The following is a 56,853-nucleotide window of genomic DNA, read 5'->3' on the forward strand; positions in this document are numbered from 1 at the left end:
CGGCGCCGAGATGCTCCGGCTGCTGCGCGAGCGCCTCGGCCACGACGAGGAGACCGAGCGCCGCACCGTACGGGAGGAACTCGCGAAGATCACCCGGCTGCGGGCCGGCAAGCTGGCGGAGGGCGTCCGATGAGCTTCTCGACGCACGTGCTCGACGCGACGACCGGCCGGCCGGCGGCCGGGATGCGCGTGCGGCTGGAGCACGAGGGCGCGGTCGTGGCCGAGGGCGTCACCGACGCCGACGGCCGGATCAAGGGCTGGCGGCCGGGGGCCGGGGTGCACCGGGTGGTGTTCGACACCGGCGCGCACCTGGCCGACACCTTCTACCCGGAGGTCGTCATCACCTTCACCGTGGCCGACCCCGGTGACCACTACCACGTGCCGCTCCTGCTCAGCCCGTACGCGTACTCGACCTACCGAGGGAGCTAGATGGCGATCGTTCTCGGACCCAACCGCTACGGCAAGGCGGAGACCAGGCTGGTACGGGTCGTCAGGGACGGCGGCGTCCACCACGTCAAGGATGTCAACGTCAGCACCTCGCTGTCCGGCGCCATGAGCGAGGCGCACCTCACCGGCGACAACGCCGCCGTGCTGCCGACCGACACGCAGAAGAACACCGCGTACGCCCTGGCCCGCGAGCACGGCGTCGGCCAGATCGAGGACTTCGCCCTGCTGCTCGCCCGCCACTTCACCGGGCACGACACGATCCACCACGCCAGGGTCGCGGTCGAGGAGTACGGGTGGAACCGGATCGGCGACACCGGCCACTCCTTCGCCCGCGACGGCGGCGAGGTGCGCACCTGCGTGGCGCACCACGACCGCGACGGCCGCGCCAGCGTGGTGTCCGGGCTGACCGGGCTGGTGGTGATGAACACGACCGGCTCGGAGTTCCACGGCTTCCTCACCGACCCCTACACCACGCTGGAGCCGGCCACCGACCGCATCCTCGCCACCGCCGTGGACGCCCGCTGGCGGCACGCGGGCACGAGCGCCGACTTCGCCGCGTCCTTCGCGCTGGTGCGCGGCTGCCTGCTGGAGGCGTTCGCCGGCACGCACAGCCTGTCGTTGCAGCAGACCCTGTACGCGATGGGGGAGCGGGTGCTGGCCGCCTGCCCGGACATCTGCGAGATCAGGCTCACCCTGCCGAACAGGCACCACTTCCCCGTCGACCTGGCCCCGTTCGGGCTGGACAACGAGAACGAGATCTTCTACGCGGCAGACCGGCCCTACGGCCTGATCGAAGGCACGGTGCTGCGCGACGACGCGCCCGGCGCCGGATTCGCCTGGGAGTGAGAGCGATGGAATTCCTGCGCCCCACCACGTGGGCCGAGGCGCTGGCCGCCAAGGTGGACCAGCCGGACGCGGTGCCCATCCAGGGCGGCACCGACGTCATGGTGGAGATCAACTTCTCCGTGCGCCGCCCGCCGGCCCTGCTCGACCTCACCGCCGTGCCCGAGCTGGCCACCTGGTCCCTGGACGGCGGCCGGTACCGGATCGGCGCCGCTGTCCCGTACAGCGTGATCATCGGCGAACTCGGCGGCGCGCTGCCGGGGCTCGCGCAGGCGGCGCGGACGGTCGGCTCGCCGCAGATCCGCAACCGCGGGTCGGTCGGCGGGAACCTCGGCGCGGCCTCGCCGGCGGGCGACAGCCACCCGCCGCTGCTCGCCGCGGGCGCCGCCGTCGAGGTGGAGTCGCGCGAGCGCGGCGTCAGGATGATCCCCGCCGACGCGTTCTACCTGGGCGTCAAGCGCTCCGCGCTGCTCCCGGACGAGCTGATCAGGGCCGTGCACGTCGAGCCCGCGGCCGGGCCGCAGTACTTCTCCAAGGTCGGCACCCGCAACGCCATGGTGATCGCCGTCTGCTCGTTCGCCGTCGCGCTGCACCCGGACGAGCGGCGCGTCGGCACCGGGCTCGGCTCGGCCGCGCCCACTCCGCGCCGGGCGCGGGAGGCGGAGGAGTTCCTGGCCGCCGAGCTCGACTGGTCGGCGCCGCTCCAGCCGGCGCTGCTGGCGCGGTTCGGCGAGCTGTGCGCGGGCGCCGCCGCGCCGATCGACGACGTGCGCGGCACCGCCGGCTACCGCCGGCACGCCATCGCGGTGCTGGCCCGCCGCACGCTCACCTGGGCGTGGCACGACCATCTGGAGAGGAGGGCGGCCTGATGAGGGTGACGTTCACGGTCAACGGCCGCGAGGAGACGGCCGAGGACGTGTGGGAGGGCGAGAGCCTGCTGTACGTGCTGCGCGAGCGGCTCGGCCTGCCCGGCTCCAAGAACGCCTGCGAGCAGGGCGAGTGCGGCTCCTGCACGGTCTACCTCGACGACGCGCCGGTGTGCGCCTGCCTGGTCGCCGCAGGTCAGGCCCAGGGCCGCCGGGTCCGTACCGTCGAGGGCCTGGCCGAGCGGGGGCTCGACCCGGTGCAGGAGGCGTTCGTGGAGACCGGCGCGGTGCAGTGCGGCTTCTGCACGCCCGGCCTCGTCGTGCAGGCCCACGACCTGCTCGAACGCGTCGAGCGGCCGTCCGACGCGGAGATCCGCGAGGCGCTGGCCGGCAACCTGTGCCGGTGCACCGGCTACGAGAAGATCCTCGACGCCGTCCGGCTGGCGGCCGAGCGCAAGGCGGCGGCCCGGTGAGCATCCTCATCGAGAACGCGTATGTCGCCCCCGTCGCCGGCCAGGAGATCGAGCGCGGCTGGATCCTCGTCGACGGCGACCGGATCACCGCGCTCGGCCCCATGGACCGGCCGCCCGCCGCCGACGGCGCGACCAGGATCGACGCCACCGGCTGCCTGGCCACCCCCGGCCTGGTCAACACCCACCACCACCTCTACCAGTGGGCCTCACAGGGGCTGGCCCAGGACGCCACTCTGTTCGAGTGGCTGGTGGCGCTCTACCAGGTGTGGGCCGCGATGGACGCCGAGGTCGTCAGGGGCGCCGCCGGGGCCGGGCTCGGCTATCTCGCGCTGTCCGGCTGCACCACTTCCAGCGACCACCACTACGTCTTCCCCAAGGGCCGCGGCGACCTGCTCGCCGCCGAGATCGAGGCCGCCCGCGAGCTGGGCATCCGCTTCCACCCGGCCCGCGGCTCCATGGACCGCGGCCAGTCGAGGGGCGGGCTGCCGCCGGACGTGGTCGTGGAGGAGCTGGACGAGATCCTCGCCGCCACCGCCGACGCCGTGGACGCCTACCACGACCCGTCCCCGTCCTCGATGCTGCGGATCGCGGTCGCGCCCTGCTCGCCGTTCTCCGTCAGCGGCGAGCTGATGACCGAGGCCGCCAGGCTCGCCCGCGACAAGGGCGTGCGGCTGCACACCCACCTGGCCGAGACGCTCGACGAGGAGGAGCACTGCCTGGCCCAGCTCGGCATGCGCCCGGTCGATTACATGGACAAGCTCGGCTGGCTCGGCTCCGACGTGTGGGTGGCGCACGCCGTGCACCTCAGCGACGCCGACATCGCCAAGCTCGCCGCCACCGGCACCGGCTCCGCCCACTGCCCGTCGTCCAACGGCCGGCTCGGCGCCGGCATCGCCCGCGTGTCGGAGATGCTGCGGCGCGGCGCCAACGTCGGGCTCGGCGTCGACGGCAGCGCCTCGTCGGAGCTGACCGGCCTGGCCGGGGAGATGCGCCAGGCGCTGCTCTTCCAGCGGGCCCGCTACGGCCCCGCGGCGCTCACCGCCCGGCAGGCGCTGGAGATCGCCACCCTCGGCGGCGCCCGCAACCTCGGCCGCCAGGACGAGCTCGGCACGCTGGAGCCCGGCAAGCTCGCCGACCTGGCGCTGTGGCGGGTGGACGGGCCGTTCACCGCCGCCGTGACCGACCCGGTCTGCGCGCTCGTCTTCGGCCCGCAGCTGCCGCTGGCCCGGCTGCTGGTCGGCGGGCGGACCGTGGTCGAGGACGGCGAGCTGCGCACCGTCCCGCACGACGCCACCGGCCGGGCCGGCGCCGACGCCCACCGCCGGCTGCTGCGGATGGCGCGCGAGCAGGGCTTCGCCGCCTCGCGTGAGCTCCCGGACGCGCGGATGTGATGATGGTGGATCTCGCCGCCATGTCGCCCAAGACAGGAGTTCCCCAGTGGTCCAGCACGTCCTCGTCGCCCCGGACAAGTTCAAGGGATCGCTGACCGCGGCCGAGGTGGCCGCGACCGTCGCCGCCGCTCTCGGCGTCCCCGCCGTCGAGCTGCCCGTCGCCGACGGCGGTGACGGCACCGTCGACGCCGCCGTGGCCGCCGGGTTCGACCGCGTGACCGTACGGGTGACCGGGCCCACCGGTGAGCCCGTCGACGCCTCGTACGCCAGGCGCGGCGAGACCGCCGTCGTCGAGCTCGCCGAGGCGTCCGGCCTGCGCCGCCTCCCCGCGGGGCCCGAGCCGCTCACCGCCACCAGCCACGGCACCGGCGAGCTGATCGCCGACGCCGTCAAGCAGGGCGCCACCCGGGTCGTGCTCGGCCTCGGCGGCAGCGCCTGCACCGACGGGGGCGCGGGCATGGTCCAGGCGCTCGGCGCGCGCCTCCTCGACGCCGGTGGCCGCGAGCTGCCGCGCGGCGGCGCCGCCCTGCGCGACCTCGACCGCGTCGACGTCTCCGGCTTCCTCGACGTCTCCGGCGTCGCCTTCGTGGTGGCGAGCGACGTCGACAACCCGCTGCTCGGCCCGCACGGCGCCGCCGCCGTCTACGGGCCGCAGAAGGGCGCCACCCCCGAGCAGGTCAAGCTGCTCGACGCCGCGCTCGGCCGGCTCGCCGCCGTCGCCACCCGCACCCACGGCCTGGCGGGGGCCGTCGAGCACGACGACACGCCGCGCGCCATGGGCGTCGCGGGAGCGCCCGGCGCGGGCGCGGCCGGCGGCGTCGGCTTCGCCGCGCTCGCCTTCCTGCACGCCGACATCCGGCCCGGCATCGACTACCTGCTCGACCTGCTCGGCTTCCACGAGCACGTCAAGGGCGCCCGGCTGGTGATCACCGGCGAGGGGTCGCTCGACGAGCAGACCCTGCGCGGCAAGGCCCCCGCCGGCGTCGCCCGCGCCGCCGCCGCGGCGGGCGTCCCCGTCGTGGCCGTCTGCGGCCGCCGCACCCTCACCGACGAGCAGCTGCGCGAGGCCGGCATCGAGGCCGCGTACGCGCTCGCCGACCTGGAGCCCGACCTCGGCCGCTCCATGGCCGAGGCCCGCCCGCTCCTCGGACGCCTCGCGGCCCGGCTGGCCGCCGACCGGCTCTCCTGAGGCGGGCCCGGCAGGAGCCCGCGTCCAGGGAGCGCAGAACGAGCAGAGAACGAGCCCAGAACGAGCAGCGAACTAGCGCTGAAGGAGCACGCCCGTGTACGACCTCGTGGTCCGATCACGCAGGACCGTCACCCCGGACGGCGAACGGCCCCTCGCCGTCGCCGTCCGCGACGGCCGGATCGCGTCCCTGCACGACCACGCTGCCCCGCTGGACGCCGCCGAGGACGTCGACCTGCGCGACCTCGCCCTGCTGCCCGGCCTCGTCGACACCCACGTGCACGTCAACGAGCCCGGCCGCACCCACTGGGAGGGGTTCGCCACCGCCACCAGGGCCGCGGCGGCCGGCGGCGTCACCACGATCGTCGACATGCCGCTCAACGCGCTCCCGCCCACCGTCAGCGTCGCCGCGCTGGAGGCCAAGCTGGCCGCCGCCGGCGGGCGGTGTCACGTCGACGTCGGCTTCTGGGGCGGCGCCGTGCCCGGCAACCTCAAGGAGCTCCGGCCGCTGCACGACCGGGGCGTGCGCGGGTTCAAGTGCTTCATGTCGCCGTCCGGCGTGGACGAGTTCCCCGAGCTCGGCCTCGGGGAGATCCGGCGGGTCATGACCGAGCTGGCCGGGTTCGGCGGGCTGCTGGTCGTGCACGCGGAGGACCCCGCCCTGCTGACCGGCTGCGCCGGGCCCGGCTACGCCGCGTTCCTGGACTCCCGGCCGGAAGCGGCCGAGCGCGGCGCCGTCGAACAGGTCGTCCGGCTCGCCCGCGAGACCGGCGCCCGCGCGCACATCCTGCACGTCTCCGGCGCCGGCTGCCTCGACGTGCTGGAGGCCGCGCGGGCCGAGGGCCTCCCGGTCACCGCCGAGACCTGCCCCCACTACCTGACCCTCACCGCCGAGGACGTGCCCGACGGCGACACGGCCTACAAGTGCTGCCCGCCCATCCGCTCCGCCGCCAACCGCGACCGGCTCTGGGACGGCCTCGCCCGGGGCGTGCTCGACTGCGTCGTCACCGACCACTCGCCGTCCACCGCCGACCTCAAGGTGCCCGACTTCGCCGCCGCCTGGGGCGGCGTCTCCTCACTCCAGCTCGGGCTGCGCGCCGTCTGGACCGAGGCGTCCCGGCGCGGGCACGGCCTCGGCGACGTCGTGCGCTGGATGTCGGCCGCCCCCGCCCGGCTGGCCGGGCTGCGCGGCAAGGGCGGCATCGAGCCCGGCAACGACGCCGACCTGGTGGCCTTCGACCCCGACTCCGCCGAACCCGTCGACGCCCGGCGGCTGCACCACAAGAACCCCGTCACCCCGTACCAGGGACGCCGCCTCAGGGGCGCCGTGCTCACCACCTGGCTGCGGGGCAGGCCCGCCGACGACGTCCCGCACGGGACCTTCCTGCTGGGAGCGTAGATGCGCGACTTCACCCGCCTGCCCGACCTCGCGCTGCGCCGCCACGGCGGGTCCGTGATCGCCGCCAGTGACGAGTCGTTCGCCGGGAAGGAGAACCTCATCCGGCCCGGCAGGCCCGCCTTCCAGCCCGCGACGTTCGCCGGCACGGGCCAGGTCTACGACGGCTGGGAGACCCGCCGCCGCCGCGGCCCCGGCCACGACTGGGCGATCGTCCGCCTCGGCCTGCCCGGCGTGATCCGCGGCGTGGTCGTCGACACCGCCTGGTTCACCGGCAACCACCCGGCGCACGCCGCCGTCGAGGCCGCCCACGTGCCCGGCCACCCGTCCGCGGCCGAGGTGGAACGGGCCGGCTGGGTCACGATCGTGCCCATGAGCCCGCTCAAGGGCGACAGGGAGCACCCCTTCGAGGTGGCCGACGAGAGCCGCTACACCCACGTACGGCTGAACATGTATCCCGACGGCGGCATCGCCCGGCTGCGCGTGCACGGCGAGGCCCGCCCCGACCTGTCCGTGTGGGACGGGCTCGGCCTCGACCTCGCCGCGCTGGAGAACGGCGGGCTGGTCACCGCCTGCTCCGACGAGTTCTACTCCTCGCCCGGCAACGTGATCGCCCCGGGCACGGCCCGCAACCAGGCCGAGGGCTGGGAGACCGCGCGCCGCCGCGACGGCGGCAACGACTGGCTCGTCATCCGCCTGGCCGGACGCGGCCGCGTCAGCCTCGCCGAGATCGACACCACGAACCTGGTCTTCAACGCGCCCGCCGCCGTGACGCTCACCGGCCTCGACGGCGACCGCGAGGTCCCGCTGCTGCCCGGGACGCCGCTGCGACCCGACGCGCCGCACCGCTTCCGGCTCGGCCCGCACGACCCCGTCGACCACGTACGCGTCGACATCCACCCCGACGGCGGCCTGGCGCGCGTGCGGCTCTGGGGCCACCTGGCCTAGTGCCAGAGGTGGACCTCCGAGCCCGGCGGCCGCTCGGAGTTGGGCCCCGGGCGCTGGAACCGCACCACGCCGCTGTTGGACAGGTTGTGCACCCGCACCCGGAAGCCCTGCGCCTGCAGCTCGTTCTTGGCGTCGTTGATGCCCTTGCCCATCACGCCCGGCATGATCCGGAACTCCTGGTCGTCGCGGGCCTCGTTGTCGCCCCGGAACCAGTGCCAGAAGTCGGTCTCGCAGCGCGCCACCGTGACCATCGCCGGGATGCCCTGGTCGACCTCGGACTTGGGCTTCGGCGACTGCGCGATCACGGTGCACGGCTCGGCGTCGTCGTCGACCTCGTTGACCTGCACCTGGAAGCCCTGCTGCGTCAGGAACGCGGCCGCCTCGTCCTTCGGCATGCCGGACACGTCGGGCATGACCAGGCCGGCGCTCACGTAGATGTCGACCTTGGCGCCTTCCTTGACCTTCTCGCCCACCTGCGGCGAGGTGCGGATCACGTGGTTGCGCTGCACCTCGAGGTTCTTGACGCGGCGCATCTTGCCGACCGTCAGCCCGGCCTCGCCGATCGCCGCCCTGGCGTCGTCCTGCGTCAAACCGGCGGTCTTCGGCACCAGCACCCGCTTCGGGCCCAGCGAGGGCACCAGCGTGATCGTGGTGCCGGCCTCCACCTCGGTGCCGTGGACCGGCTCCATGGCCAGCACCGACCCCTCGGCGACCTTCTCGTCATGGCGGCCCTCGACCCTGGCCACCTGGAAGCCCTGCGCCCGCGCGCTGCGCTCGGCCACCGCGAGGTTCTTGCCCACCAGATCGGGCACGATCTTGTAGCTCTTCTGCGCGAAGTAGAGCCCGGTCGCCGCCACCGCACCCACCATGATCACGGCCAGCGCCGCCAGGAACCAGACCGGCTTGACCCGGCCGCCCCGCGAGCGCGCCGGCGGAGGCGTGGGGACCTCCGCGCGCGGCTGGATCAGGGTGTGGGCCGGAGCCGCCGGCGGGCTGGTGAACGCGCCGGTCGGACGCGCCTGCTGCGCGCCCGACAGCCTCGGCAGCGTCCGGTGCGCCTCGACCGCCTGCACCAGCATCGCCGTCGCGTCCGCGGGGCGGTCGTGCGGCTCGCGCGCCGTCGCCTGCGCCACCAGCGTGTCGATCAACGCCGGCACGTCCGACGCCAGCGACGACGGCGCGGGCACCGTGTCGTGCACGTGGCGGTAGGCCACCGACATCGGCGTCTCGCCGTCGTACGGCTGCCGGCCCGTCACCAGCTCGAACAGCATGATGCCGGCCGCGTAGACGTCACTGCGCACGTCGGCGCCGCCGGTCGTCACCTGCTCGGGCGACATGTAGCCGATCGTGCCGATCATCACGCCGGTGCGCGTCTGGTTGGTCGCCTCGATCGCGCGGGCCAGGCCGAAGTCGACCACCTTGATGCGGCCGTCGTCGGCCAGCAGCACGTTCTCGGGCTTCACGTCACGGTGGACCATGCCCGCCTGGTGGGCGGCGCCGAGCGCCGCCAGCACCGGGATCATGATCTCCAGGGCCTCTCGGGCGGGCAGCCTGCCACGGTCGCGCAGCACGTCACGGAGCGTCTTGCCGGGCACGTACTCCATCGACAGGTAGACGACGTCGCCGTCGGTGCCCTGATCGAAGACGTGCACCACGTTCGGGTGCGAGAGGCTGGCCACCGACTTCGCCTCGCCGATGAACCTGCGCACGAACGCCGGGTCGTCGGCCAGCGAGCGGTGCATCACCTTGAGCGCGACGGTCCGGTCCAGCCGGATGTCGAGCGCCAGGTAGACAGTCGCCATGCCACCCCGGGCGATCCGGGACTCGACGCGGTAGCGCCCGTCGAGCAGCCGACCTACCAGAGGGTCCGCAGTCGTCGTGTCCACCCGGCTGAGTTTACGGGCGTTTCGCCCCCGGGAGGGCCTGACCATCCGAAAGTGATGCCGACCCGTGCCGTTCCGTGACGCAAGCGTACTCCTGGGCCGGCGGAGAACCGCATTTCCGGGGCTCGTACCGCTCCCGGAAGTCCCTGGGAAGAAGTTCTCCTGGAAGGCCCGTGGGCTTTCCAGGAGAACCGGCACCGTCAGGGAGACATCGGGGACGAGGCCTCCGCGTACCGGCGGCGGGGGATCCGGCCGGCCAGCCGGGCCGCCCGCCCGGCCTGGACGGCCGACCGCATCGCCGAGGCCATCAGCTCGGGCCGCTGCGCCCGGGTGACCGCCGTCGCCAGCAGCACCGCGTCGCACCCCAGCTCCATCGCCAGCGCCGCGTCGCTGGCCGTGCCGATGCCCGCGTCCAGGACCACCGGCACCCCGGCCGCCTCCACGATCAGCTCGATGCTGTGCGGGTTCCTGATCCCCAGCCCGGAGCCGATCGGCGAGCCCAGCGGCATCACCGCCGCGCACCCCGCCTGCTCCAGCCGCCTGGCCAGCGCCGGGTCGTCGCCGATGTACGGCAGCACCACGAACCCGTCGGCCACCAGTCGCTCCGCCGCGTCGAACGTCTCGATCGGGTCCGGCAGCAGCGTCCGCTCGTCGGCGATGACCTCCAGCTTGACCCAGTTCGTGCCCAGCGCCTCGCGCGCCAGCCGCGCCGTCAGGACGGCGTCGCCGGCGGTGAAGCAGCCGGCCGTGTTGGGCAGCACCTTGATGCCGCGCCGGCGCAGCACGTCGAGCACCGACCCGCGGGCGTGCGGGTCGAGCCGCCGCATCGCCACCGTGGTCAGCTCGGTGCCCGACGCCTCCAGCGCCTGGTCCAGAACCTCCAGCGAGGGGGCGCCGCCGGTGCCCATGATGAGCCGGGAGCCGAACTTCTCCCCGGCGATGACCAGATCATCCACCTTGCACCGCCGTCAGCACCTCCACGCGGTCGCTGTCGCGCAGCGCCGTCGTCTCCCACGCGCTGCGGGTGACCACCTCGTCGTTCACGGCCACCGCCACGCCGGTGGCGGACTCGGTCAGGGACCGTACGGCCTGCGCGACGGTCATGCCCTCGGCCACCTCGCGGGCGGCCCCATTGATCATCACATTCATGAAACATCCTTGAATCTCGCCGGTGAGCACAATGTCGCGAGGTCGGCCTCCTCGCCTTCGAGGATCGCGGCGGTGAGCGGCGTCAGCAGCACCCCGCCACGATGGTGACCGGTCGCCAGCACCAGCCCCGGGATCCCGCTCGGCCCGATGACCGGCAGGTTGTCCGGCGTGCCGGGCCGCAGCCCCGCCACCACGTCGGCCACCTCCAGCTCCGTGACGCCCGGCACCAGCTCCCTGGCGTCGCGCAGCAGCTCGTAGACCCCGCCCGCGGTCACCCTGGTATCGAAGCCCAACTCCTCCTGGGTGGCTCCGACCACCAGCTCCCCGTCGCCCCGCGGCACCAGGTAGACCGGGTTGCCGTGCACGGTCCCGCGCACGCACCGTCCGATCAGCGGCTGGGGCGACCTCAGGCGCATGATCTGCCCCTTGACGGGCCGTACCGGCACATCCGCCAGTTCCCCGCTCCACGCCCCCGCCGCCAGCACCACCCGCTCCGCGACCAGCGTCTCGGGCTCCCGTCCCCGCGGCACACCCGGCGAGATCCCGGGGATGGCGCCCGACTCCGGAGGGGCCAGCCGTACGCCGGACACGCGGTCGCCGTCACGCAGCAGCTCGGTCACCCGGGCGCGCACCACCGGGACGCCGAGCCGCTCCAGCGCGGCGAGCAGCGCCGCGGTGACGCGGCGAGGATCCACCCACGCGTCCGTACGGGCCAGCAGCCCGCCCCGGACGGAGGGCGCCAGCATCGGCTCCAGCCGCCGGCACTCGCGCCCGGTCAGGCGCTCGACCGGCAGCCCCAGTTTCTCCATGAACCCGGCCTGCTCGTCGAGCATCGCCAGGTCATCGGGACCGAACGCGACGTCGAGCGTCCCGTCGTCCCGCAGATCCAGCCCGGCCCGCGCGGCCCCCAGCCGTTCGCTCCCCTCGCCGGATTCCCCGAACCCCCAGGGTGACGGTGACGCGGCGGCCCGCCCGTCCTCGCCGCCGGCCGACGGACGCCTCCCGCCGGCGGACGATTGGTCGAAGGCCGGGAAGAGCCCGTCGCCGGGGACGGCGGACGCAGCCGCCGGGCCGGCGCCCGTGGGCGTGGAACCGGCGTGCCCCGTCTCGCCGTGAGGGGTGACCACGTGGGTGCTCGCGGGAGGAGCGGCGGAGCTCGTGCGCCCGGTCCCGCCGTGAGGGGTGGCCACGTGGGTGCTCGCGGCAAGCGTGCTCTCGGCGGGGACGGCCGAGCCGGACTGCCCGGCGTGAGTGTTCGGGGTGGTGGTCGTCCGAGGGGCGGAGACGCTCCTGTCGGACTGAGCGGTGAGAGTGGTGGCCGGTCCGTCGGATCCGGGAGCGGCGAGTCCGGCGTCGGCGGCGAGGGCGGCGGCGAAGGCGGGCCAGCGGCGCAGGGAAGCGACGCCGAGACGGAGCAGGGGCTCTTCGGTGTAGGCGACCTCGCTGATCGGGGCCAGCATGCCCGCCGCCGCGTAGGAGGCGCCACGGGCGGGAGACGGGTCGACCACCACGACCTCGCGGCCCTGCCTGGCCAGCCGCCAGGCGATCGACAGGCCGACGACGCCGCCTCCGACGATCACATCCATGTCCGCTCCCTTCGCCGGCATGATCCGGATCAGGTGTCTTGCGGTCGAAGGCCCGGTGAAGCCTTCCTCTCAGCCCGGTGACGGCCGGACTCCCGCGCGTCGTGCACCCCCACCTTACGACCTCCCACGACAGACCGGCACGCCGGTGCCGGGGGAGGTCGCCCCACCCGCGCCCGGCCGCCGCCGAGACCGCGAAGATCGCGACCGGGCATCCTTGGAGACCGAGTTCCCGCCCTCACCGACGGCCGGCCGACCGGCCATGGATTCACCGGCCATGGATTCACCGGCCATGGATCCACCGGGCGTGGATCCACCGGGCGGTCCTGGGTCCTCCGGGCGGTCCAAGGCCCTTCGGGCTGCCCTGGGCCTTCGGGCGGTACCGGGCCCTCCGGGTGGTCTCGGCCTTCGGGAGGTTCTGGCCCTTTCGGGCGCTTCTGGGTTCTCCGGGCTGTCCTGGGCTCTTCGGGTGGTCTCGGGCTTCCGTGGGGTTCGGAGCTTCTCGGGCGGCACCGGCGTTCTTCGGGTGGGTCCTGCGGCAATCCTCGGCTGGGCTACTCCGGCAGGGCGCGATCATGCTCGCGGACATAGCAGAGCGGGTGGCTGTCCCGAACCGCCCCTACCCCCGGTGACTTCCGTGGGTGCGTATGTCGTCCGCCCAACCTGCACGGATGATCTCCGTAGGCGAGGAGGTGGAGTGCCAGGTGGGGGAGGAATCGGGGCTCGGGGCGACGCTGTGGGGCGGCCCCCGTTATGGTCGCTTACGTGAATCATGTCGTGGTGGTGGGAGCCGGACTGTCAGGCGTCAGGAGCGTCGAGGCGCTGCGCGCACGCGGGTTCGGCGGCAGGATCACGCTGATCGGGCAGGAGCGCCACCGGCCCTACGACCGGCCGCCCCTGTCGAAGTCCGTGCTGCTGGGCGACGCCGACTCCAGCTTCGTCGACTCCGACCTGGCGGCGCTCGAAGTGGACTTCTGGCCGGGCGTCGCCGCCAAGGCGCTGCGCGAGGGCGCCGTGGAGACGACCGAGGGCGAGCTGGGCTACGACGGGCTGGTCATCGCCACCGGTGCCGAGCCGATCCTGCTCCCCGGTGACGGCCCGCAGCACGTCCTGCGTACCCTCGACGACTCGCTAGAGCTGCGCGCCCGGCTGGTTCCGGGCGCGCGGGTGGCGGTCATCGGCGCGGGCTGGATCGGCGCCGAGGTGGCCACGGCCGCACGCCGGGCAGGCTGCGCGGTGACGGTGGTCGAGGCCGGCCCCGCCCCGCTCACGCACGCCGTCGGCGCCGAGCTCGGCGCCCGCACCCAGCACTGGTACGAGGGCATCGACCTGCGCCTGGACACCATGGTCGCCTCCGTCGAGGAAGGCGGCGTGTCGCTGGTCGGCGGCGGGTTCGTGGACGCCCACGTGGTGGTGACGGGCATCGGCGTCCGCCCGGCCGTCGAGTGGCTGGCCGACGCCGACCTCGATCTGCACAACGGCGTCGTCACCGACGAGCACCTGCGCACGTCGCTGCCGAACGTGGTCGCCGTCGGCGACTGCGCCGCCTGGTGGTCGCGCCGCTTCGGCACGCGGCTGCGGGTCGAGCACTGGGACACCGCGCTGGGCGCGCCCGAGGTGGCCGCCGCGACGCTGCTGGGCGAGGAGGCGGTGTACGACCCGGTCCCGTACTTCTGGTCGGAGCAGTTCGGGCACATGGTCCAGTACGCTGGCCACCACCCGGCCGGCGAGCGGCTGGTCTACCGGGGCGAGGCGACGGGCAAGTGGTCGGCCTGCTGGCTCGCCGGCGACGGCACTCTCGCCGCGGTGCTGGCCGTCGACCGGCCGCGCGATCTCGTCCAGGGGCGCCGGATCATCGAGGCGGGCCACCGGCTCGACACGGAACGCCTGGTAGATCCGGACGTGCCCCTACGGGATTGTGTTGTTTGAGCAAGCGCGGCATGTGGTAGTTGTGGTTTCGTGACGCTTTCTGTTGCACAGATCGACCGGGAGACCGATGCCCTCGTCGACGAGTGGCTCACTCTCCCCGAAGTGGCCGACCGCATGGGTCTCACCATGGGTCGCGCCAAGCAGCTCCTCAAGGACCACAAGCTCCTCGGCGTGCGCCGGGGCAGCGGCGGGCCACAGGTGCCCGCGGTGTTCCTCGACGGCCGAGATGTCATGAAGGGTTTGCCTGGCACACTCACCGTCCTGCAAGACGCGGGCTACGACGACGTCGAGTCGCTGCGCTGGCTCTTCACCCCCGACGACTCACTGCCAGGCTCGCCCGTCGAGGCGATCAGGGCGGGCCGCCACACCGAGGTCAAGCGACGTGCCCAGGCCCTCGCTTTCTGACGCCCGCCTCTACCTCTGCACCGACGGACGGCGCGAGCGCGGTGACCTCGCCGAGTTCCTCGACGTGGTGCTCGCCGGCGGCGTGGACATCGTCCAGCTCCGCGAGAAGGGGCTGGAGGCCCGCGAGGAGCTGGAGCTCCTTGAGGTGTTCCGCGACGCCTGCGACCGCCACGGCAAGCTGCTGGCGGTCAACGACCGGGCCGACATCGCCTACGCCGCCCGGCCCGACGTGCTCCACCTGGGGCAGGACGACCTTCCGGTGACGGTCGCGCGAGAGATGCTCGGCGACGACATCGTCATCGGCAGGTCCACCCACTCCGTCGCCGAGGCTTCCGCCGCGGCGGTGGAGGAGGGCGTCGACTACTACTGCTGCGGTCCGATCTGGCCCACACCCACCAAGCCCGGCCGTCACGCGCCCGGCCCGCCGCTGCTCCGGCACGCGGCGTCGCTCGGCGCGGATCGGCCGTGGTTCGGCATCGGCGGCATCGACCTGGCCAACCTGGACGAGGTCATGTCGTACGGGGTCAGGCGGGTCGTCGTGGTGCGCGCGATCACCGACGCCGAGGACCCGGGCGCGGCAGCGGCCGAGTTCGCCAAGCGCCTGACCGACGGCCCCGGCTGACCTCGGCCGACGCTCTCGCCGGGTCATGGCTGGCGTGTTCGGCCTGGACCGGGAGGCTCAGGTCTTGCGCGCGGTGGCGGCCACGGCCAGTTCGGACAGGGCTGTGCGGGCCTCGGCGATGATCGGCGCCTGCTCCAGCGAGGCCAGGGCCTCACCGAGGTAGTCGGCGATCATGTCTTCGCACTCCCGCAGCGCGCCCGTACCCTCGATGATGTCGCGGAGGGCGGCGACGCCGTCGCCGTCGAGCCCGGGGTCGCCGAGCAGGCGCCGGACGGTCGCCGCGCCGGCCGGGGAGGCGGCCGCGAGCGTGCGCGCCACGAGCATCGTCCGCTTGCCCTCGCGCAGGTCGTCGCCGGCGGGCTTGCCGGTCGTCGCCGGGTCGCCGAACACGCCGAGGATGTCGTCACGCAGCTGGAAGGCGATGCCCACGCGGGTGCCGTACGTGGTGCACAGCTCGTCCACCCACGGCACCCGCCCGCCGGCCGCCAGCACCAGGCCGAGCCTGAGCGGCTGCTCGACGGAGTACTTGCCGCTCTTGTAGAGGGCGACCCGCAGGGCCGAGTCGAAGGTGTTCTCGCCGTTCGCCTGCTCCAGCAGGTCGAGATACTGGCCGCACATCAGCTCGGTGCGCATGTGGTCGTGCACCGGCTGGGCCGCCGCCAGCGCCCGCGCGGGGAGCCCGCTGGTGCGCCACATCTCGCCCGACCAGATCAGCAGCAGGTTGCCCAGCAGGATCGCCGCGCCCTCGCCGAACTGCTCGGCCGACCCGTGCCAGGCCGACTTCTCGTGCAGCGCCTGGAAGCGGCGGTGCGCGGCCGGCATCCCGCGGCGCAGGTCGCTCTTGTCCATCACGTCGTCGTGCACCAGCGCGCTCGCCTGCAGCAGCTCCAGCGAGGCGGCGGCGGAGAAGACGCCGGGCTCGTCGCCGCCGCCCGCGGCCCGCCAGCCCCAGTAGCAGAAGGCGGGGCGCAGGCGCTTGCCCCCGGCCAGCAGGTCCTCCGCCGCGTCGCGGAGCGGCCGGAAGTCGGGCTCGCCGTCGGAAGGGAGGCGCCGTTCGACGAACTCCCTGAGGCGGAGGTCCACCTGGGATCGCAGGTCGTCCATGCTCGCGGCGTCAATGGTCATGCTCTGAAGACTAGTGGCCCAGCAGGGAAAGGCCAGCGACCAGGTTGGGGCGGGTCACGAGTGGGCCTGCGGGTACGCTTGGGCCATGGCGCTTGGTCAACCCTCCATCCTGCCCGGCCGTGTCCCCACCGTCCGCGAGTTGCTCGCCTCCGGTGGCCGGTCGTTCTCCTTCGAGTTCATGCCGCCGAAGACCGACGAGGGCCAGCGGCAGCTGTGGAAGGCGATCAGGGAGCTGGAGTCGCTGCGGCCGACGTTCGTCTCGGTGACCTACGGCGCCGGCGGCTCCAGCCGCGACCGCACGGTCGACATCGTCGAGCGGCTGGCCCACGGCACGACGCTGACCCCGGTCGCCCACTTCACCGCGGTCAACCACTCGACGCGCGAGCTGCGCCACCTGATCGGCCGCTTCGCCGACGCGGGCGTGCGCAACATCCTCGCCGTGCGCGGCGACCCGCCCGGCGACCCCACCGGCGAGTGGATCCCCCACCCCGAGGGCGTCCTGTACGCGGAAGACCTGGTCAGGCTGATCCGCCAGTCGGGCGACTTCTGCGTGGGCGTGGCCGCGTTCCCCTACAAGCACCCGCGCTCTCCGTCGATCGAGTCCGACACCGAGTACTTCGTGCGCAAGTGCCAGGCCGGCGCCGACTACGCGATCACGCAGATGTTCTTCCGCGCCGACGACTACCTGCGGCTGCGCGACCGGGTCGCGGCCCGCGGCTGCGACACGCCGATCATCCCGTGCGTCATGCCCGTCACGCAGATGAGCACGATCGCCCGGTCCGAGCAGTTGTCGGGCGCGCCGTTCCCTCCGGAGGTGGCCGCCCGGTTCGAGAAGGTCGCCGACGACCCGGCGGCGGTGCGCGCGCTCGGCATCGAGCACGGCGCCGAGCTGTGCCAGCGGCTGCTCGACGAGGGCGCGCCCGGCATCCACTTCATCACCTTCAACCGGTCGAGCGCCTCGCGGGAGGTGTTCCAGCGGCTGCGGCACGCACCGGCCCTGACCGTCTGACGCGCGGGCGCGACGGGTGTTGACTGGGAGCGTGATCGCCGACTTCTGGTTCGACCCGTCCTGCCCGTACACCTGGCTGACCTCGCGGTGGCTCCTGGAGGTGACCGGGGTCCGCCCGGTCGAGGTGCGCTGGCACGTGCTCAGCCTCGCCGTGCTCAACGAGGGCCGCGACGACGATCCCGAAGGTGACCCCGAGGGCTACCTGTGGGTGCCGGCGCGGATCGCGGCCGTGGTGGCCGACCGCTACGGCCAGGAGGCGCTCGGCCGCTTCTACACCGCGCTGTGGACCACCGGCGGCGCCGACCAGGACTGGATCGGCGACCTGCGCACGGCGCTGACCTCCGCGGGCCTGCCCGCCGACCTGGCCGAGGCCGGGCTCACCGGCGAGCACGACCATCTGGTACGGGCCTCCCACGCCGAGGGCATGGCGCTCATCGGCGGCGAGGCCGGCACCCCCGTGGTCGCGGTCAGCGGGGCCGGCCAGGACCGGGTGGTGTTCTTCGGCCCGGTCATCTCGCGGGTGCCGGAGGGCGAGCAGGCCGGGCGGCTGTGGGACGGCACGCTCCTGGTCACCGGCACCCCGCACTTCCACGAGCTGAAGGGCCTGCCCCACGAGGAGCCCGCCACCCCATGACCTACGAGCCGACGCTCCCGCCGGAGCACGTCGAGCGCATCCGCCGCTGGCACGAGCGGGCGTACGCGGCCGCCAGGGCCGAGGCGGGCGACGACGGGCGGACCTTCCACCATCTCGGCCTGACCCTGCACGTGCCCCCGGACGTCCAGCCGATCGCCGGCATGTCGCACCCGCTCGGCGAGGCGGTCCTGGCCGAGGCGCGCGACGGCGACCGGGTGCTCGACATGGGCACCGGCTGCGGGGTCAACGCCATCCTGGCCGCCTCGCGGTCTCGCGACGTGGTCGCGGTGGACGTCAACCCGCACGCCGTCGAGGCGGCCCGGGGCAACGCCGCGCGCAACGGCGTGGCGGACCGGGTCACGGTGCTGGAGAGCGACGTGTTCGCCGCCGTCGAGGGAGACTTCGACCTGATCGTCTTCGACCCGCCGTTCCGCTGGTTCGCGCCCCGCGACCTGCTGGAGAGGGCCACGACCGACACGGGCTATGCCGCGCTGACGAGGTTCTTCCGTGACGTGCGGGGATACCTGCGGCCGGGCGGGCGGGTGCTGCTGTTCTTCGGCACCACCGGAGACCTGCCGTACGTGCGGCGGCTGGTCGGCGAGTCGGGGTTCGCCGCCGCGGAGGTGAGCCGGAAGGAGCTCGTCAGGGACGGCTGGCGGGTGGAGTACGTGACCTTCCGGCTGACTCGGGACGCCACCCGCCCGCAGGGGGACCGAGCGGGTGGCGTCGGGGATGGGTGTGCGGAAGGTAGCGGGTGAGTAACTTTCCGTAAAGGTGATGCCCTCCGTAATGACCCGCAAAACCTCAGGTCATGACCCGGTCAGAGGGAGTCGCCTGCCGACGATGGCGTACTCCTCGAACCCTCCGGGGAAGACGAACCGGGACAGCAGGTCCATGAACCCCATGGACGCGTAGAGGTGGCGGGCGATCGTCGGCCGGTCGTGGGTGGAGAGCACGGCCGTGCGTTCCGCCCGGCCCGCGCACAGGGTGGTGATCATGGCGCGGCCGATGCCCTTGCGCTGGAAGTCGGGATGCACGTGGATCTCGGCCAGCTCGAACGCGTGGCCCAGCCACGCGTCGGCCGCGTCGACGCCGGCCTGGTCGGCCAGCGCGCGGTGGACGACGTCGTGCCACCACTGGCCGGGCGCGCCGCGGAAGCCGTACGCGAAGCCGACGATCTTCGGCCCTTCCGGAGCATCACGCCATTCGGCGAAATAGCACTGGAAAAATGGATATGTCCCGTGATTGCGCATGATGGCGGTACGACCGGCGATCTGTTCCTCCGGCGTGCGCATGGCGGCGGTGTAGATGTCGATCACCGTGTCCAGCCGTTCGGTGAACTCGGCAGGTCCCGCGCCGCGAAACTCGATCACCGTCGCACCCTATTCCCTGCCGTCCGCGGTCATTCCACATCCACGGGCGTGCCGCCGGTGATTCGCAGGAGCTCGTCGAACGTGGTCGGGAAGACGGTGTGCGGATGGCCGCCGGCGGCCCACACCACGTCGTGCTTCTGCAGCCAGGTGTCGACCAGCGTGCGCACCGGCGCCGGATGGCCCACCGGGGCGACCCCGCCGATCGGCTGCCCGGTCGCCTCTCTGACGAACTCCGGCGTCGCCCGCCGTACCTTCGAGACTCCCGCCGTACGGGCGACGAGCTCCACGTCGACCCGGTGCGCGCCGCTGGTCAGCACCAGCAGCGGCGCCCCGTCCGCGTCGAAGATCAGGCTGTTGGCGATGGCGCCGACCTCGCAACCAAGCTGCGCGGCGGCCGTGGCCGCGGTGGGCGCCTTCTCGGGCAGCACCACGATCTCGCCGGTCGCACCCAGGCTCCGGAGGGCGTTTTCCACTCTTACCGCGTTGGCGGGCAACTTCTCGGGCATGCGGACACTCTAAACAGATTGACTCCCGCATTACCCCGTTGAGCGGTGGTGTAGGGTCCTTTGATTCGCTTGTTACCTGCTTGAGAGGTGATACCGGTGAGGGCTCGACGGCTTCCGGGAGTGCTCGCCCTCCTCACCGCCGGGGCGGTCGCGCTCGCCGGTTGCGGAGTGGCACCCGCCGAGACGGCGTCCCACTCGATCACCGCCGCCGCGGGCCGGCTCGCCGAGCCTCCCCCGCCCGTGACCGCGCCGGACAAGAAGCTGAAGCTGGGCGCCAAGGGCAAGGCGGTCGTCTGGCTGCAGAAGCGGCTGCGCGAGCTCGGCTACCGGCCGGGCAAGGCCGACGGGCGCTACGGCGGCACCACGCTGGGCGCCGTGTGGGCGTTCCAGAAGGTCAACGGCATCAAGCCGACCAGCACCATCGGCAAGGCCACCTGGCGGGCGCTGGAGCAGCCCAGGACCCCCAAGGTCCTGGCCCGGAACGGCAAGCGGACCCGCGCCGAGGTCAACCTGAGCACGCAGATCATGACCCTGTACGTCGGCGGCGAGCTGAAGCTGATCAGCCACATGTCGTCCGGCAGCGGCGTGCCCTACTGCGAGACCACCGTGTGGCAGGGCAAGGAGCAGCGCTTCTGCGGCTCGGCCACGACGCCCACGGGCACGTACAAGACCACCTGGCGGCGCGACGGCTGGCACAAGTCCTACCTCGGCGAGCTCTACAACCCGATCTTCTTCAACGGCGGCATCGCCTTCCACGGCGCGCTCTCGGTGCCGTTGTATCCTGCCTCCCACGGCTGCGTGCGGCTGCCGATGAACGTGGCGGAGGAACTGCCCGGCCTGCTGGGCACCGGGGTCCCGGTCCACGTGCGGGGGAAGTTCAGGCGGTGACCGCGCCGGCCCGCCGGCTCACACGTTCGACAGCCCGCGCATCGAGATCTCCGCAGCGGCCGTGATGGCCTCCCACACCCGTTCCTGCGAGTCGCCCCTGGTCAGGCTCATCACGGCGGTCAGCTTGACCGCGCCGACCAGCGAACCCACCATCGCGGCCGCCTCCAGCGCGCCGAGCTCGCCCTCGTAGGCCCGCTCCACCGCCTCGGCGAGCTGGAGCTGCTGCTCGAACAGCACATGCAGGGCGCGTGCCTGCAGCGAGGGCACGGTCAGCATGAGCTCCATGCGGGCCGCGGCCTCCGCCAGGTCGAAGTTGCCGGGGTCGACGGCCCATTCCAGGCTCGCCCGGATCACCCGCACCAGCAGCTCGGCCACCGGCTCGCCGGGCCGGCGCCCGGCCACCAGGTCGAGGACGTAGCGCATCCGCTCCGGGCCGTCATAGAAGATCACGTCTTCCTTGCTGGCGAAGTAGCTGAAGAAGGTGCGCGCCGACACCTCGGCCCCGGCGGCGATCTCGGCGATCGTCGTCTCCTCGAACCCCTTCTCCTGGAACGACCGGAGCGCGGCGGTCACCAGCGCCCGGCGCGTGCGCTGCTTCTTGCGCTCCCGTAGCCCGGTCATGCACGAAAGGATACCTCTGCTGCACACATTGCAAAATTGCATTCAATGAGGTTTTCTTGGTGGCGTCCTGGAGAAGGAGGCAGCCATGACCGACCTGACCCTGACCACGCGGCGGGAACGCCCGTTCGACCCGCCCGAGACGTACGCGAGGCTGCGCGAGCGCGGCGACGTGCACCGGATGAGGTACGCCGACGGCCACGAGGGCTGGCTCGTGACCGGCTACGCGGCCGCCCGCGCGGTGCTGGCCGACCAGCGCTTCAGCAACCGGCCCGAGCTGGCGCACCCGCCCCTCGCGTCGCGCGCCGACCTCGCCGAGGAGATCCGCTCGCAGGAGTTCGAGGTCCCGCCCGGGTTCTTCCTGCGCACCGACGCGCCCGAGCACACCCGCTACCGCAAACTGCTCACCGGGCAGTTCACCGTACGCAGGATGAAGCAGCTCGAAGCCAGGATCGAGGAGATCACCGAGGCCCGGCTTGACGAGATGGAAGCCGCGGGCGGGCCGGTCGACCTCGTCGACGCCTTCGCGCTGCCGATCCCCTCACTGGTCATCTGCGAACTGCTCGGCGTCCCGTACGAGGAGCGCGCCGCCTTCCAGGAGGACACCAAGATCCTGGTGAGCCTGGACGCGCGGGCCTCCGACGCCCTCGCGGCCATCGGCCGCGTCTTCACCTACCTGTACGGGCTCGTCTCGCGCAAGCGTGAGCACCCGGGGGAGGACCTGCTCAGCGGCCTCATCGAAGGCGGCGAGCTGACCGACGACGAGCTCACCGGCGTCGCGTTCCTGCTCCTGGTCGCCGGGCACGAGACCACCGCCAACATGCTCGGTCTCGGCACGTACGCGCTGCTCGCCGACCCCGCCCAGCTCGCCGCGCTGCGCGACGACCCGTCGCTGATCGGCAACGCCGTCGAGGAGCTGATGCGCCACCTCACGATCATCCACGTCGGCCCGGTCAGGACCGCCCTGGAAGACGTCGAGATCGACGGCCACCTCATCAGGAAGGGCGAGTCGGTCACCCTCCACCTGCCGGTGATCAACCGCGACCCGTCCCGGTTCCCCGGCGGCGACCGGCTCGACGTCACCCGGCCCGCGACCGGCCACCTCGGCTTCGGCCACGGCATCCACCAGTGCCTCGGCCAGCAGCTCGCCCGCGCGGAGATGCGGATAGGGTTCGCGGCCCTGCTGCGCCGCTTCCCCGGCCTGCGGCTCGCAGTGCCGGCCGACGAGGTGCCGCTCAGGGCGGACATGGCCATCTACGGCGTGCACCGGCTGCCCGTCACCTGGTAAGCAGGGATTCATGAAGATAGAAGCCGACACGAACGTGTGCATCGGTGCGGGCATGTGCGCGCTCACCGTGCCAGAGGTTTTCGATCAGAGCGAGGAGGACGGGACGGTCGTGCTCCTGCAGCCCGTGCCGCCCGCCGAGCTGGAGGAGGGGGCTCGGCGAGCCGTGACGCTGTGTCCTTCGGGCGCGCTCAAGGCTGTCTGAGAGCGTAGACGCGGGTCGTGCCGAACACGCCGTCGCCCGTCCCGCGCCGGACCGTCCGCACGTGGCGGAAACGGCCCGTGCCGAGCAGGTAGGCCTCCTCGACGGGGTTGAAGTAGACGACGGTGACGGGGCGCGGGCTGCGGTCGGCGGAGGCGATCAGCCGGTCCACGGCGGCGGCGAAGATCCGCCCGCGGAACGGGTTGTTCAGGAACACCACGCTGACGTCGTCCGGGATGTCGTACTCCAGCACGTCCGAGTGCACGAACTCGACGCCGCCGGCACGCAGCCGCAGCCGCGTGCCGGCCAGGTTGGACCGCGCGATCTCCGTCAGCTCGGGCGACAGCTCCACCCCGATCACCCGTCCGAACGGGTAGCGGCTGGCGGCCTCCAGCGCCATCCGGCCCTTGCCCGCGCCGAGATCGAGGAACACGTCGTGCTCGCTCACGTCGCTCACGGGCAGCGCCCGGCGCAGCGTGCCCCAGTGGGCGGGGGAGTAGTAGACCCGTTCCGGGTGATCGAGACCGAACTCGCTCAGGTCGGCGAAATCCGCCGTGTTCACCCCGTACCGGCCGTCGTACACCAGCCGCGCCAGCTTCTGCCGCAGGCCCCGCAGGACGACCGGGCCGCCCACGTGCAGGACGTCTTCGCCCAGCGGCAGTTGCGCCTCCCACGCGAACCCGACGGCGGCGGCCGCCCCGGCGACCAACGCCACGGGCCGCGCCACCCACCCGAACGACCCACCGCCCTCCCGCGTTCCGGCCTCGACGGTCTTCTGTCGTCCGCGACCGCCTTGCGCCTGGCCGAGGCGGCGTTCTGAGGGGCCGGGGAGTCGTTGTGGGAGGAGTGCCGGGGCTGTGCCGGCTCGGCCGCTCATGCGGGCCGGCCTGCGAGTTCGCGGTTCACGCGTGCGGCCACGCGGTGAGCGCGCCAGCCGATCAGGCCCAGCCCGCCTATGAGCAACCCGGCCTGCGCCAGGATCGTGGCCACCTGGACACCCTCCGGCAGCCCGACCGCCAGCTCGGCGGCGGCTGACACCACCAGCACCCCCGCCATGGCCGCGGCCAGCATGCGCATCGGGACCTTGGCCCAGGTGTGCGCCGCGTCCCATGCCTCGCGTGAGGCGAGCGTCTCCCGAGTGCGCAACCCGGCCAGGCCGTTGCGGCTGTCGACGGCACCGGATTCGTCATGGAACGGGATGAGGAGGAGCGCCAGGGCGGGAGCGGTGAGGATGGCGTTGATCAGGATGGGCCCCATCCCGCCATCGTAACCATGACCCGCGATCTCGGGAACGCCGCCGGAGCGGGCTCTCTCCACTCGCGGAACGCTGCCGGACTGGGCTCTCTCTGCTCGCGAAACGGCGCTGAGCCAGCTCCTCCCGCTCGGAAGCACCACCCCATCCACCCCCGCACACCTGCCTGAACATCCCGCCGTCTCCGTAGTGCGCAAGGCCCCGCCATCTCCGTAGTGCAGGTCTCGAAGTTTCCCTTGAGAACGCCCTGTGGCATGTCGTCTCCCCAGAGGCGCTCGTGACAGCGTCGGCACTCCCTGGAGCACGTCGTCTCCCCGGGGACGCTCATAAGAGCGTCAGCTCCCTGAGAGGGGTGTCCTGTGGTGCACCATCTCCTCAGAGCGCTCATGACGGCCTGGGCTCTCCTGAGAGTGCCCGTGGTATGCCGTCCGCGTCCGGGGGCTGCTCTTGGGGACGGCGGCGGGTCGGAAACCCCGGATTCGCCGGAGGTGCGGGGGTTCAGGGGCGTTCGCGAGTGAGGTGAGCGGCGTTGCAGCCCGCCGGTGACACCGTCATGGTCATCGAACCTGTGTTCGTGGAAGCAGTTGACACCGCGCGTGATCGAAATTATGTTCGACCATGTGACGTGAGGCTCGCGGCTCACGTCGGAAGGACCTGGTCGCGGGCCATGCGCTCCCCCAGCGCGGACCCGCGGTCAGGCTCCGAGGGCGAAGGGCGCGTCCTCGTCGTCGGCGGAGACGAGTGGGCGCGTCCTGGCCGGACGGGGAGAGGGGAAGCTCCTCGTCCGGCCGGCCCGGCGGAAATGTCGGTGGGGTCTGCGATCGTTGACCTCAACGGCGGACACGCCGGGAGTCGCCACGACTCTAGGAGGCGAACGACATGGCACCACGGCCCAGAGAAACGCCCGGGCCCCGGCTATCGCCTGCGGTTCGGGCTCACCTGACGGATTCACGTTCCTGCCTGGCGGAGGCGGCGACGGCTCGCTCCCCGGCATCGCGCTACGTGTCGGCCCACCTGGCCGCCCTGCGCGCCGCCGCGGCGATCCTGGCCGCCCGCCCGCAGCCCACCCAGGGTCGCAGACGCCGCCTGCGCAGCGCATGGGAGCTGCTGCCCGAGACCGAGCCGTCGCTCGCCGACTGGGCGGCCTACTTCGCGGCCAGCGCGGCCAAGCGGGCCGCCGCCGAGGCCGGCCTGGTGCGCGGCGTCAGCGCCACGGACGCCGACGAGCTCCTGGCGGAGGCCGAGACCTTCGTCTGCACGGTCGAGGACATCCTGGGCGTCCCTGCCCAGCCCCAGCTCCCCGTGGACGTGCCCCTGGCGGGTTGACATCCCACCCACCCCCTACGAGCGCCCCGGTCTCCCTGCCGTCCACGCCCTCGCATGAGGAGACGTAACGGGGCCAGGCGCCGGCCGTTCCGGCGGTCACCGCGCCGGTGGGATGTCCGCCGCTCTTTCCGGCACGTTGCTCGCCTTGCCGAGCAGCAGCCGGCCTGCTGTGGGTCCCGAGCCCGCAGTCCTGCGTCCCGCAGACGCCCGCAGTCCTGCGTCCCGCAGACGCCCGTTGAGCTGGAACGCCCCGGGGCCCTGCGCTGCGCACGCGAGCTGCTCGATACACCCGATGGCGGCGAAACCCGCCTCCTCCGCCGTCCGGACGACCCGGCGCATCCCGTAAGGGCGGACGAGGGCGGTCGTAGCGCGCGGGTTGAGGAGGTAGCGCCTGTCAGGCTGCCCGCGAACTGCGCACGTGAGCTGACGCCTGCCGTCTGCCCGCGATCCGCGCACGCGAGCTGACGCCTGCCGACGCCCGTGAGCCGACGCCCGTGAGGCGTCCCCGCGTCGCGACGCTCGTGGGTCGACGCTTGAGCCCGGGACGGGCAAGCCCGATGAAGACACCCCAGATGGGCGGCTCCTGCCAGGCGCTCGCCGAGGTCATAGGCATGTGGTGCCTCATTCTGCTCTGCGCCGGCGCCGAGCCGATGTCGCGGCGAAGCTGTGACGAGGGCGGCCCTGGTTGCCGTGTCGGCTTCGAAAGGGGAGCCGCGCCGCCGGAAGCGTCGGCGGTCATGAGCAGGGAGACAGTATGGGAAAGCGCAGAGCCGGGTTCGCCACCGCTGCGGCGGCCACCGTCCTGGTGGCCCGAGCGGTGTTCCCGGGCGCCGCGTCGGCGGCGGAGCCCGTCGTGTGCACGTACAAGATCACTGCTGGTCACTGGTTCGTGGACCTGGGCAGGAACAAGGTCCGCTGGGCCGTGAAGGGCCAGTTGGAGTCCGGCTATCGGTACAACACCCGCTACTTCGGGTCGGTGCTGTACCGCGCCATGAGGATGAGCCCGGTGTGGGGAGAGGCGGCCAAGATGTCGCTGCAGGCGGGCTCCTGCCGTGAGTAGCGGCACTTCTCCCGTCTCGCGCCCGGTGGCGATGGCCCGGCGCCGTGACCGCCGGAGGGTCGCGTTTCCCGCGCCCCGCACGGGAGCACGAGGTTGACAGGCGAGTGAAGGGCGCCGGGGACTAAACACGAGGTTTGTTGGATTATCGAGAACCCACTGAGGGAATGGCGGCGGACCGCTTTTTGGGCCCGGCGAAATGTCTGTTGTGCGGGGCTTTGTCAGAAAACAAGCAAGGGGCACGCCCGGATGGGCGCGCCCCTTGCCGCGGCTGTGGGAGCCGGGTCAGAACGTCTCGACCGCCCGGCGGGCCTCGGCGTCGAGGACGCCCCAGCTGATCAGCTCCTCGGTGAGCTCACTCGGCGACTTGTCATAGATCACGGCCAGAGAGCGCAGATCCTCCTGGCGGATCGACAGCACCTTGCCGTTGTAGTCACCCCGCTGGCTCTGGATCGTGGCGGCGTATCGGGCCAGCGCCCCCGCCTTCTCCTTGGGCAGCGTGGCCAGCCTCTCCAGGTCGATCACAAGCTTGGGCGTCGGCCCGAGCGGGCTCGGCGCGGCACCGCCGGGCAGCAGCTCGGAGACGGGCACCCCGTAGAAGTCGGCAAGCTCGGCAAGCTTCTGCACCGTGACCGCACGGTCGCCGCGCTCGTACGAGCCCACGACCACGGCCTTCCACCTGCCACGCGACTTCTCCTCGACTCCATGCAGGGACAGGCCCTGCTGGGTGCGGATCGCGCGGAGTCGTGCACCAAGCGACTTTGCGTACTCAGACGGCATCGTGTGGCCCCCCGGCTCCTCGTATCTATAGCTCTCAGTAGATTGTGCTCCCTTGCGGCGAATGCCGTTGCCACCGGGGGTCCGATGCCGCTCGGGCACCAATCGGTAGCGATGGCCCTGGGTTCACCCCAGGACGCCGCGCAGGTGCTGGTTACGCACAGTGACGGTAAAGGGGTCGACGCCTAAGGTCAAGCTGATTGGAAAAAAGATGCCGAATCCGGTCCAGCATGGAACGCCTCATTAGCCCCTTCTGTCCCCGTAGTAACTGTACTTCGTCATAGTTTGCCGAGTAACCACAGCGGTTTCGGCACCGGGGGCGAAGAAGTCAGGCCTGGCGTGTCAGAACCAGGACGGGACAGGTCGCCGCCCGTACGATCTTGATGCTGGTGTCGCCCAGGAACACCCGCCTGAGCGGCCCGGTGCCGCTGGAGGCGCAGATGATCAGCTCGCCCCGCTCCCAGGTGCCCGCCCGCATGGCCGCGGCGACGCTCCGGCCCTCGAACACCTCCACGTCAACCCGGGTGCGCAGCCTCTGTCCGCGGGCGGCGGCGGTCAGGTCGGCCATGGCCTGGTCGCGCATCCCCGTCAGCATCTCCTCGCCCAGCGGGTGCCGGCGGTGAGCCGCCTCGACCAGGGTGACCAGCCGCAGCGGCAGGTCCAGCGCGGCCGCGATCCCGGCCGCCCCCTTGACCGCCGCGTCGGCGCAGCGGCCGCGCCGGTAGGCGAGGGTCAGCCGGGTCAGCTCGGCGGGCGGGTCCTCGGCGTACCCGCGCGGGGCCAGCAGCACGGGCACCGGAGAGGAGTGCAGAAGCTGGTCGGCGGTGCTGCCCAGCGAGATGCGACCCCGCGGGCCGCGCGGCGCCGAGCCGATCACCACCACGTCCGCGCCGCGCTTGCGGGCCAGCTCCACCAGGCCGCGCCCGCTGCCCCGGTGGGTGTAGGCGACCAGGCCCGCTTCGTCGCCGGCGAGCTCGGCCGCCTGCGCCAGCGTGGCCTCGGCCTGCTCCTGGAGGAACGCCGCCCACGCGGTCGCCTCCGCCCGGGCGGGCCCCGGCGTGCTCCACGCGGGCGGCTTCACGAACGCCACCTCCAGGCGGGCGCCGGCCTGCCGGGCCAGCAGTACGGCCACCGCCAGGCCGTCGCGGCCACGAGGCTCGGGGACGAACCCGCTCAGCACATTCTCGATCTTCATCTAGGGCACCTCGGCGTTCAGCCGCGAGTGGCGGTAGCCGTACAGGAAATAGCAGAGCAGCCCGGCCAGCATCCACAGCCCGAACGCGACCCAGGTGACGCCGGCCAGCCCGCCCATCACCAGGAAGCAGAACACCACCCCCAGCGCCGGGGTGACGGGGAAGAACGGCGTGCGGAAGCCGCGCGGCAGGCCGGGGCTGCGGTAGCGGAGCACCAGCACGCCCGCGTTCACGATCGCGAACGCGAACAGCGTGCCGATGCTGGTCGCCTCCACGAGATGGCCGAGCGGCAGAAGCCCGGCCAGCACGCAGACGAAGGCGGTGACGATGAGAGTGTTGGCCGCCGGCACCTGCCGCCTGGGGCTCACCCGCTGGAACACGCGCGGGACGAGCCCGTCGCGTGACATGGCGAACAGGATGCGCGTCTGCCCGTACATGACCGTGAGCACCACGCTGGCGATGGCGATGACCGCGCCGAAGGAGATGATCAGGCCCGCCCAGGTCGAGCCGGTGGCCAGGTCGGCGATGAGCGACAGGCTGGCCTCGGTGCCCTCGGGGTTGAAGTCGGTCCACGGCATCGCGCCGATCGCGGCCACGGCCACCAGCACGTAGACGACGGTCACGATGACCAGCGACAGCACGATGGCCAGGGGCAGGTCGCGCCTGGGGTTCCTGGCCTCCTCGCCGGCCGTCGAGGCGGCGTCGAAGCCGATGTAGGAGAAGAACACCTGCGAGGCCGCCGCCGTGATGCCGGCCACGCCCATCGGCGCGAACGGCGCGAAGTTCCCCGCGCTGAAGCCGGTGAACGCCACCAGGCAGAAGAACAGCAGCACCGCTATCTTGATCAGCACGAACACCACGTTCGCCGCCGCGCTCTCGGAGGCCCCGCGCAGCAGCACCCAGGTGGCCAGCACCACGATGAGGATGGCGGTGAGGTTGACCACGCCGCCGTCCTGGCCGGGTGACCGGGTGATCGCGTCGGGCAGCGTCCAGCCGGCCAGGCTCCGCAGGAACGCGTTGAGATACTCGCCCCAGCCGACCGCCACGGCCGCCACCGAGACCGCGTACTCCAGCATCAGGCACCACCCGCACACCCAGGCGACCAGTTCGCCCAGCGTCGCGTACGCGTAGGAGTAGGACGACCCGGACACCGGGATGGTCCCGGCGAGCTCCGCGTACGAGAGCGCGGAGAACAGCGCGGTGATCGCGGCCAGCACGAACGCCAGGACCACCGACGGGCCCGCCTTGGGCACGGCCTCGCCCAGGATGACGAAGATGCCGGTGCCGAGGGTGGCGCCGACGCTGAACAGCGTCAGCTGCCACAGCCCCATCGTGCGGCGCAGCTCGCCGCCCTCGCCGCGGCCGCTCTCGGCGACGAGCCGCTCGGTGGGCTTGGTCCTGAAGAGCCGTCGCACGACCGCCATGACTGCCTCCTAGAGCGTGCCGGTCCGCGGCCAGCGCGCGTTGGGCGTCACGATCGTGCCGGCGTCGCCGGCCAGGATCCGCTCAGCCTGGTCGAGCCGGCCGATGGCGGCCATGTCGCCGGTGTGCTCCACGAACCGGCAGGCCGCCTCCACCTTGGGGCCCATCGACCCGGCCGGCAGGTCCAGCGCGCGCAGCTCGTGCGGGGTGGTGTGCGCGATCCCGGACTCGCGCGGGGTGCCGAAGTCGCGCATCACGCGGGGCACGTCGGTCAAGCTCAGGAACGCGTCGCACTCCAGCGCCTCGGCCAGGAGCGACGCGGTCAGGTCCTTGTCGACGACCGCCTCGACGCCGGTGAGCCGGCCGCGCTCGTCGCGGATCACCGGGACGCCGCCGCCGCCCGCGCAGACCACCACCACGCCCTCGCGCGCCATCCGGCGGATCAGCCGGGTCTCCACGACCCGCCGCGGGGTGGGGGAGGGGACCACCCGCCGCCAGTGCTCCCCGTCGGGCTTGACCGTCCAGCCGTGCTCGCGGGCCAGCTTCTCGGCCTCGTCCCGCTCGTACACCTGCCCGACGAACTTGGCGGGGTCGCGGAAGGCCGGGTCGACGGCCGACACGAGCGTCTGCGTGACCATGGCGATGACCTGCCGGCCGGGCAGCGCGTTCTGCAGGGCCTGCAGGATCCAGTAGCCGATCATGCCCTGGGTCTGCGCGACCAGCGTGTCGAACGGGTAGGGCCGGCTCAGGCCGGGGTCGGCGGCGCTCTGCAGGGCCAGCATGCCGACCTGGGGGCCGTTGCCGTGGGTGATGATCAGCTCGTGCCCGGCCGCGAGCCCGGCCAGCGTCCTGATCGAGGAGTTCACCTCGGCGATCTGCGTATCGGCGTCGGGCCGCCGGCCCCGCCGCAGGACCGCGTTGCCTCCCAGCGCGACGATGACCCGCACGGCTCAGATCCCGTCCCGTTCGAGGGGGCAGCTCATGCAGCGCGGGCCGCCTCGGCCACGCCCCAGCTCGCTCCCGCGGATGGTGATCACCTCGACGCCGTTCTGGCGCAGGTGGTTGTTCGTGGTGGTGTTGCGCTCGTACGCGATCACCACGCCGGGCTCGACGGCCAGCACGTTGCAGCCGTCGTCCCACTGCTCCCGCTCGGCGGCGTAGACGTCCTGGGTGGCGGTGAGCACCTTGATGTCGTCGAGGTCCAGGGCGCGGGCGATGGCCCGGTGCATGTCGCGCGGCGGGTGGTCGGTGACCTTCAGCTCCTTCTCGGTGTCGCCGGGCTCGATCGTGTAGGAGGGCAGCATGCCGAGGCCCGCGTACTTGGTGAACACGCCGACGTCCACCATCGTCATCACCGTGTCCAGGTGCATGAACGCGCGGGTGCGGGGCATACGCAGCGCCACGATCCGGCTCGCCGAGCCCGTCCGGAACAGCCGCCTGGCCAGCATCTCGACCGTCTGCGGCTGGGTGCGCTCGCTCATCCCGACCAGCACCGCGCCGCGCCCGATCACCAGCACGTCGCCGCCCTCGATCGTGGCCGGCGCGATCGCCTGCCCCGGCAGCCAGACCCGGAAGCCGCCCGGCCGGTCGAAGCCGGAGGCGAACATCGGGTGGAAGGCGTAGACCGCCTCCATGTGCACGGTCTCGCGCATCCGGGCCTTCTTGCGCATCGCGTTGACCGACACCCCGTCGTACACCCAGCAGGACGGGTCGCGGGTGAACAGGTGGTTGGGCAGCGGCGGCAGCACGAAGTCGTCGTCGTCGAGCGAGTGGTAGGCCACCGACGTGGGGTCGCAGTCGCGTTCGAGCAGGTCCCGCTTGGTGATGCCGCCGGTCAGGAACAGCTGCAGGGTGGCCGCGTCCATCGCGTCCAGCGTGTTGCGCACGTCGTCGACCGCCAGCGGGCCGAGGAAGCGCTCGTCCACGGTCTTGTCCAGGATGTGGCGGCGCGCCTCGGGGATCTCGACCGTCTCCCTGATCAGCTCGTCCAGCAGATGGACCCGCACGCCCCGCTCGCGCAGCACCCGCTGGAACTCCTCGTGCTCCTCCACCGCCCGCTGCACCCACAGCACCTCGTCGAACAGGAACGCTTCCTTGTTGGAAGGCGTGAGCCGCTTCAGCGCGAGGTCGGGCCGGTGCAGCAGCACCTGCCGGAGGGCGCCCACCTCGGAGTCCACATGGAAGGTCATTGTGTCTCTATCCCCAGGCTCGTCCCGGGATCACCTCGATAGGCGGGGTGGGGCGTCCCGTTCCGGCAGGTGGCGCCTGGTACTGTGTGTCGCGACCAACACCCTTTAAGACCCGTCCAGTGAGGCGGGAAAGGTGGTGAGATTCCGGCATGTCCGAATCCAGGGCCGTTCTCGAGGGCCCGGACATCCATCGGGCGCTGACCCGCATCGCCCATGAGATCCTCGAACGCACCAAAGGCGCCGACGAAGTCGTCCTGATCGGCGTCCCCACCCGCGGCGTGACCCTCGCCCGCCGGCTCGGGGAGCGCATCGAGCAGTTCGAAGGGGTCAAGATCCCCGTCGGCTCGATCGACATCACGATGCACCGTGACGACCTGCGCCAGGGCCCCGCCCGGCCGCTCGGCCGCACCGATCTCCCGCCCGACGGCGTCGACGGCAAGATCGTGGTGCTCGTCGACGACGTCCTCTACTCCGGCCGCACCGTCCGCGCCGCGCTCGACGCGCTCAGCGAGTTCGGGCGCCCGGCCGCCGTCCAGCTCGCCATCCTGGTCGACCGCGGCCACCGCGAGCTGCCCATCCGCGCCGACTACGTCGGCAAGAACCTTCCCACGGCCAAGAGCGAGAAGGTGAAGGTGTCCCTGCGGGAGACCGACGGGCGCGACGCCGTGATCCTCAGGAAGGGGGACGCCAGGTGAACCGCGACCTCATCTCCGCCGGCGACCTCACCCGTGACGACGCGCTGCTCATCCTCGACACCGCCGAGGAGCTGGCGAGGGTCTCGGAACGTTCCATCAAGAAGCTGCCCACGCTGCGCGGCCGCACGGTCGTCAACCTGTTCTTCGAGGACTCGACCCGGACCCGCATCTCCTTCGAGGCGGCGGCGAAGCGGCTGTCCGCCGATGTGATCAACTTCTCCGCCAAAGGGTCCAGCGTCTCCAAAGGAGAGTCGCTCAAGGACACCGCGCTCACCCTGGAGGCGATGGGCGCCGACGCCGTCGTGATCCGCCACGCGGCCTCCGGAGCCCCGCACCGGCTGGCCACCTGGGTCCACGGCAGCGTGGTCAACGCCGGCGACGGCACCCACGAGCACCCCACCCAGGCGCTGCTCGACGCCTTCTCGATGCGCCGCCGCCTGGGCGGCCTCGACGGGCGCAAGATCGCCATCGTGGGCGACGTGCTCCACAGCCGGGTCGCCCGCTCCAACGTGCTGCTGCTGCACACCCTCGGCGCCGAGGTCACGCTGGTGGCGCCGCCCACCCTGCTGCCCGTCGCGGTCGACATCTGGCCGTGCGCGGTCTCGTACGACCTCGACGCCGTGCTGCCCAAGTCCGACGCGGTCATGATGCTGCGGGTGCAGAAGGAGCGGATGAACGCCTCCTACTTCCCGAGCGAGCGCGAATACTCCCGCCGCTACGGCCTCGACCGCGACCGGTTCGCCAAGATGCCCGACGACGCCATCGTGATGCACCCCGGCCCGATGAACCGGGGCATGGAGATCGCCGCCGAGGTGGCCGACTCCCCGCGCTCGACCATCGTCGAGCAGGTCGCCAACGGGGTGACCATCCGCATGGCCGTGCTCTATCTGCTACTCGGGGGAGACACAGCGTGAGTGAGCGAAGCGAGCGAACAAATAGGCACAGCATCATCATGATCGTCGTGCCGACGAAGGAGGCATGATGATCATCCGAAACCTACGCATCCTGGGTGGTGAGCCGGTCGACGTCCGCGTCGGCGACGGCGTCATCGCCGAGGTCGGCGCGGGCCTGACCGGCGAGGGAGAGGAGATCGACGGCGGCGGCGCGATCGCCCTGCCCGGCCTCGTCGACCTGCACACCCACCTGCGCGAGCCCGGCCGCGAGGACGCCGAGACCGTCGAGACCGGCACCCGTTCCGCCGCCCGCGGCGGCTACACCGCGGTGCACGCCATGGCCAACACCTCCCCGGTCGCCGACACGGCCGGCGTGGTCGAGCAGGTGTGGCGGCTCGGCCACGAGCACGGCCACTGCGACGTGCAGCCCGTCGGCGCCGTCACCCTCGGGCTGGAGGGCCGCCAGCTCGCCGAGCTGGGCGCGATGGCCGACTCCGCGGCCCGCGTCCGCGTCTTCTCCGACGACGGCAAGTGCGTCTCCGACGCGGTGCTCATGCGCCGCGCCCTGGAGTACGTCAAGGCGTTCGACGGAGTCGTCGCCCAGCACGCCCAGGAGCCCAGGCTCACCGAGGGCGCGCAGATGAACGAGGGCGTCGTCTCCGGCCGGCTCGGCCTCACCGGCTGGCCCGCCGTCGCCGAGGAGGCGATCATCGCCCGCGACTGCCTGCTGGCCGCGCACGTCGGCTCCCGCCTGCACGTCTGCCACGTCTCCACCGCCGGGTCGGTCGAGATCCTGCGCTGGGCCAAGTCCAAGGGCTGGGACGTCACCGCCGAGGTGACCCCCCACCACCTCCTGCTCACCGACGAGCTGGTCGAGGACTCGCCGGTCGGCGCCTACAACCCCATCTACAAGGTCAACCCGCCGCTGCGCACCCGCGCCGACGTCGAGGCGCTGCGCGAGGCCCTCGCCGACGGCACGATCGACGTCGTCGCCACCGACCACGCCCCCCACCCGGTGGAGGACAAGGAGAGCGAGTGGTCGGCCGCCGCCATGGGCATGATCGGCCTGGAGACCGCGCTCAGCGTGGTGCAGGAGACCATGGTCGACACCGGCCTGCTCGACTGGCCCGGCGTCGCCGAGCGCATGTCGTACGCTCCCGCCCGCATCGGCCGGCTGACCGGCCACGGCCACCCGATCGAGGCCGGCGCCCCCGCCAACCTCACCCTCTACGACCCCTCCCACCGCAGCCCGGTGGACCCGTCGTCCTTCGCCTCCAGGAGCCGCAACACCCCCTACACCGGGCTGACCCTGCCCGGGCGGGTGGTGGCGACGTTCCTGCGCGGCAAGCCCACCGTCCTCGAAGGGAAGCTGGTGTGACCAGAGCCGTGCTCGTACTGGAGGACGGTCGCGTCTTCCACGGAACCTCTTACGGCGCCGAAGGCGAGACGTTCGGCGAGATGGTCTTCAACACCGGCATGACCGGCTACCAGGAGACGCTCACCGACCCGTCCTACCACCGCCAGATCGTCGCCATGACCGCCCCGCACATCGGCAACACCGGCGTCAACGACGAGGACCCGGAGTCCGGCCGCGTCTGGGTCGCCGGTTACGTCGTGCGCGAGCCGTCCCGGGTGGTGTCCAACTGGCGGGCCACCCGTTCGCTCGGCGACTACCTGAAGGACCAGGGCGTCGTCGGCATCGCCATCCCCGGCACCCGCGCGCTCACCCGCCACCTGCGCGAGCGCGGCGCCATGCGGGCCGGCATCTTCTCCCGCCCGGCGAGGCCGGTCGAGGAACTGGTCGAGCGGGTGCGCACGGCGCCTTCGATGGTGGGCGCCGACCTGACCGGCGAGGTCGCCACCACCGAGCCGTACGTCGTGCCCGCGATCGGGCCGAAGCTCTACACCGTGGCAGCGATCGACCTCGGCATGAAGGCCATGACCCCGCAGCGGATGGCCGAGCGCGGCTGCGAGGTGCACGTGCTGCCCGCCACCGCCACCTTCGACGACATGATGGCCGTCCGCCCCGACGGCGTGTTCTTCTCCAACGGCCCAGGCGACCCGGCGACCGCCGACGTGAGCGCGCTGCGGAAGGTGCTGGAGGCGAAGGTCCCGTTCTTCGGCATCTGCTTCGGCAACCAGCTCTTCGGCCGGGCGCTCGGCCTGTCCACCTACAAGCTGCGCTACGGCCACCGCGGCGTCAACCAGCCGGTCCAGGACGTCCGCACCGGCAAGGTGGAGATCTCCTCCCACAACCACGGGTTCGCCGTCGAGGCGCCGCTCGGCGGGCCGTTCGAGACCCCCTACGGGCTCGCCGAGGTCAGCCACGTCAACCTCAACGACCGCTGCGTGGAAGGACTGCGCCTGCTCGACGGGCGCGCCTTCAGCGTCCAGTACCACCCCGAGGCCGCCGCCGGGCCCCACGACGCCGCTTACCTGTTCGACGAGTTCTGCGAGGTCATGAACCGTGCCCAAGCGTGACGACATCAGGTCCGTGCTGGTGATCGGCTCCGGGCCGATCGTGATCGGGCAGGCGTGCGAGTTCGACTACTCGGGCACCCAGGCCTGCCGCGTGCTGCGGGCCGAGGGCTTCCGGGTGATCCTGGTCAACAGCAACCCGGCCACGATCATGACCGACCCCGAGTTCGCCGACGCCACCTACGTCGAGCCGATCACCCCCGAGTTCGTCGAGAAGATCATCTCCAAGGAGCGGCCCGACGCGCTGCTGCCCACCCTCGGCGGCCAGACCGCGCTCAACACCGCGGTCGCGCTGCACGAGGCGGGCGTCCTGGAGCGCTACGGGGTCGAGCTGATCGGCGCCGACTTCGACGCCATCCAGGCGGGCGAGAACCGCGAGCGGTTCAAGGAGATCGTCGCCAAGGTCGCCGCCGAGCGCGGCCTGAACGCCGAGTCGGCCCGCTCGGTCATCTGCCACACCATGGACGAGGTGCTGGCCGGAGCCGGAGAGCTGGGCTACCCGCTGGTCGTGCGGCCGTCGTTCACCATGGGCGGCGCCGGGTCCGGGTTCGCCTACGACGAGGCCGGCCTGCGGCGCATCGCCGGGGCCGGGCTCGACGCCTCCCCGACCACCGAGGTGCTCCTGGAGGAGTCCATCCTCGGCTGGAAGGAGTACGAACTGGAGGTGATGCGCGACAAGAACGACAACGTGGTCATCGTGTGCTCCATCGAGAACATCGACCCGATGGGCGTCCACACCGGAGACAGCGTCACCGTCGCGCCCGCGCTCACCCTCACCGACCGCGAATACCAGAACATGCGCGACGTGGCCATCGCGGTCATCCGCGAGGTCGGCGTCGACACCGGCGGCTGCAACATCCAGTTCGCGGTCGACCCGCGCACCGGCCGGATGATCGTCATCGAGATGAACCCGCGCGTGTCGCGCTCCTCGGCGCTGGCCTCCAAGGCGACCGGCTTCCCGATCGCGAAGATCGCCGCCAAGCTGGCCATCGGCTACACGCTCGACGAGATCCCCAACGACATCACCAAGGAGACCCCGGCCTCCTTCGAGCCCACCCTCGACTACATCGTGGTCAAGGTCCCCCGGTTCGCGTTCGAGAAGTTCAGCGGCGCCGACCGCACCCTCACCACCCACATGAAGTCGGTGGGCGAGGCCATGGCCATCGGCCGCTCCTTCACCGAGGCGCTGCAGAAGGCGCTGCGCTCGCTGGAGAAGAAGGACTCCTCCTTCTCCTGGACCGGCGACCCCGGCGCCAAGGACGAGCTGCTGGCCGCCGCCGGCACCCCGCACGACGGCCGGCTGCGCACCGTGCAGCAGGCCATCCGGGCCGGCGCCACGGCGGAGGAGCTCTACGAGTCCACCGGCATCGACCCGTGGTTCCTCGACCAGCTCTACCAGCTCGACGAGCAGGCCCGCGCCGTCGCCGGCGCGCCCGAGCTGACCGCCGACGTGCTGGCCACGGCCAAGAGCCACGGCTTCAGCGACGCCCAGATCGCCGAGATCCGGGGCATCGACGAGGCCCGCGTCCGCGACCTGCGCCACGCGCTCGGCCTGCGGCCCGTCTACAACACCGTCGACACCTGCGCCGCCGAGTTCGCCGCCAAGACGCCCTACCTCTACTCCACCTACGACGAGGAGAGCGAGGTCCCGACCGGCACCCGGCAGAAGGTGATCATCCTCGGCTCCGGGCCCAACCGCATCGGCCAGGGCATCGAGTTCGACTACGCGTGCGTGCACGCCTCCTTCGAGCTGTCCAGGGCCGGGTTCGAGACCGTCATGGTCAACTGCAACCCGGAGACCGTCTCCACCGACTACGACACCTCCGACCGGCTCTACTTCGAGCCGCTCACCCTGGAGGACGTCCTGGAGGTGGTGCACGCCGAGCAGCAGACCGGCCCCGTCGCCGGCGTCATCGTGCAGCTCGGCGGGCAGACGCCGCTCGGCCTGGCCCAGGCGCTCAAGGACGCCGGCGTGCCCGTCGTCGGCACCTCGCCCGAGTCCATCCACCTGGCCGAGGAGCGCGGCGCGTTCGGGCGGGTGCTGGCCGAGGCCGGGCTGCCCGCGCCCAGGCACGGCGTCGCCACCACCGTCGCCGGGGCCGTCGAGGTCGCCGCCGACATCGGCTACCCGGTGCTCGTGCGTCCCTCGTACGTGCTCGGCGGCGCCGGCATGGCCATCGTGTACGACGACGAGACGCTCACCCGCTACATGGCCGCCCAGGAGGGCGGCCACCCGGTGCTCGTCGACAAGTTCCTGGACGAGGCCGTCGAGATCGACGTCGACGCCCTCTACGACGGCGAGGAGCTCTACCTCGGCGGCGTGATGGAGCACATCGAGGAGGCCGGCATCCACTCCGGCGACTCGGCGTGCGCGCTGCCGCCCATCACGCTGGGCAGCGCCGACATCAAGCGCATCCGCACCGCCACCGAGTCCATCGCCCGCGGCGTCGGCGTGCGGGGCCTGCTCAACGTCCAGTACGCGATCTCGGCCGGGGTGCTGTACGTGCTGGAGGCCAACCCGCGCGCCAGCCGCACCGTCCCGTTCGTGTCGAAGGCGACCGCGGTGCCGCTGGCCAAGGCGGCGGCCCGGATCATGCTCGGCGCCACGCTGCGCGAGCTGCGCGCCGAGGGCATGCTCCCGGCCGGGGGCGACGGCGGCACGCTCCCCCTGGACGCGTCCATCGCGGTCAAGGAGGCGGTGCTGCCGTTCAACCGGTTCCACGGCGTCGACATCGTGCTCGGGCCCGAGATGCGCTCCACCGGCGAGGTCATGGGCATCGACGCGTTCTTCGGCGTGGCCTTCGCCAAGTCCCAGGCGGCCGCCTACGGCGAACTCCCGACGAAGGGACGCGCGTTCGTATCCGTGGCCAACAGGGACAAGCGTGCCATGATCTTCCCTGTGAGGGCGCTGGCCGACCTCGGTTTCGAGATCCTCGCCACCGAGGGCACCGCCGAGGTGCTGCGCCGCAACGGCGTCCATGCCAAGATCGTGCGCAAGCACGGCGAGGGGACCGGTCCAGGAGGTGAACCCACCAGCGTGCAGGCCATCCTCGACGGGGAGATCGACCTGATCGTCAACACCCCGTTCGACAGTCCCGGCCAGGCCGGGTCGCGGCTCGACGGCTACGAGATCCGCACGGCCGCCGTGCTGCGCGGCATCCCGTGCATCACCACGGTGGCGGGGCTCGCCGCCGCCGCGGCCGGCATCCAGGCCATCGTGCGGGGCGACGTCGGCGTACGGTCCCTCCAGGAGCACGCGAAGGCACTACGGGGCTGACACCCCCGGGAGGTGAAGCAGACTGGCCGGCACTCCGGTGCAGGTGACGGGCACGGTGCTGACGACGCGCCGGGTCGACGCCTACCATGCGCTGACCGTGGTGGCGCCCGGCATCGCCGAGCGTCACCGCCCCGGCCACTTCGTCTCCGTCGCGGTCGGGGGCGCGCACTCGTCCATGGTGACGCGGCGCGCCCTGACCGTCCACGACGTCAAGGCCGACTACGGCGGCACGGTCGAGCTGGTCTTCACCGTGCGCGGCCCGGGCACCGCGTGGCTGGCCGAGCGCCGCGCCCGCGACACGCTCGACCTGGTCGGGCCGCTCGGACGGCCGTTCCCGCTGCCCCGTGACCCGGTCCACTGCGTGCTGGTCGGCGCCGAGTACGGCTCGGCCGTGCTGTTCCCGCTGGCCGACATGCTGCTGGAGCGAGGCTGCCGGGTCGACTTCGTGCTCGGCGCGGCCAGCGCCGACCGGGTGTTCGGGGCCATGCGGGCCCGGCGCATGGCCGAGACCACCACGCTGACCACCGAGGACGGCTCGCTCGGGCTGCGCGGCAGGGTCACCGACGCGCTCCCGTCGGTGATCGCCGACACGCGGGCCGACGCCGTCTACGCGTGCGGGCCGATGGAGTCGCTGCGCGCCGTCACGGCCGTCGCGATGGAGTTCGACATCCCCGTCCAGGTGGCGGTGGAGGAGTCCATGGCGTGCGGCATCGGCGTCTGCATGACGTGCGTGCTGCCGGTCATCGGCGACGACGGCGCCACCCGGATGGTCCGCGCCTGCGCCGAGGGCCCGGTGTTCCGCGGTGAGCGGGTGCGCTTCGAGGACGTCGGGACGATCCCGTTCGACGCGCTCGGCGCCCCCGGAGGCGGTGCCCGCCATGCCGGATAGCGGGTGATGGCCGTGGCCGTCGACATGCGCACCTTCCTCGCCCACGTGGAGCTGGCCAACCCGGTCACCACGGCGGCGGGCTGCGCCTCAGCGGGCCGTGAGCTGGCCCAGTTCTTCGACCTGCACCGGCTGGGCGCGCTCACCACGCGCTCGGTCACCATGGCGCCGCGCGCTGGGCGGCCCACGCCCCGGATGGCCGAGACGCCCTCCGGCATGCTCAACGCCGTCGGCCTGCAGGGGCCGGGCATCGACGTCTTCCTCGAACGCGAGCTGCCCTGGCTGGCCCAGCGCGGCATCAGGACCATCGTGTCGATCGGCGGCGGCTCCGTCGCCGAATACTCCGAACTGGCCCGCAGGCTGGCCGACGCGCCCGGTGTGACCGCGCTCGAGGTCAACCTGTCGTGCCCCAACATGGAAGACCGCGGCCGCGTCTTCGCCCGCGAGGGCGGCACCGCCGCCGAGGTGATCGCCTCCGTCCGGTCGATCATGCGCTACGACGTCCCGGTCGTCGCCAAGCTGGCCCCCGACGTGGCCGACATCGTGGCCGTCGCCCGCTCCTGCGTCGACGCCGGCGCCGACGCCCTCTGCATGATCAACAACCCGCTCGGGATGGCCATCGACACCGAGACGCTGCGGCCGTCGCTGGCCGCCGTCACCGGCGGGCTGTCCGGCCCCGCCATCCTGCCGCTCGCCGTGCGCTGCGTCTGGCAGGTGCACGCCGCGCTGCCCGGCGTCCCGCTCATCGGCGTCGGCGGCGTCATGACGGGCAGGGACGCCTTCCAGCTCGTCCTGGCCGGCGCCTGCGCGGTCGGGGTGGGCACGGCGCTGTTCAACGACCCGTACGCTTGCCTGCGCATCGAGCGCGAGCTCGAAGACCTGCTGCAGGCGCGCGGCTTCCAGCGGCTGGCCGACGCGGTCGGCCTGGCCCACCGCCCGCCGGGCGGCGCCGCCCGGCACCTGCTCGTCGACACCGAGGAGAGCACCTCTTGACTCCCGCACCCATCGCCGTCGCCCTCGACGCCCCCGACCTGGAGACCGCCGCCCGGTGGGCCGGGCTGGTGACCCCGCACGTCACCACGGTGAAGGTGGGCCTGGAGCTCTACCTGCGCTACGGGCCCGACGTGATCGCCTCCGTGCGCGGGGCCAGCGGGGTCAGGGTCTTCCTCGACCTCAAGCTGCACGACATCCCCAACACCGTCGCGGGGGCCGCCGGGGCCGTCGCCCGGCTGCGGCCCTCCATCCTGACCGTGCACGCCGCCGGCGGCCCCGCCATGATCCGTGCGGCGGTGGAGGCGGCCCCGCACACCCAGATCGCCGCCGTCACCGTGCTCACCTCGCTCGCCGAGGAAGACCTGGAACGCATCGGCCTCGCCGGGCCGGCGTCCGACGCGGTCCGCCGCCTGGCCGCCCTGTCCGTGGCGGCCGGTGCCACCGCCCTGGTCTGCTCGCCGCACGAGCTGCGCGCGGTCCGCGCCGAGGTGGGCGACGACATCACCCTCATCACCCCAGGCGTCCGGCCGGCCGGCGCGGCCACCCAGGACCAGGCCCGGGTCGCCACCCCCGAACGCGCCCTCGCCGACGGTGCCGACCTCCTGGTGATCGGACGGCCCATCACCGGCTCCCCGGACCCCGGCGCCGCGGCCGCCGCCATCGCCGCCTCCCTCCGCCGCACCAGCCACGCCTGACATCCGGCGCCGCTCGTACGGGCCGTCAGACGGGCGGCCCTGTGCCGTGTCCGTCACGGAAGGAGGGGCCGCCTCTCTCCGCTGCGCCAGCCACGCCTGACGGCCGGTGGGCGGCTGTCGGCCGGTGTTGCTCGTACGGGCCCGTTCGGTCTGGCCCGGCGGCCAGGCCAGCAGCAGCGACCCCCAGACGGTGTCGCCGGCGCAGATGGGAGCGGCGGCCATCGAGAAGTCGTACGGCAGGGACAGCGCCGCACCGGGTAGTCACGGGCCAGCTCCTCCTGGTCGGCCAGCCAGACCAGCCGCCGCTCGCGCAGGGCCACCGCCGACGGCTCGGGTCAGTCGGGCGGCCCTGCCGTGTCCTTCACGGGATGGCGGGCGGCCTCTCCGCCGCGCCTGACTGCCGTTGGGCGGCCCTGTGCCGTATCCGTCACGGAAGGAGGGGGCTGCCTCTTTCCGCCGTGCCAGCCAGGCCTGATGCTGAGGGGCGTACGGCGGCCGGTGGCGCCCCGGACGGCACGGCCGCCGTGTCCTTCACCGAAGGGCGGACCCCACCGGCGTTGAGCGCCTAAGGCTGTGTGAGCGGGCGGCCCCGCGGTCCCCCCATGCGGGTTTGCGAGCTGGGTGACTGGTCTGAGGCCCGCGCTTCGGAAGACCGGGTGCTCCCGCATGGCGGGCGATTCTGTGGGGGTGCGGGAGGTGTCTTGTCTGAAGGCTCGCGGGGGTTCGCGTTGATGGCGGGGCGCCCGGAGGTCGCCTCCCTTCGCTGCACCAGCCACGCCTGACGGCCGGTGCTGCCCGTACGGGCCTGAAGCCGGGCGCCCTTGCGGCGTTCTTCACGGAATGAGGGCCGCCTCTCTCCGCTGCGCAAGCCACGCCGCATGCTGACGGGCGTACGGCGGCCGGTAGCGCCCGTATGAGCACCGCCGCCGCCCTTTCACGGTGGGGCGGACACCATCGGTGGTGAGTGCTTAAGGCTGCGTGAGCAGGTGGCCCCCCGATCTCCGGGTGACTGGGAGGTCTCTTGTTTGAGGGCCCGCGCGTCGAAGGGCCGTAGGACCTGATGCCCTGTGGCTTCCCACATGGGCGGGCGATTCTGTTGGGGTGCGGGAGCGTCTTGTCTGAAGGCACGCGCGGGCTCGCGTAGAAGGCGGGGCGCCGGAGGTTCTCGTAGGGGGGACGGGTTGATGCGGCGTACCGGAGGCGTGCGGTGGCGCGCTGCGGGCGGTCTTGACACGCGATTCCACAAGGGAGCTCCGGACGGCGGGGGAGGGGCGTGAGGGGGCGCGGCGCGACTGCCTCGGGAGCCGAGATCGTCAACGCCGTGCCGGACCGTCGCCGGACCCCGCCGGGCATGGCACGGTCCAGGTTTCGGACACAGGTCAGCCCCGCTTTCGGACACGGCCGGCGGGTCCGTACGTGATCATCGTAGCGCCCCTCGCGACCTCCGGGGGCGCGGTCGAGAACAGGGAAGTGGAGGCGATTTGATCAGCACTGTGTGATTTTACGGTCACCCAAAGTGATGAAGTGGATTTTGTAGCGAGAGAAACCGCTCTTGGCGTTGCTAAGGGGGCGATGACCAGCTAGTTTCCCTTCCCGTCCGAGTACATCGACAGAAATTCGAGGTGACCCGGCGTGGCTCTTCCTCCCCTGACCCCCGAGCAGCGCGCCGCAGCCCTGGAGAAGGCTGCAAAGGCCCGTAAAGAGCGTGCCGAGGTCAAGAACCGGCTCAAGCATGGCGCGGTTTCTCTGGCCGAGGTGCTCAAGGATGGGCAGACCGACGACGTCATCGGCAAGATGAAGGTGTCGGCATTGTTGGAATCGCTTCCCGGCGTGGGCAAGGTCCGCGCCAAGCAGCTGATGGAGAAGCTTGCCATCGCCGAGTCCCGCCGCGTGCGGGGCCTCGGCGCGAACCAGAGGGCCTCCCTCGAGCGCGAGTTCGGTGGCAACGAGAGCTAATCTCGATTCCACAAGAAGCGCTGGTTCGACGGGGGGTAGGAAGTGGCCGACAGGTCCTGGTCCGGCGGTGTGACGGCCCACGAGGCGGCCGGAGCCGGAAGTGGAGTCGGAGACTTCCTCCCCTCGAGCGAGAGGCGGCTGACGGTCCTGTCGGGACCGTCGGGCGTGGGCAAGTCAACGGTCGTAGCCGAGCTCCGGCGGGCGCACCCCGAGGTGTGGCTGTCGGTCTCGGTGACCACCAGGCGACCCCGTCCGGGCGAGGTGGACGGGGTCCACTACTTCTTCGTCGACGGCGAGGAGTTCGACCGGCTCGTGGAGCGGGGCGAGCTGCTCGAGTGGGCGGAGTTCGCGGGCAACCGCTACGGCACGCCGCGCCGGCCCGTGCTCGACAAGCTGGCCGCCGGCGTGCCGACCCTGCTGGAGATCGACCTCGAAGGCGCCCGGCAGGTGCGGCGCAGCATGCCGGAGGCGCTGCTGATCTTCCTGGCCCCGCCCAGCTGGGCCGAGCTGGAGAAGCGGCTGCGGGGCCGCGGCACCGAGCCCGAGGACGTCATCGCCCGCCGCCTGGACGCCGGGCGGATCGAGATGGCGGCCGAGAAGGAGTTCGACCTCTCACTGGTTAACACGGACGTCAAACTCGTGTGCCACCGGCTGATAGCCTTGATGACTGACCCTCAGGGGGTCACCGCAACCACCAACCGAGAGGTCTGATCAATCGTGGCAGGAATTGCCCCGGTCGCTGAGGGCATCACCAACCCGCCGATCGACGCGCTGCTCGACATCGTCGACAGCAAGTACTCCCTGGTGATCATGGGTGCCAAGCGCGCCCGCCAGATCAACGCCTACTACTCGCAGCTCGGCGAGGGCCTCCTCGAATACGTCGGTCCGCTGGTCGAGACCCACGCGCAGGAGAAGCCGCTGTCGATCGCGCTGCGCGAGGTCTCCGAAGGCCTGCTCAACGCCGAGCCCATCGAAGGCGCGGCCTGACCCTTTCGATGAAGGTCGTCCTTGGTGTCAGCGGCGGCATCGCCGCCTACAAGGCGTGCGAGCTGCTGCGCCTGTTCACCGAATCCGGGCACGAGGTGCGGGTGGTCCCCACCCGCGACGCCCTAAGGTTCGTCGGAGAGCCCACCTGGGCCGCCCTGTCGGGCAACCCGGTGACGACCGACGTCTGGGAGTCCGTCCACGAGGTGCCCCACGTGCGCATCGGCCAGGCGGCCGACCTCGTCGTGGTCGCGCCCGCCACGGCCGACGTGCTGGCCAAGGCGGCCCACGGGCTCGCCGGTGACCTGCTCACCAACACGTTGCTGACCGCGCGCTGCCCGGTGGTGTTCGCGCCCGCGATGCACACCGAGATGTGGCAGCATCCGGCCACCCGCGCCAACGTCGCCACCTTGCGCGAGCGCGGATCGGTCGTGATCGACCCGGCCGTCGGCCGGCTCACCGGCGCCGACACGGGCCCCGGGCGGCTGCCCGACCCCGCCGAGATCTTCCAGGTCTGCGTGCGCGCGCTGCGCGGCCGCCCGCTCGACCTCGCCGGCCACAGGGTCGTCGTCTCCGCCGGCGGCACCCGCGAGGCCATCGACCCGGTCCGCTACATCGGCAACCGCTCCTCCGGCCTTCAGGGGTACGCGCTCGCGCGCACCGCCGTGGCCAGGGGCGCCGAGGTGACGCTGGTGGCCGCCAACGTGACGCTGCCCGACCCGGCCGGCGCCGCGGTCGTGCGCGTCGGGTCGGCCGCCGAGCTGCGGGAGGCGGTGCTCGCCGCGGCCGACGACGCTGACGTGGTGGTGATGGCCGCCGCGGTCGCCGACTTCCGGCCCGCCGAGCGCCACGACGCCAAGATCAAGAAGACGGACGGCGAGCCCGCCCCCATCCACCTGGCCAAGAACCCCGACATCCTGGCCGAGCTGGGCAGCCGTCGCAAGGAGCGGGGCGGGGATTCGCCCCGGGTGCTCGTCGGGTTCGCCGCCGAGACCCACGACGTGCTCGCCAACGGCCAGGCCAAGCTCGCCCGCAAGGGCTGCGACCTGCTCGTCGTCAACGAGGTCGGAGAGAGTCTCGCCTTCGGCACCCCCGACAACGCGGCCACCATCCTGGTGGCGGGGGGCGAGCCGGTCGAGGTCCCGCGCGGTCCCAAGGACGACATCGCCGACGCCGTCTGGGACGCCGTCGCCCCCCGGCTGCGCTGATCTCTTTTCCGCCCGTGCGGCGCCGGGGAAGGTGACCGTTCCTCCTCGCGGGACGTACGGGACAAATGGGTTAGAACGATTGCCCTATCACCTGTTGCAGCTTTCCGGAATGCCTGCTGATACTGGGGCGAAGGGGGGCGGCATGCCGGTGAATTCTGCTGTCAGAGACCGCTGCAGGACGGTTATGGGACACAAAGGCGCGATCCGCTACGTGTTCCCCGCGCTGTCCGTCGGGCCGGGCGGCTCGGCCAACTTCCTGATCGTGGTCACGGACCTGGCCGTGGCGGTGCTGTCCACGCGGATGTTCCGCGGCGACCGGCCGATCTCGGTGTACGCGATGTACCCGCGCGACACGCGGCTCGGGCCGATCACGCTGGCGCCGGGGCCCGTCATCGAACTGGGGGAGATGACCTTCGAGTTCGACGACGAATACGCCGCCGTGGTCGCCGCCGCCGACGCGGAGGTGTTCGCGCCCGAGACGCTTCCCCCGGATCCCCTTCCCCACCTCTGACCGGGGCGGGCTCCTTTTCGTCCGTACGCTGGCTCCCTCGTCCGTACGCGGGCTCCTTCGTTCGTACGCTGGCTCCTTCGTCCGTACGCGGTCGGCAGCTATCGCCGCCGGGCGGGCCGAGCGCTCGCGGAGTGACTGAGGGCCACCGCCCGCGGTGACACGCCCGATGGGGCGGAACCGCTGGAGCGTGGCATGGGCCGCGCAGGAGGGATCCCCGGCGTAACGATCGTGGACGGTTTCGCGGCGAGGCGCCGGGTACGGCTAGACTTCTGCGAGGCTCTGGCGTGCCAACCCGTCTTGAGCCCTTAAATCCGTCAGCAGCCGCTGCATGAGGAGCCACTGAGTTGTCACGTCGCCTGTTCACCTCCGAGTCGGTCACCGAGGGCCATCCGGACAAGATCGCCGACCAGATCAGTGACGCGATCCTGGACGCCATGCTCAAGGACGACCACAAGAGCCGGGTCGCCGTCGAGACGATGATCACCACCGGCCAGGTCCACGTCGCGGGCGAGGTGACGACCGAGACCTATGTCGACATTCCCGGCGTCATCCGGGAGAAGATCCTGGAGATCGGCTACGACGCCTCCTACAAGGGCTTCGACGGCGCCTCCTGCGGCGTGTCGGTGTCCATCGGAGCGCAGTCGCCCGACATCGCCCAGGGTGTCGACGACGCCTACGAGCACCGCGTCGAGGGTGACGTCGACGAGCTCGACCGCCAGGGCGCGGGCGACCAGGGCCTGATGTTCGGCTACGCCTGCCGCGAGACGCCCGAGCTGATGCCGCTGCCGATCATGCTCGCCCACCGCCTGGCCCTGCGACTGTCCGAGGTCCGCAAGTCCGGCACCGTGCCCTACCTCCGCCCCGACGGCAAGACCCAGGTCACGGTCGAGTACGACGGCGACCGGCCGGTCCGGCTCGACACCGTGGTGGTCTCCACCCAGCACGCCGCCGAGATCGACCTCAAGGAGATGCTGACCCCCGACATCAAGGAGCACGTCGTCGACGTCGTGCTCGCGGGGCTCGACATCGAGACCGACGGCTACCGCCTGCTGGTCAACCCGACCGGCCGCTTCGAGATCGGCGGCCCGATGGGTGACGCCGGCCTCACCGGTCGCAAGATCATCATTGACACCTACGGCGGCGCGGCCCGTCACGGTGGCGGCGCGTTCTCGGGCAAGGACCCGTCCAAGGTCGACCGTTCGGCCGCCTACGCCATGCGCTGGGTCGCCAAGAACGTCGTGGCCGCCGGGCTCGCCGACCGCTGCGAGGTCCAGGTCGCGTACGCGATCGGCAAGGCCGAGCCCGTCGGCCTGTTCGTCGAGTGCTTCGGCACCGAGAAGCTGCCGGTGGAGAAGATCCAGACGGCCGTCCTCGACGTGTTCGACCTGCGTCCCGCGGCGATCATCCGCGACCTCGACCTGCTGCGGCCGATCTACTCCGAGACCGCCGCCTACGGCCACTTCGGCCGCGAGGGCTTCTCCTGGGAGTCCACCGACCGCGCCGAGACCCTCCGCACGGCCGCCGGCCTCTGACACCCGGCACCTCGGGAGCTCCCGCGCCCTCCCGGCGCAGGCGCTCCCGCAGGGCTGCCTCCCTTCCCGGGCCTGGCGTTCTGTAAGGGTTGCTCCGGTCCTGTGCCTGGCGCTCCGGGAAGGTTGCTTCCGTCCTGTGCGTCGTGCGGCGGGAGGGTTCTTTCCCTCCTGAGCGTGTGGCGGGAGGGCCGCCGTCCCTGCTCGCCGCCTACGGCCGCTTCGGCCGCGAGGGCTCCTTCTGCGAGTCCACCGACCCGCGCCGAAATCCTCCGCACCGCCGCCGGCCTTTGACATCCGGCACCCTCGGGAGCTCCCCGCCCCTGGAAGCTCCCGCGCCCCTCGGCGCAAGTGCTCCCGTAGAGCTGCCTCCTCCCGCGCCGGGCGCGCCGGGAGGGTTGCTTCGGTTCTGTGCCGTGGTGCGTCGGGAAGGTTGTTTCCGTCCGTGCCGTGGTGCGTCGGAGGGCCTGCTTTCCCTCTTGTGCCTGGCGCTCTCGATGGGTTGTTTTCGTCCTGTGCCTGGCGCGCCGTGACGGGTGTTGCCGTCCTGCACTCGGCGCTCTGGGAGAGCTGCCCCCTCCCGCACTCGGCGCTCCGGGAAGGTTGCTTCCGGCCTGCGCCCGGTGCTCCCGAAAGGATGCCGGGCCTTCCGCGCTCGGTGCCACGAGAGGTTGTCGTGTTTTCGGCGTAGGGGCGTTTTCGCCAGGTTCGTCGCGCCTTCGGTGCTCGGTGGGAATGAGGGACGCTCCTTCGGGGCTCGGGCTCTGTCGTGCGGTTCGATGCCGCCGTCTCCGTGGTCTGTCCCGCGATGTCGCGGCGGGCCGATCATGTGATGTGCGCGACCGTTCGTGCAGGGTCCGCGCCGTCGAAGGAAGTCCTTCCCCTGAATGCCTCAGCGCGGCCACCCTGTCATGAGCGGCTGACCGCGAGGCTGCGGCTGCTCGGCTTGCTTCGTCCTCGCCGTTGGGCCACGGCCAGGTTCGGCGCCCGCTCCCGAGTGGGTCCTTGGGCGAGGGCTGGTCGGGGCAGGCAGGTCTGCGGGAAGGGTCGGGCGTTCCCGGCCGTCGCGTCTGGTAGACGTAGTGCGTGACCGACTCCGACGACGCGCTCCTGCCGCTCGACGCCGTGCGGCCCGCGGCGTCGCCGAAGGGGGCCAAGGGAGCCGTCGTCCCCGCCGCCGAGCTGCCCGTCGCCCGGGTGGCCGTGGACAACCCGCTGCCTCACCTGGACCGGCCGTTCGACTACCTGGTGCCCGCCGCCATGCATGACACGGCGCGGCCGGGGGTGCGGGTGCGGGTGCGGTTCGCGGGCAAGCTGGTCGACGGGTTCCTGCTGGAGCGGGCCGGGCAGAGCGACCACGCGGGCAAGCTGACGCCGCTCGAACGCGTCGTCTCACCTGAGCAGGTGCTGACGCCCGAGGTCGCGGGGCTGGCCAGGGCTGTGGCCGACCGCTACGCGGGCACGCTGGGCGACGTCCTCCGCCTCGCGATCCCGCCCCGCCACGCCAGGACGGAGGCCGCCACCCGCCCCGTTCCCGAGACCTCCGGCGAGCAGGCCGCGTCCGAGCGGGAGCCCGAACCTCAGGATGCTCCCGATGCGGGGACGTGGGCGGACTATCCGATGGGCCCGTCGTTCATCGACGCGCTGCGCAACGGGAGGGCGCCGCGCGCGGTGTGGACGGCGCTGCCCGGCGGGGGCGGATGGGCGACGGGGTTCGCCGAAGCGGTGCGGGCGACCCTGGAAGGGGGCAGGGGCGCGCTGGCCGTGGTGCCCGACGGCAAGGACGTGGCGCTGCTCGACGAGGAGCTCAGCCGGGCGCTGGGGCCCGGACGGCATGTGGCGCTCACCTCGGACCTGGGCCCGGCCGAGCGGTATCGGCGGTGGCTGAGCGTGCTGCGTGGGCAGGCGCGGGCGGTGGTGGGCACGCGGGCGGCGATGTTCGCGCCCGTCGAACGGCTCGGGCTGGTGGCCGTCTGGGACGACGGGGACGACCTGCACGCCGAACGCCTGGCCCCGTACCCGCACGCCCGTGAGGTGCTCGGGCTGCGCGCGCACCGGACCGGCGCGGCCATGCTGATCGGCGGGTACGCGCGTACGGCCGAGGCCACGCAGCTCATCGCGGCCCGGTGGGCGCGGCCGATCGTGGCCGCGAGGCAGGAGATCAGGCGCAGGGCGCCGCGCGTGCGCGCCGCGGGGGAGGACGCCGAGCTGGCCAGGGACCAGGCGGCGCGGGCGGCGAGGCTGCCCAGCGTGGCGTGGCGGGCGCTGCGTCAGGGCCTGGACCACGGGCCGGTCCTGGTGCAGGTCCCCAGACGGGGATACCTGCCCGCGCTGGCGTGCGCGCACTGCCGCGCCCCCGCCCGGTGCGCCCACCCGCCGACCCGCATGAGCGCCCTGGAATGGGCCGGCCCGCCCTCCGGTGAGGGACAGCTCCCGTACGAGGAGACCGGGGAGGGCACGGCCGGATCGCGTCAGGACACGTACGGCGAGGCGGGGCGCGGGTCGCGGGACGCGGCTCAGGGCGGGTCACGCCGTGGCGTGCCCGACGGCGGAGAAGCGGGCGGCGGGTCGCGGGACGCGGTTCCGGGTGGCTCACGTCATGGCGGGGAAGCACCGGCTCCGGACGGGGCGCGTCGCGGCGGGCTCGACGGCGGGGAAGCGGGGCCCGGGGAGGGGGGCCGGGGGGCCGAGGAGTTCTGTCACGGGCCTCTGGCGCTGCGCACCGGCCATGCGGCGCCCTACTGCCGCTGGTGCGGGCGGGTCGACGCCGCCTGGAAGTGCCCGGCCTGCGGGAGCCACCGGCTGCGTGCCGTGGTGGTGGGAGCCCGGCGCACGGCGGAGGAGCTGGGCAGGGCGTTCCCGTCCGTGCCGGTGCGGACGTCGGGGCGGGACGGGGTGCTGGCCCGGCTGCCCGCCGGTCCCGCGCTGGTGGTGGCCACGCCGGGGGCGGAGCCGGTCGCCGAGGGCGGGTACGCGGCGGCCGTGCTGCTCGACGGGTGGGCGCTGCTGGGCCGGGCCGACCTGCGGGCGGGGGAGGAGGCGGTGCGCCGGTGGATGAACGCCGCCGCCCTGCTCCGCCCGGCCGCCGAGCTCGTGGTGCTCGCCGACGCCGCGCTGCCCGCCGTGCAGGCGCTGGTGCGCTGGGACCCGGTCACGCACGCAGAACGCGAACTCGCCGACCGCGCCGAGCTGGGCTTCCCGCCCGCGGTGCGGATGGCCACGCTCACCGGCGCCGCCTCGGCCGTGCGGCAGATGCTGGAGGAGTCCCGCCTGCCCGGGGGAGCGCAGGTGCTCGGCCCGGTGCCGGTCGACGACGCGGGCCGGGAACGCGCCATGGTACGGGTGCCGCGCGGCGGAGGTGCCGCTCTGGCCGCCGCGCTCAAAGGGGCCAGCGGGGTGCGTGCCGCGAGAAAGGCAGCAGAGGTGGTGAAGGTGTGTGTCGACCCCCTCGACCTGATTTAGACCGTTTCCCCGATTCGCTCATCCGTAAGCCAGCCGTTAGCGTGCCTGTGTGTCGATCGAATGGGTGAACTCGGCCATCGACGACCTGCGCGCCTGGGGGCGCGCCCGGGGCGTCGAGGTGGACGCGGACGAGGTCCGCTTGCTCTGCGACTACGCCAGCGACTACCTGAACGTCAACAAGCTCGCCGACTTCACGCCCGCCACGTTCGACGAGCTGCTGCTGTCCATTTATCCGCGCAAGGTCATCGCGCCCCCGGAGAGCGCCGAGGAGACCGTGGCCGCCGGGCGCACGCTCGTCCGCTACCTGCAGGAGTCGGGCGAGGTCGGCGACGAGACCGCCGCCGCCATGCGCGAGCGGCTGGCCGACATCGAGACCCGCATGCCCGACGCCCTGGCCGACACGGCCAACTTCGGCATGGCCAAGAGCCTGTTCAGCTCCATCGGGCCCGAATCCCTGGAGCAGTCCATCGCCATCCCGTCCGGTGAGGTGCCCGATCTGGGGGAGGCGCCCTGCGACTGCCCCGGCTGCACCCCGCGTCCCGCCGTCCGGCCGGCCGCGCCCGAGGAGCTGGAGGCGGAGCTGCGCGGCGTCCCGCTCCTGGCCGCGCTCGACCGCGGCGCGGTCCCCTACCTGGAAGGGCTGCGCGCGCCCGGCGACCCGCTGGACAGGTGGGCGGCCGTCGTGGCCCACCTGATGGAGGGCGACACGGGCGGCGGGGTCACCGGCTCGGCGGGCGTCGACGAGGAGCTCTACGACCTGTTCGACCTGCTCTACCGGGTGCAGGCCCCGGTGCCCGCCGAGGTGATCGGCGAATACCTGGAGGAGCTCGTCGAGGACGAGGTGGACGTGCCCGCCGTGCTCGCCCGCCTCGCCTGGTGCGGCCTCGTACGCCTCACCGGAGACGGCGCCCACCCCGCGGCGGGGCTCACCCCCGCCGCCGTGTGGGCGCTGCGCGAGCACTACCTCGCGCTCGGACTCGACGCGCCGCAGGCGCCCGACCTGGCCGAGGCCGACGCGCGCGGGCTCATCGAAGGGCTGCTCGACGGCGTGCCTGCCGAGCTGGCCGAGTCCGACATCGACCGCTGGCTGGCCGCCAGGAGCCCCGAGGAGGCCGCGGCCGAGCTGTTCGACGCCGCCTCGGGCGCGCCCGCCGTCGCCCGCGGGATCGCCGTCACCATCGTCGACCGGCTCGGCGCCGGGGCCGAGCCCGCGGTGCGCGGCGGCCTCGACGACCCCGAGCTCCGGCCGCACGCCATCCACTGGCTCATCTCGCGCGGCCTGCCCGCCCCGCACCTCACCCACGACCAGCTTCTCTGGGTCAGCGTCGACATGCTCGCGCTGGCGATGCCGCACGCCCAGGAGGCCCCGGAGATCTTCGCCGAGAACATGGGCGCCTCGGGCCCGCCCGCCCACCTGATCGAGGAGATGTGGCAGGTGGACCATCCCGACGTGGTCGAGGTCCTGGAGCTGCTCGGGCGCTCGCTGCCCGACACCACGACGGCCAAGGCCGCGCGCAAGGCCGCGTTCAAGGCACGCTCGCGGGCCATCCGTTGAGTACGCCTCTGTGACTCACGTGCAGTAAGTTTCGTGGGTGGCAAACAACGTCTTCGACCTCGCCGAGCTGCGCAAGCTGATCGATGAGCAGGCCGCTCCGCCGGGGCCGCCTGAGGAGACGCCCGTGGAGCACGAGGCGCTCACCTTCCCGCCCGTCACCCTCGCCGACGACGCCGAGCTGGCGAGGGCGGTTCCCCAGGTGCCGCTCGTCGCCGACGCGGTGCGCCTGGCCGGCTGGACGGGCACCCGCCCCGTCACCCCCGAGGGCCTGCCGACCGAGGCCGACGCCGCGGCCGCCGCCGCCGAGCTCGGGCTCGGCCCCTCCCGCCTGCGCCTCGTCTGGATCGTCGCCGTCAACACCGGCCTGCTCCAGATCCTCGGCGGCCGCGCCTCCCGCGGTCCGCTGCCGCAGCGGCTGACCGTCGAGGCCACGCTGGAGTTCTGGGACGGCGTGGTCATGGACGTCCTCGACCGCGCGGACGAGGGCCTGACCGGCTCCGCCGTCGTCGACGGCCACCTGGCCGAGATGCTCGCCACTATCTACTCCGTACGGTCCGGCGTCGCGGTCGCCAACCTGGCCCGCGGCATCCTGCAGTCCCACGAGGTCGCCTGCGCCCCCGGCGAGACCGGGATGCGACGGATGGCCGCCGACCTGCCCGGCGAGCTGCTGCAGGCGCTGTCGCTGCTGGCCTACTGCGGCGTGGTCGAGCAGACCGCCGCCGGCCGCACCGCGCTCACCCCGCTCGGCGTCTGGGCCATCAGGCGCGACCTGCTGCGCGAGGGCCACGACGCGCCCACCTCCGCGGAGGTCGAGGTGTTCGCCGACCTGACCGCGGCCGATCTGGTCGACGCCCTGGTCAGCGGGTCCGCCACGCAGAGCGCGGTGGCGGGGTGGCTGGAGCGCCGCCCGCCCGAGGAGGCCGCGCGCGAGCTGATCGCCATCGCCGCCGAGGGCACCGCCGGCCGGCGCGGCGCGGTGGGAGCCGTCCTGGAGGAGCTCGGCCCCGAGGCCGAGTCGCCCCTGCGCGAGGCGCTCGATCTGCCGCTCATGCGCCGCTACGCCGCCTCCTGGCTGCACATCCGCGACCTCGACGCGCCCCCGCTCAGCCCCGAGGACCACACCTGGATCGCCGTCGACTCGCTGGCCGCCCTCATGCATCTGTCCGGTCACGCCGCCGACCGGCTCGACACGCCCGAACCCCGCGAGGACCTCATCCGCCTCGTCGCCGAGATGCCCTCCGTAGGCCACCCCGACACCGTCGCCGTGCTCGACATGCTCGCCCGCGCCCACGGCGACGAGGCCGTCGTCAAGGCCGCGCGCAAAGCGGCGATGAAGGCTCGCTCGTTCGCCCACTAAACTGAGCTGATCCCTCGAAGAAACGGAGTGACCCTTGGCGATCCAGGCGATCCGGCTGTTCGGAGACCCGGTGCTGCGCACGCCGGCGGCTCCGGTGGTCGACTTCGACAAGGAGCTCCGCAAGCTCGTCAAAGACCTCACCGACACGATGATGGACGCGCCGGGCGCCGGCCTCGCCGCCCCGCAGATCGGCGTCGGGCTGCGGGTGTTCACCTACTACGTGGACGACCAGCTGGGCCACCTCATCAACCCCGACCTCGACCTGTCCAGCGAGCTCGACGAGGAGGGCGAGGAGGGCTGCCTGTCCTTCCCCGGCCTGTCCTTCCCGACGCCCCGCGCGATCCGCGCCGTCGCCAAGGGCTTCGACATGCACGGGGAGCCGGTCGTGCTGGAGGGCACCGACCTGATGGCGCGCTGCTTCCAGCACGAGACCGACCACCTCGACGGCATCCTGTTCATCGACCGGATGGACCCCAAGCAGCGCAAGCTCGCGATGAAGGCCGTGCGCGAGGCCGAGTGGAGCGGGCTGCAGGCGCCCGCGGTCAAGTTCTCGCCCCACCCGACCGGCGGAAAGGCTCTCTGACGATGCGGCTGGTCTTCGCCGGCACCCCGGAGACGGCGCTGCCGTCGCTGCGCGCCCTGCTCGACTCGCCGCGTCACGAGGTCGTCGCGGTCGTCACCCGCCCCGACGCCCAGTCGGGGCGCGGCCGCAAGGTGCACCCGTCGCCGGTGGCCGAGCTGGCCGAGGAGAGCGGCATCGAGGTGCTGCGCCCGGTCAAGGCAGGCGACCCCGCCTTCCTCGACCGGCTGCGCGCCCTGGAGCCCGACTGCTGCCCCGTCGTCGCGTACGGCGCGCTGCTGCCGCAGGCCGCGCTCGACATCCCCCGGCACGGCTGGGTCAACCTCCACTTCTCGATCCTGCCCGCCTGGCGCGGCGCCGCCCCCGTGCAGCACGCCGTGCTCCACGGCGACGAGATCACCGGCGCGACCACGTTCCGCATCGTCAAGGAGCTCGACGCCGGTCCGGTCTTCGGCGTCGTCACCGAGGAGGTCATGCCAGGCGACACCAGCGGCGCCCTGCTCGAACGGCTGTCGGTCTCCGGCGCCGGGCTGCTCGCCGCCACCCTCGACGGCATCGAGGACGGCAAGCTGGAGGCACGCCCGCAGCCGTCCGAAGGGGTGAGCCTCGCTCCCAAGATCAGCGTTGAGGACGCCCGCGTCGACTGGTCCGCCCCGGCCATGGGGATCGACCGGCTCATCCGCGCCTGCACCCCCGGCCCGGGGGCGTGGGCCGAGTTCCGCGGACAGCGGGTCAAGCTCGGCCCGGTGCGCGTCGCCGCCGGGGAGGAGCGCCTCGCCCCCGGCGAGCTGGCGGCGGGCAAGCGCCGCGTCCTGGCCGGCACCGCCACCGACCCGGTCGAGCTGGGCGAGGTCCAGCCCCAGGGCAAGCGCCTGATGAGCGCGGTCGAGTGGGCCCGCGGCGTTCGCCCGGAGGCCCGGGAGTGCCTCCGGTGAGCGACCAGATCTGTCGAGACGGTGCGCCCGGCCGTGAGGCGGACGCCCCGCGGGGCGTGACCGCCGGGTTCGCGGAGCTCGGAGCGAAGGAAGCCCGGCCTCGTCGATGCGCGGGCGTCGCCGGCCGAGGCGTGACGGAAAGTCGGAGGGCATGAGACCACGGGGTGCCGCGGGCAGGGGCGGTGCGGGAAGGCCGCGCAGGCCGGTGCGCGACCAGGCGCGCAACACCGCCTTCGACGTCATGCGCGCCGTGGCGGAGCGCGACGCGTACGCCAACCTGCTCCTGCCGCGGCTCCTGCGGGAGCGCGGCATCGGGGGGCGCGACGCGGCGCTCGCCACGGAGCTGACCTACGGGACGCTGCGCGGGCTCGGCACCTACGACGCGATCATCGAGGTGTGCGGCGACCGCGCGCCCGACCCGGCGGTGCGCGACGCGCTGCGGCTGGGCGCCCACCAGCTGCTGAAGATGCGCGTCCCGCCGCACGCCGCCGTCGGCACCAGCGTCGACCTGGTACGGCTGCGCGTCGGGCAGGGGGCGGCCAAGTTCGTCAACGCGGTGCTGCGCAAGATCGCCGGGCGGACGCTGGAGGAGTGGGTGGCGATCGTCGCGCCCGACCCCGACCGTGACCCGGCGGGTCACCTGGCCGTCGCCCACAGCCACCCGCGCTGGGTGGTGACCGCCTTCCGCGACGCGCTGGGCGAGGACGCCGCGGAGACCGCGGATCTGCTGGCCGCCGACAACGACCGTCCGCTGGTGACGCTGGTGGCGCGTCCCGGGCGCTCCTCGGCGAAGGAGCTGCGCGACGCGGGGGCCGAGCCCGCCCGCTACTCCCCGTACGGGGCCTACCTGCCCGAAGGCGACCCCGGCCAGATCGCGGCGGT

Annotated in this window: 54 protein-coding genes, 2 pseudogenes and 1 riboswitch (2 of these 57 cut by a window edge); of the genes and pseudogenes, 40 read left to right on the forward strand and 16 right to left on the reverse strand. The window is 72.7% G+C overall.

The genetic code is table 11. The features are described 5' to 3' along the window. The 9 genes from uraD to alc all read left to right on the forward strand — a co-directional run. On the forward strand, positions 1-133 hold the end of the coding sequence (gene uraD, locus AB0K05_RS05950; protein WP_271275355.1) for a 2-oxo-4-hydroxy-4-carboxy-5-ureidoimidazoline decarboxylase. Its footprint begins 377 nt before the window's first position; only the last 133 of its 510 coding nucleotides appear in the window; the start codon falls outside the window, past its left edge; the stop codon is at positions 131-133. Then, a complete protein-coding gene (gene uraH / locus AB0K05_RS05955) occupies positions 130-429 on the forward strand; it encodes a hydroxyisourate hydrolase (protein WP_271275354.1) in 300 nt (99 codons plus the stop codon). Before uraD ends, uraH begins: the two co-directional genes overlap by 4 nt. Next, entirely contained in the window at positions 430-1,293 is an 864-nt protein-coding gene (gene pucL / locus AB0K05_RS05960; protein WP_271275353.1) for a factor-independent urate hydroxylase, read from the forward strand. It begins immediately after the preceding gene. 5 nt (positions 1,294-1,298) lie between these two features. Then, the gene (locus AB0K05_RS05965; protein ID WP_271275352.1) at positions 1,299-2,159 is read left to right on the forward strand and encodes an FAD binding domain-containing protein; all 861 of its coding nucleotides are present in this window, start codon (positions 1,299-1,301) and stop codon (positions 2,157-2,159) included. After that, a complete protein-coding gene (locus AB0K05_RS05970; protein WP_148032756.1) occupies positions 2,159-2,629 on the forward strand; it encodes a (2Fe-2S)-binding protein in 471 nt (156 codons plus the stop codon). Before AB0K05_RS05965 ends, AB0K05_RS05970 begins: the two co-directional genes overlap by 1 nt. After that, positions 2,626-4,020, forward strand: coding sequence for an 8-oxoguanine deaminase (locus tag AB0K05_RS05975; protein ID WP_271275351.1), 1,395 nt, complete (start codon positions 2,626-2,628; stop codon positions 4,018-4,020). Before AB0K05_RS05970 ends, AB0K05_RS05975 begins: the two co-directional genes overlap by 4 nt. Before the next feature lie 46 nt (positions 4,021-4,066). Next, complete coding sequence (locus tag AB0K05_RS05980; protein WP_271275350.1) at positions 4,067-5,209, forward strand: glycerate kinase; 1,143 nt, start codon at positions 4,067-4,069, stop codon at positions 5,207-5,209. Positions 5,210-5,303: 94 nt separating this feature from the next. Next, positions 5,304-6,605: an allantoinase AllB gene (gene allB / locus AB0K05_RS05985; protein ID WP_271275349.1), complete on the forward strand. Its 1,302-nt coding sequence runs from the start codon at positions 5,304-5,306 to the stop codon at positions 6,603-6,605. Beyond that, on the forward strand, positions 6,606-7,550 hold the full coding sequence (alc, locus tag AB0K05_RS05990) for an allantoicase (protein ID WP_271275348.1): 945 nt from the start codon (positions 6,606-6,608) through the stop codon (positions 7,548-7,550). It abuts the gene before it with no gap. On the opposite strand, the gene pknB is transcribed toward alc, so the two are convergent. From pknB to AB0K05_RS06015, 5 genes and pseudogenes are all read right to left on the reverse strand, one after another. Next, positions 7,547-9,436 (reverse strand): Stk1 family PASTA domain-containing Ser/Thr kinase, encoded by a 1,890-nt coding sequence (gene pknB, locus AB0K05_RS05995; protein WP_271275347.1) that lies wholly within the window; start codon positions 9,434-9,436, stop codon positions 7,547-7,549. The two genes, alc and pknB, sit on opposite strands and share 4 nt — an antisense overlap. 197 nt (positions 9,437-9,633) lie before the next feature. After that, positions 9,634-10,389, reverse strand: a complete 756-nt coding sequence (locus AB0K05_RS06000; RefSeq protein ID WP_148032750.1) for a thiazole synthase — start codon at positions 10,387-10,389, stop codon at positions 9,634-9,636. Then, the gene (gene thiS / locus AB0K05_RS06005; protein WP_148032749.1) at positions 10,382-10,582 is read right to left on the reverse strand and encodes a sulfur carrier protein ThiS; all 201 of its coding nucleotides are present in this window, start codon (positions 10,580-10,582) and stop codon (positions 10,382-10,384) included. Before thiS ends, AB0K05_RS06000 begins: the two co-directional genes overlap by 8 nt. Continuing rightward, a pseudogene (locus AB0K05_RS06010) lies at positions 10,579-11,463 on the reverse strand (FAD-dependent oxidoreductase); the annotation flags it as partial. The gene thiS and the pseudogene AB0K05_RS06010, both read right to left, overlap by 4 nt. 462 nt (positions 11,464-11,925) lie before the next feature. Continuing rightward, positions 11,926-12,189 (reverse strand): annotated as a pseudogene (locus AB0K05_RS06015) (FAD-dependent oxidoreductase); the annotation flags it as partial. Next, positions 12,158-12,274, reverse strand: a riboswitch (TPP riboswitch). Its footprint overlaps the pseudogene before it by 32 nt. A 656-nt stretch (positions 12,275-12,930) precedes the next feature. Here AB0K05_RS06015 and AB0K05_RS06020 point away from each other — a divergent pair. The 3 genes from AB0K05_RS06020 to thiE are packed head-to-tail and all read left to right on the forward strand — an operon-like array spanning position 12,931 to position 15,121. Further along, complete coding sequence (locus tag AB0K05_RS06020; protein ID WP_364227064.1) at positions 12,931-14,094, forward strand: FAD-dependent oxidoreductase; 1,164 nt, start codon at positions 12,931-12,933, stop codon at positions 14,092-14,094. Positions 14,095-14,124: 30 nt separating this feature from the next. After that, positions 14,125-14,499, forward strand: coding sequence for an Rv2175c family DNA-binding protein (locus AB0K05_RS06025; protein ID WP_148032747.1), 375 nt, complete (start codon positions 14,125-14,127; stop codon positions 14,497-14,499). Then, on the forward strand, positions 14,477-15,121 hold the full coding sequence (thiE, locus tag AB0K05_RS06030; protein WP_148032746.1) for a thiamine phosphate synthase: 645 nt from the start codon (positions 14,477-14,479) through the stop codon (positions 15,119-15,121). The genes AB0K05_RS06025 and thiE overlap by 23 nt, the downstream gene beginning before the upstream one ends. A 57-nt stretch (positions 15,122-15,178) precedes the next feature. Here thiE and AB0K05_RS06035 read toward each other — a convergent pair whose 3' ends face one another. After that, complete coding sequence (locus AB0K05_RS06035; RefSeq protein ID WP_219543373.1) at positions 15,179-16,246, reverse strand: polyprenyl synthetase family protein; 1,068 nt, start codon at positions 16,244-16,246, stop codon at positions 15,179-15,181. A gap of 85 nt (positions 16,247-16,331) precedes the next feature. Here AB0K05_RS06035 and metF point away from each other — a divergent pair, with 85 nt between their 5' ends. From metF to AB0K05_RS06050, 3 genes are read left to right on the forward strand one after another with little or no spacing between them, the layout of a single operon-like run. Then, on the forward strand, positions 16,332-17,255 hold the full coding sequence (gene metF / locus AB0K05_RS06040; protein ID WP_148032744.1) for a methylenetetrahydrofolate reductase [NAD(P)H]: 924 nt from the start codon (positions 16,332-16,334) through the stop codon (positions 17,253-17,255). A 31-nt stretch (positions 17,256-17,286) separates the two neighbouring features. Then, a complete protein-coding gene (locus AB0K05_RS06045) occupies positions 17,287-17,889 on the forward strand; it encodes a disulfide bond formation protein DsbA (protein ID WP_364227070.1) in 603 nt (200 codons plus the stop codon). Further along, entirely contained in the window at positions 17,886-18,647 is a 762-nt protein-coding gene (locus tag AB0K05_RS06050; protein WP_364227073.1) for a methyltransferase, read from the forward strand. Before AB0K05_RS06045 ends, AB0K05_RS06050 begins: the two co-directional genes overlap by 4 nt. 51 nt (positions 18,648-18,698) lie before the next feature. Here the strand turns inward: AB0K05_RS06050 and AB0K05_RS06055 are convergent, their stop codons facing one another. Beyond that, entirely contained in the window at positions 18,699-19,262 is a 564-nt protein-coding gene (locus tag AB0K05_RS06055; RefSeq protein WP_271275342.1) for a GNAT family N-acetyltransferase, read from the reverse strand. 29 nt (positions 19,263-19,291) lie between these two features. After that, positions 19,292-19,768, reverse strand: a complete 477-nt coding sequence (locus AB0K05_RS06060; protein ID WP_148032742.1) for a YbaK/EbsC family protein — start codon at positions 19,766-19,768, stop codon at positions 19,292-19,294. A gap of 96 nt (positions 19,769-19,864) precedes the next feature. On the opposite strand from AB0K05_RS06060, the gene AB0K05_RS06065 reads away from it, so the two are divergent. Next, a complete protein-coding gene (locus AB0K05_RS06065) occupies positions 19,865-20,656 on the forward strand; it encodes a L,D-transpeptidase family protein (RefSeq protein WP_364227077.1) in 792 nt (263 codons plus the stop codon). Between the two features lie 18 nt (positions 20,657-20,674). Here AB0K05_RS06065 and AB0K05_RS06070 read toward each other — a convergent pair whose 3' ends face one another. Then, the gene (locus tag AB0K05_RS06070) at positions 20,675-21,277 is read right to left on the reverse strand and encodes a TetR/AcrR family transcriptional regulator (RefSeq protein WP_364227080.1); all 603 of its coding nucleotides are present in this window, start codon (positions 21,275-21,277) and stop codon (positions 20,675-20,677) included. An 85-nt stretch (positions 21,278-21,362) separates the two neighbouring features. On the opposite strand from AB0K05_RS06070, the gene AB0K05_RS06075 reads away from it, so the two are divergent. Beyond that, a complete protein-coding gene (locus AB0K05_RS06075; protein ID WP_364227083.1) occupies positions 21,363-22,562 on the forward strand; it encodes a cytochrome P450 in 1,200 nt (399 codons plus the stop codon). Positions 22,563-22,572: 10 nt separating this feature from the next. After that, the gene (locus AB0K05_RS06080) at positions 22,573-22,764 is read left to right on the forward strand and encodes a (4Fe-4S)-binding protein (protein WP_148032739.1); all 192 of its coding nucleotides are present in this window, start codon (positions 22,573-22,575) and stop codon (positions 22,762-22,764) included. Here the strand turns inward: AB0K05_RS06080 and AB0K05_RS06085 are convergent. After that, a complete protein-coding gene (locus AB0K05_RS06085; RefSeq protein WP_364227087.1) occupies positions 22,751-23,476 on the reverse strand; it encodes a class I SAM-dependent methyltransferase in 726 nt (241 codons plus the stop codon). The two genes, AB0K05_RS06080 and AB0K05_RS06085, sit on opposite strands and share 14 nt — an antisense overlap. Before the next feature lie 158 nt (positions 23,477-23,634). Continuing rightward, positions 23,635-24,018, reverse strand: a complete 384-nt coding sequence (locus AB0K05_RS06090) for an SdpI family protein (RefSeq protein WP_271275336.1) — start codon at positions 24,016-24,018, stop codon at positions 23,635-23,637. Positions 24,019-24,892: 874 nt separating this feature from the next. Here AB0K05_RS06090 and AB0K05_RS06095 point away from each other — a divergent pair. Both AB0K05_RS06095 and AB0K05_RS06100 read left to right on the forward strand, forming a co-directional pair. Further along, positions 24,893-25,339 (forward strand): SAV_6107 family HEPN domain-containing protein, encoded by a 447-nt coding sequence (locus AB0K05_RS06095; protein WP_271275335.1) that lies wholly within the window; start codon positions 24,893-24,895, stop codon positions 25,337-25,339. Between the two features lie 754 nt (positions 25,340-26,093). Continuing rightward, positions 26,094-26,399: a hypothetical protein gene (locus AB0K05_RS06100; protein ID WP_364227091.1), complete on the forward strand. Its 306-nt coding sequence runs from the start codon at positions 26,094-26,096 to the stop codon at positions 26,397-26,399. A gap of 282 nt (positions 26,400-26,681) precedes the next feature. Here the strand turns inward: AB0K05_RS06100 and AB0K05_RS06105 are convergent, their stop codons facing one another. The 5 genes from AB0K05_RS06105 to AB0K05_RS06125 form a co-directional block, all read right to left on the reverse strand. After that, positions 26,682-27,176: a transcriptional regulator gene (locus tag AB0K05_RS06105; protein WP_148032734.1), complete on the reverse strand. Its 495-nt coding sequence runs from the start codon at positions 27,174-27,176 to the stop codon at positions 26,682-26,684. 325 nt (positions 27,177-27,501) lie between these two features. Next, entirely contained in the window at positions 27,502-28,368 is an 867-nt protein-coding gene (locus tag AB0K05_RS06110) for a universal stress protein (protein ID WP_271275333.1), read from the reverse strand. Further along, on the reverse strand, positions 28,369-29,790 hold the full coding sequence (locus AB0K05_RS06115; RefSeq protein ID WP_219543383.1) for an amino acid permease: 1,422 nt from the start codon (positions 29,788-29,790) through the stop codon (positions 28,369-28,371). Between the two features lie 9 nt (positions 29,791-29,799). Further along, on the reverse strand, positions 29,800-30,735 hold the full coding sequence (arcC, locus tag AB0K05_RS06120; protein ID WP_271275332.1) for a carbamate kinase: 936 nt from the start codon (positions 30,733-30,735) through the stop codon (positions 29,800-29,802). Positions 30,736-30,738: 3 nt separating this feature from the next. Further along, positions 30,739-31,977 carry an arginine deiminase gene (locus AB0K05_RS06125; RefSeq protein WP_148032730.1) on the reverse strand — a complete coding sequence of 413 codons (1,239 nt, stop codon included), beginning with the start codon at positions 31,975-31,977 and terminating at the stop codon, positions 30,739-30,741. A gap of 149 nt (positions 31,978-32,126) precedes the next feature. Between AB0K05_RS06125 and pyrR the strand changes: the two genes are divergently transcribed. From pyrR to AB0K05_RS06225, 20 genes are all read left to right on the forward strand, one after another. Then, on the forward strand, positions 32,127-32,672 hold the full coding sequence (pyrR, locus tag AB0K05_RS06130) for a bifunctional pyr operon transcriptional regulator/uracil phosphoribosyltransferase PyrR (protein ID WP_148032729.1): 546 nt from the start codon (positions 32,127-32,129) through the stop codon (positions 32,670-32,672). After that, complete coding sequence (locus AB0K05_RS06135) at positions 32,669-33,586, forward strand: aspartate carbamoyltransferase catalytic subunit (protein WP_148032728.1); 918 nt, start codon at positions 32,669-32,671, stop codon at positions 33,584-33,586. Before pyrR ends, AB0K05_RS06135 begins: the two co-directional genes overlap by 4 nt. A 64-nt stretch (positions 33,587-33,650) precedes the next feature. After that, on the forward strand, positions 33,651-34,943 hold the full coding sequence (locus AB0K05_RS06140; RefSeq protein WP_271275330.1) for a dihydroorotase: 1,293 nt from the start codon (positions 33,651-33,653) through the stop codon (positions 34,941-34,943). Further along, positions 34,940-36,046, forward strand: coding sequence for a glutamine-hydrolyzing carbamoyl-phosphate synthase small subunit (gene carA / locus AB0K05_RS06145; protein WP_271275329.1), 1,107 nt, complete (start codon positions 34,940-34,942; stop codon positions 36,044-36,046). The genes AB0K05_RS06140 and carA overlap by 4 nt, the downstream gene beginning before the upstream one ends. Further along, a complete protein-coding gene (gene carB, locus AB0K05_RS06150) occupies positions 36,033-39,320 on the forward strand; it encodes a carbamoyl-phosphate synthase large subunit (protein ID WP_364227101.1) in 3,288 nt (1,095 codons plus the stop codon). Before carA ends, carB begins: the two co-directional genes overlap by 14 nt. A gap of 37 nt (positions 39,321-39,357) precedes the next feature. Next, complete coding sequence (locus AB0K05_RS06155) at positions 39,358-40,209, forward strand: dihydroorotate dehydrogenase electron transfer subunit (RefSeq protein ID WP_187281258.1); 852 nt, start codon at positions 39,358-39,360, stop codon at positions 40,207-40,209. A 6-nt stretch (positions 40,210-40,215) separates the two neighbouring features. Continuing rightward, on the forward strand, positions 40,216-41,199 hold the full coding sequence (locus AB0K05_RS06160) for a dihydroorotate dehydrogenase (RefSeq protein ID WP_148032723.1): 984 nt from the start codon (positions 40,216-40,218) through the stop codon (positions 41,197-41,199). After that, on the forward strand, positions 41,196-41,894 hold the full coding sequence (gene pyrF, locus AB0K05_RS06165; protein WP_148032722.1) for an orotidine-5'-phosphate decarboxylase: 699 nt from the start codon (positions 41,196-41,198) through the stop codon (positions 41,892-41,894). The genes AB0K05_RS06160 and pyrF overlap by 4 nt, the downstream gene beginning before the upstream one ends. Positions 41,895-43,526: 1,632 nt before the next feature. Beyond that, positions 43,527-43,850 carry an integration host factor, actinobacterial type gene (gene mihF, locus AB0K05_RS06170; protein WP_148032721.1) on the forward strand — a complete coding sequence of 108 codons (324 nt, stop codon included), beginning with the start codon at positions 43,527-43,529 and terminating at the stop codon, positions 43,848-43,850. A 138-nt stretch (positions 43,851-43,988) separates the two neighbouring features. Next, positions 43,989-44,561: a guanylate kinase gene (gene gmk, locus AB0K05_RS06175; RefSeq protein WP_246639288.1), complete on the forward strand. Its 573-nt coding sequence runs from the start codon at positions 43,989-43,991 to the stop codon at positions 44,559-44,561. Positions 44,562-44,567: 6 nt separating this feature from the next. Next, a complete protein-coding gene (gene rpoZ, locus AB0K05_RS06180) occupies positions 44,568-44,837 on the forward strand; it encodes a DNA-directed RNA polymerase subunit omega (RefSeq protein WP_049577463.1) in 270 nt (89 codons plus the stop codon). Positions 44,838-44,845: 8 nt separating this feature from the next. Further along, positions 44,846-46,042, forward strand: coding sequence for a bifunctional phosphopantothenoylcysteine decarboxylase/phosphopantothenate--cysteine ligase CoaBC (gene coaBC / locus AB0K05_RS06185; protein ID WP_148032720.1), 1,197 nt, complete (start codon positions 44,846-44,848; stop codon positions 46,040-46,042). A gap of 184 nt (positions 46,043-46,226) precedes the next feature. Further along, a complete protein-coding gene (locus AB0K05_RS06190) occupies positions 46,227-46,553 on the forward strand; it encodes a hypothetical protein (protein ID WP_246639248.1) in 327 nt (108 codons plus the stop codon). Positions 46,554-46,897: 344 nt separating this feature from the next. After that, complete coding sequence (metK, locus tag AB0K05_RS06195) at positions 46,898-48,085, forward strand: methionine adenosyltransferase (RefSeq protein ID WP_148032718.1); 1,188 nt, start codon at positions 46,898-46,900, stop codon at positions 48,083-48,085. A 1,083-nt stretch (positions 48,086-49,168) separates the two neighbouring features. After that, on the forward strand, positions 49,169-51,544 hold the full coding sequence (locus tag AB0K05_RS06200; protein ID WP_148032717.1) for a primosomal protein N': 2,376 nt from the start codon (positions 49,169-49,171) through the stop codon (positions 51,542-51,544). 49 nt (positions 51,545-51,593) lie between these two features. Continuing rightward, positions 51,594-53,099 (forward strand): hypothetical protein, encoded by a 1,506-nt coding sequence (locus AB0K05_RS06205; RefSeq protein WP_364227110.1) that lies wholly within the window; start codon positions 51,594-51,596, stop codon positions 53,097-53,099. Positions 53,100-53,136: 37 nt separating this feature from the next. After that, on the forward strand, positions 53,137-54,456 hold the full coding sequence (locus AB0K05_RS06210; RefSeq protein ID WP_364227113.1) for a hypothetical protein: 1,320 nt from the start codon (positions 53,137-53,139) through the stop codon (positions 54,454-54,456). Between the two features lie 34 nt (positions 54,457-54,490). Next, a complete protein-coding gene (gene def, locus AB0K05_RS06215; protein WP_148032714.1) occupies positions 54,491-55,039 on the forward strand; it encodes a peptide deformylase in 549 nt (182 codons plus the stop codon). A 2-nt stretch (positions 55,040-55,041) separates the two neighbouring features. Continuing rightward, the gene (gene fmt, locus AB0K05_RS06220; RefSeq protein WP_364227116.1) at positions 55,042-55,971 is read left to right on the forward strand and encodes a methionyl-tRNA formyltransferase; all 930 of its coding nucleotides are present in this window, start codon (positions 55,042-55,044) and stop codon (positions 55,969-55,971) included. A 151-nt stretch (positions 55,972-56,122) separates the two neighbouring features. Then, positions 56,123-56,853, forward strand: the 5' portion of a protein-coding gene (locus AB0K05_RS06225; protein WP_364227119.1) for a transcription antitermination factor NusB. The gene runs 730 nt beyond the window's last position; the window shows 731 of its 1,461 coding nt (coding positions 1-731); its start codon is at positions 56,123-56,125; the stop codon falls past the right edge of the window.

Origin of the sequence: Nonomuraea sp. NPDC049486 (genome assembly GCF_040676925.1) — a bacterium.
In the GTDB taxonomy this organism is placed as follows: domain Bacteria; phylum Actinomycetota; class Actinomycetes; order Streptosporangiales; family Streptosporangiaceae; genus Nonomuraea; species Nonomuraea ferruginea.

What these genes read in the sequence shown, in the direction of transcription:
- uraH (WP_271275354.1), top strand. Translation starts at nt 130, where the DNA reads ATGAGCTTCTCGACGCACGTGCTCGACGCGACGACCGGCCGGCCGGCG.
- pucL (WP_271275353.1), top strand. Translation starts at nt 430, where the DNA reads ATGGCGATCGTTCTCGGACCCAACCGCTACGGCAAGGCGGAGACCAGG.
- AB0K05_RS05965 (WP_271275352.1), top strand. Translation starts at nt 1,299, where the DNA reads ATGGAATTCCTGCGCCCCACCACGTGGGCCGAGGCGCTGGCCGCCAAG.
- AB0K05_RS05970 (WP_148032756.1), top strand. Translation starts at nt 2,159, where the DNA reads ATGAGGGTGACGTTCACGGTCAACGGCCGCGAGGAGACGGCCGAGGAC.
- alc (WP_271275348.1), top strand. Translation starts at nt 6,606, where the DNA reads ATGCGCGACTTCACCCGCCTGCCCGACCTCGCGCTGCGCCGCCACGGC.
- thiS (WP_148032749.1), bottom strand. Translation starts at nt 10,582, where the DNA reads ATGAATGTGATGATCAATGGGGCCGCCCGCGAGGTGGCCGAGGGCATG.
- AB0K05_RS06035 (WP_219543373.1), bottom strand. Translation starts at nt 16,246, where the DNA reads ATGACCATTGACGCCGCGAGCATGGACGACCTGCGATCCCAGGTGGAC.
- metF (WP_148032744.1), top strand. Translation starts at nt 16,332, where the DNA reads ATGGCGCTTGGTCAACCCTCCATCCTGCCCGGCCGTGTCCCCACCGTC.
- AB0K05_RS06050 (WP_364227073.1), top strand. Translation starts at nt 17,886, where the DNA reads ATGACCTACGAGCCGACGCTCCCGCCGGAGCACGTCGAGCGCATCCGC.
- AB0K05_RS06060 (WP_148032742.1), bottom strand. Translation starts at nt 19,768, where the DNA reads ATGCCCGAGAAGTTGCCCGCCAACGCGGTAAGAGTGGAAAACGCCCTC.
- AB0K05_RS06070 (WP_364227080.1), bottom strand. Translation starts at nt 21,277, where the DNA reads ATGACCGGGCTACGGGAGCGCAAGAAGCAGCGCACGCGCCGGGCGCTG.
- AB0K05_RS06075 (WP_364227083.1), top strand. Translation starts at nt 21,363, where the DNA reads ATGACCGACCTGACCCTGACCACGCGGCGGGAACGCCCGTTCGACCCG.
- AB0K05_RS06080 (WP_148032739.1), top strand. Translation starts at nt 22,573, where the DNA reads ATGAAGATAGAAGCCGACACGAACGTGTGCATCGGTGCGGGCATGTGC.
- AB0K05_RS06090 (WP_271275336.1), bottom strand. Translation starts at nt 24,018, where the DNA reads ATGGGGCCCATCCTGATCAACGCCATCCTCACCGCTCCCGCCCTGGCG.
- AB0K05_RS06095 (WP_271275335.1), top strand. Translation starts at nt 24,893, where the DNA reads ATGGCACCACGGCCCAGAGAAACGCCCGGGCCCCGGCTATCGCCTGCG.
- AB0K05_RS06100 (WP_364227091.1), top strand. Translation starts at nt 26,094, where the DNA reads ATGGGAAAGCGCAGAGCCGGGTTCGCCACCGCTGCGGCGGCCACCGTC.
- AB0K05_RS06105 (WP_148032734.1), bottom strand. Translation starts at nt 27,176, where the DNA reads ATGCCGTCTGAGTACGCAAAGTCGCTTGGTGCACGACTCCGCGCGATC.
- AB0K05_RS06110 (WP_271275333.1), bottom strand. Translation starts at nt 28,368, where the DNA reads ATGAAGATCGAGAATGTGCTGAGCGGGTTCGTCCCCGAGCCTCGTGGC.
- AB0K05_RS06115 (WP_219543383.1), bottom strand. Translation starts at nt 29,790, where the DNA reads ATGGCGGTCGTGCGACGGCTCTTCAGGACCAAGCCCACCGAGCGGCTC.
- AB0K05_RS06125 (WP_148032730.1), bottom strand. Translation starts at nt 31,977, where the DNA reads ATGACCTTCCATGTGGACTCCGAGGTGGGCGCCCTCCGGCAGGTGCTG.
- pyrR (WP_148032729.1), top strand. Translation starts at nt 32,127, where the DNA reads ATGTCCGAATCCAGGGCCGTTCTCGAGGGCCCGGACATCCATCGGGCG.
- AB0K05_RS06140 (WP_271275330.1), top strand. Translation starts at nt 33,651, where the DNA reads ATGATGATCATCCGAAACCTACGCATCCTGGGTGGTGAGCCGGTCGAC.
- AB0K05_RS06160 (WP_148032723.1), top strand. Translation starts at nt 40,216, where the DNA reads ATGGCCGTGGCCGTCGACATGCGCACCTTCCTCGCCCACGTGGAGCTG.
- coaBC (WP_148032720.1), top strand. Translation starts at nt 44,846, where the DNA reads ATGAAGGTCGTCCTTGGTGTCAGCGGCGGCATCGCCGCCTACAAGGCG.
- AB0K05_RS06190 (WP_246639248.1), top strand. Translation starts at nt 46,227, where the DNA reads ATGGGACACAAAGGCGCGATCCGCTACGTGTTCCCCGCGCTGTCCGTC.
- fmt (WP_364227116.1), top strand. Translation starts at nt 55,042, where the DNA reads ATGCGGCTGGTCTTCGCCGGCACCCCGGAGACGGCGCTGCCGTCGCTG.